Here is a 57,671-nt window from a genome sequence, read left to right on the forward strand (position 1 = left end):
ATGTTGATCGGACAATACCTGGTAACACAACCTGTATTTGAGATGGCGCTTGTCTTTCGGGTTTTCTCAATCAGTTTCGGCCTCATACTGATAGTGTTTACACTCTTTACTCGCAATCGATCTACCAGTCAGCAAACCCCCTTAAACGACAAAGCGGAGAACCGTTTAGCACAGTCCTCTCGATCATTAACTGTCACAGCAACAGTTCTGCTTGTTCTGACCAGCCTGACAGGCGGTATAGTGACCGCCTGGATATCGGTAGGTGTCGGCGAGTTCGTTGCGCTTTTATTGTTTTTTCTGCGTTTCCCAACCACGGTTGCGGTTGCTATTGGCGTCTTTACGTCATCCATTGCGGTGCTGACCGGGGTCATTCATCATATTTCCCCGCATCTGAATATGAGCATCGAAATTGTCCTGTTCGCAGGTCAGAGTGCTCTGATCGGAGGATTCGTGGCGCGTTACATTACTCAATATCTCGGCGGCAACAGATTGAAACTACTTTTTTCCGCCTGGATCATTTTTACAGGAGCATTGATGGAATAATACGCTCATGATATTTAGGGAACCTCTGAAGAATGGCCTATTTCGCACCGGAGGTTGTCAGCCACAGTTTCACATCCTCATTTACACCGTAAATTGCGGTGTTGCGAGTGGTGCTTCCTCGCAGGCATCAAAACTATTCCTATTTTTCAGAGGCCCCTTAGCCAAACCCACCCAAATAACCGCTGCTTTTTTCCGTTCACTGTTCGATAGATTAGTTTGGCAGCCAACTTTAACGAATTAATAATCTTCGCAGTACTCGGTCTCACTGAGTTGTTCAGATTTGCTTTGCTAAAGTCATCGACGTTATAAGCCCAACGTGCATTTATATCGAGCTCATAAGATTGTGCCAACATCCGCGCTCTGTGAAAACCCTATGCCCCGACAGATGGTTCCCCCCCTAATCACCTGCGACCAGACAATCAACCCAGCGCAAACAATTTCTTATATAACCCAAAGCAAAAATGTGATTTCGTACACCGTACAAATTGCCAACATTGATAACATATGGCACTAAATCAGTTTAATTATCACTAGCACGGCCTTCTTAACGGGATTCGAGTTAGTCACATATCAGGTCACAATCATGTTTTCCCTTTTTCCTTTATCGTCCCACAACAGGGTATGGCCAGCCACGCTCTGTTGTCTGATCTGGCTTTGCTGTGTGCCAAACCCTATTTGGGCAACGACTGTAATTGAACACCATGGCATAACCTGGACACTTGAGGAAGATCTCAGTAAAGCTCAACAAGGCGTGTTCGCTAACGGAGACCCTTGGGTCGTAGGTCCGGTTACAGTTGTTTCAATTACACCAGCAGCCAGCGCAGGCAAGCACGGCAGCATGTTAAACCCGTTACCGAATGTGAGCGCACAGGGTTTTGATAATGCCATGCAACGCATTCCTTACGACGCTACGTTGGATGTAGCGACGCAGCTTCCACTGCGGCTGTCGCCTGGCTCATCTCTTTTAAGCAGCAAAAGTAATGCTTCTGCAGAAGGCGATGCATCGATGCTTCACCAAATCGAAGTGCTTACTGTGCTGGCAAACCCGGCCGCCACCGGAGATTTCAGACCACCGTATGCTGGCACCGATAAATCATTGCGCTGGAATATCACCGATCTTAACCTGAAGTTGCTGCGTCAATTGCCAGCGAGCAAGCTGGACATTCCCCTTCCCAGTAAAACCAGCCTGGAAAACACCTTTGCTCATCCCTGGATAGAACTTAAGACCAACTGGGTGGGACGTTATTATCATCCGGACCTCAACTATCCGTTTGGTAACTATGGGCGCGAAATCGCCAAGAGTGCTGGTAACGCTCTACTGTGGCTGCAGTTGGACTTTTCTGAACAGGAAAAGATGCCAATATTAATAGGCGCACTACAGGCCGGAATAGATATCTATGGTGCCGCCAGCTACGGCGCGGTGTGGGGTGCGGATGGCGGGCATAATCAGGGCCGTAAGACTCTACTGTTACTGGCCGGAATGCTGTTTAATGATAGCAACCTGTTGTCTTACGCTGATGGCAACAGGCTTGTATTTCAGGAAGATCAACAAACCTTTCGTGTATCGCAGACTGAAGTTGATAATACTCACAGCCCTGATTGGGTTCCCGATAGCCGCAAGCCAGCACTACCCTACACCACCAGCGATATCGGCTTAGCCGAATGGGGCATTCGCCATAGTTCGCGCCCCTTTTCCGACAACAAACACTGGGAAGCTATCTACAGGCAAGTGAGTGGCTCGGCAACCTTTCCACACTTTGTGGTTGCCAAACTAATGGGAATGGAAACGCTGTGGAACCACGAACCTTTCTTTGCATACTATCCGCGCTACTTTGAAAGCGAGTGGCCGGTAGGTACCGGTTATGGCGCAGGTGTCAACGCCATCGGCAACTTCCCTGCCGCGATGTATGAGGCTTTTGTTCTAAACAGTGAGCCACTGCCAGAGTTACCTGCCGCGCCAGAATATTCCCCCTCCGGTGGCAGTTATTTGTCGGAACAGCTGGTCACAATCCAATCCCCCACCCCAAGTGCAACCATATACTACACTTTGGATGGCAGCGCACCCGATGCAACATCAGCAACTTACACCCAACCAATCGCTATTAACGAATCTCTACGCTTACGCGCAATTGCAATGCACAATGGCGCTGCCTCGGATATAACAGAACAGCAATACACCATTCTTTCAGTGGCTCCATTTACCAGTTCAGAAGACTGGCAAAATGCGTCAATCGGCTTTAGAGACCAGAATTTTCGGCTTACTACAACAGTCATGCCTCTGCTCAATCCACAAGACTCCGTGATCGGATTTTCGCTCGGAAATATCGACAACCAGACATCGTATAGCGGCCTGGCTACGCTTGTGCGCTTTAACAGCAACGGTGAAATAGATATTAGGGATGGCGATCTCTATCACTCGCTGGAAGTATTGCCTTACACTAAGAGGGAACAATATCAGATCACCATAGATATCTTCCTCGATACCCAACAATACTCGGTGATGGTGCGTGAGCTAAGCAGCGGCAATAGTCTGCTGCTCGCCGATCACTTTCAGTTTCGTAGCGAACAGGCCTCACTAACAGCTGTAGATACCTTTGCATTTAAATCGTTGGGGGCCGGTACTCTACAAATAAATGCCATTAGTATCGACGATGATCACCTAGGCAGCCTGAGTGCCCCTCAAGCACCAACCACACTACAAGTCAAAATATTAACCGAGGATTCGCAGTGAAAACCGCTCTACAATCTACACTTGCACTATGCTCCTTATTGCTCGTGACTTTATTAACGAGTGGTTGTGGCAGCAGTTCTAATGATCATTCTGTGTCGGATAGCCCTAACCAAAATCCACCATCGAGTAACCGCATACCACTACCGGTTGCTGACAGCGCTCGCAGCCCGGCTGGGAAAATACTCAAGATAGATGTGCTGGGTAATGATTCTGATCCGGATGGCGACCCGATCTCCCTGCAGGATGCAAGCATCACTCAAGGAACCGGCAAGGTGAGCATAAGCGATGGCCTGCTGCAGTTCGAGCCGGATGGCAAATCCGTCGGTCAGGTCATTATCGTCTACACCATTAGCGATGGCACTGCCGTCGCACAGGCAGAAGTCACGATTGAACTGTTTCTACCCCGAACATCTCTTCGGGTTTCCTGGCAGCCACCGCAACTCCGTGAAAATGGTGAAAACCTATACCCTGAAAATGATATTGCACGATATGTGGTTGCTTATAAGCATGAGCAGGACAACAATTTCAAACTGCTCTATACCACAGACAATACACCCGAAATTTTAATTAATGGCGTTACAAGTGGTCGGTATCAGATCAAGGTTGCCACACAAGATACACAAGGATTAAACAGTGTTTTCTCAGCACCGCTGGAATTAGATGTGCCCCGTTAACAAAAAGACAGTTGCACAACATAACGCTTCCGGTACCAAACAGGACATTTCATGCACCGGAATATTGGTGGAATAAGATGCTTATGTGATTTGATCAAAGATGGCCAGATAACTGCTGACTTTTTCTGAAGACAGTGTCGAAGGGCTGAGCTTGTCGGCCACTTTCAATGCCAGCTTCAACTGATTTAGAGTCTTTGCATCCGAATCATTCAGATCACCACTCTCCGCAGCACTCTGATAGTAATTCAGATTCGTTAAAATAGTACTGATACTTTCAGAGCTACCTGTAGCCTGATAACTATCAAAACTGTCTATCACATCCAGCGCCTGTTGCAGGGGTTCAATCAGTGCATTGTCTGTGTCCTGCTCTTTCAACCGTTCGATCAAACTGGTGACATCTTCAGTCAGGGTATCCAGTGCTGCAGTATCATCATTGTCCGATGACGTCGACAGAGTGTCGCCCAGGGAAGAAGCTTCCGAATCACTAATCAAACCATATTCATTTAAACGCTCAATAAAGGCCCGAGACAGAGTAAAATTTTTAGGCCCGGTCGGAAAAAATTCTTCATTCAGTTTCTGGATTTTTTGCGCTCGGGTAGACAGCTCTACGGTATCGGCAGAGGCATCTGATTCAGTCTGCGTTTGACTGCTGGCAGAAGCCCCGGTTTTAGCAGTATTGGTTGCATAGTTGTTGATTGCAGAAGTATTGCTACCGTTCAAGGAAGAAACACTGGTCATCGATATCCCCTCATAAATTGACACCCTCCAAACATGGCAGAGGCGAAACATAACCGCTCAGCGGCAACAACATTCCGTCTGTCATCCTTGCCAGCCTGCTAATGCGTACCTGTAAAGCCCAGAGCCAGACAACAGCAAGGACAGCCTCAGAGTCAGAGCAACAACAATACCAACTGAAGTACAGATTTGATGAGAATAACAATGGATTGAAAAAACGGTAGGACAGAGACCTGGTCAAGGTCTCTGTCAAAAGAAGGGGGGAGCACTATTTGATCAATACAAACAGAGACTGATCGTCAGACCAATTTGACTCAGGGAATACTCCTTCCCGTCAATATCAGGATCTTCCAAAGAATAAAACATGGCCCGGCCACTGATTTCAACATACTTGGCTACCTGGTAACCAAGACCAATGCTGAAACCAACACTAGGGTCTAACGACTCACTTTTATCCGGCAAGGTAAAGTCGGATATACCCACAAGCCCTTCAGCAAAAAAATTCGAATCTTTGGCAAATAAGTTGATCCCCAACCCCATCAGGCCGGTTACATAAGCCTCATCACTGCTATCGATGGCATTTTCAAAAGTGCCAAACGAAGCAAAGCGTCCATAATACAGTTGCACATTCGGAGTAATGGAACCCCCGATCTTAAATGCCGTCTGCAGGCCAGTATTACCATCAATCGCGGTATCACCGGTGAAGCCATCAAATTCAACCTCCATTGTCGTCGAGCTGATACCTGCACCCGCAGACAAATAAAGGCCTTTCCGCTCGTGGTAACCATATTGATCATTGTGACTGTAATAATTTTCGGATTGACCATATGCGCTCAAACCGAACAGCACAACAGATACGGCAGGAAGTAATCATTTCATAAAAGCTAAACTCCATGGTAAAGCTATTTTCCATACTCAAAACCCAAGTCATTCAAGCTTGGATACGAAGGTGTGTATTTTGCTGTTTTTTCGAAAATTTGCAAAAAAACAACAAAAATTTTGCAAATAAAAAGAAGCGTCTATTGACCTACAAAACTAGACAAATAAGAGCTTAACTATCTGATTTCTGGCAAAGCCAATACTCTCGATATATAACCTCTATCGATTGACAATGAATCTCGTGATCATCAAGAAAATAAGAAATCCAAACAGCCACACCCTTACTGCTTTCGCCGATACTCAATATTCCTCAAAAATATACCGCTTCGCATATCAGAGTGACTCTATTCCTAAAAAAAAGCCCGCAGAAGCGGGCTTTTTTTATCAGGTATCTCGGTTATTGCGGAATAGTGTCGTCTATACCTTCCACATACCAGTTCACAGCAGCGAGTTCCTGATCGGTCAGTGAATGGCCGGCCGGCACAACCACCTTACCGGTGTTGTCTTTGATCGGGCCGGTAAAAGGTTTGAACTCACCTGATTCTATTTTGGCCAGTTCTGCCGCAATTTTGGCCACGACATCTTCTGGCAGATTCTTATTGACCGAGCTGATGGTCAACAGATCATCATGGAATCCACCCCAATAGTCTTCCGGTTTCCAGGTGCCATTCATAACTTCTTCAACGGTTCTGATGTAATGCGGCGCCCAGTTATCCACTATCGAAAACATGTGAGCATTAGGACCAAACTCGCTCATATCAGATGCCTGGCCAACTGCTTTGACGCCGCGGCGTTCTGCCACTTGAACCGGTGCAGGACTGTCAGTGTGTTGAAGAATGACATCAACCCCCTGATCGATCAGGGTGTTGGCAGCATCCGCTTCTTTTGGTGGATCAAACCAGCTGCTAACCCAGACAATCTTGATTTTAACATCAGGATTGACAGCTTTGGCTGCCATATAGGTAGCATCGATATCACGGATCACTTCCGGGATAGGGAAAGAGGCAATATAGCCAATGACGTTGGTCTTGGTCATCATGCCTGCAGCAGTACCGGACAACCAGCGCCCTTCATATGTGCGACCAACATAGGTGCTCATGTTTTTGCTACGCTTGTAACCGGTAGCATGCTCAAAATAAACATTAGGAAATTGTTTGGCAACTTTAGCCGTTGGATTCATATAGCCAAACGACGTGGTAAATATGATTTTGTTACCCGCCTGAGCCAGTCTGCGAATCACACGCTCCGCATCCTGACCTTCTGGCACATTTTCCACAAACGTTGTTTCCACTTTGTCACCAAAGTGTTCCTGCATCAATTTACGACCACGTTCATGTTCGTAGGTCCAGCCATGGTCACCAACCGGACCAATATAGACAAACCCTACTTTCATCGGGTCATCGGCAAGACTGAAAGCACTGGCCAACGCAACCACGGTCGCTAGCAGCCAGCGGGACATCAATCGGATCATTGAACTACTCCTGTTTATATGTTTATGACATTAACTGTGAGCGCCCCAAAATTGATCATTGGTGCACCTGCTGAATCGCCTGTTCCGAACATGTTCTGTCGGACAAAAACGAATCCATTAAAAATCAACCTGAATCTCCAGCCCTGAATGGCTTGCCCAGAGAAGCAGGGGTAAACAACTTTTGCTTGATTGGATCACGTGACAATAGTACCAGTACCAGAATGGTCACCAGATACGGTAGCATCGCCAATAGACTGGGAGACACCGCAAAACCCAACCCCTGAAAAACCAAATGCAGAATACTTGCCAGACCAAACAACCAAGCACCAATCAATACCCGCTCCGGTCTCCAGGTCGCGAAAACCACCAGCGCCAGAGCAATCCAGCCCCTACCGGCAGACATATTTTCGGCCCACAAAGGCGTATAAGCCAGGGACAGATATGCACCGGCCAGACCAGCCATAGCCCCGCCAAAAGCAATCGCCATAAAACGAATCCGAATAACCGGCAGTCCAATTGAGCGTGCTGCCTGAGGGTTCTCGCCAACAGCTTTGAGTTTTAATCCAGCGCGGGATTTATAGACAAACCAGCAGATTGCGAAAAACAACGCGAAGGTAAAATACACCAGTACATCATGGGCAAATAACGGCTTACCTATCAACGGAATCGAGCTCAACAGAGGAATGCTCACCGGTTCAAATCCGGCAATGGTTTTGCCCACATAGGGATAACCGATAAAAGCGCTCAGCCCGGTACCAAAAATGGTCAACGCCAGCCCGGTTGCTACCTGATTGGCATTCAGTACCTGCACTACAAAACCAAACAGCAGAGACATCATCACGCCACCCAGCATAGCCACACAGATACCTACAAACAGACTACCCGTAGTCGATGCAGCAATAAATCCCAGTACCGCCCCCATCAACATCATGCCTTCCTGACCAAGATTCAGAATGCCGGATTTTTCGCAAATTAGTTCACCCAGGGCGACCAACAATAAAGGAGTACCAATACGTACCATGGCAAATAAAATATTGGTGATTAAATCAAGATCCATGAACAGTCGCTCCTTTGGCCGAATCCCACACCAGGCGATGGCTTACCAAGAGATCTGACGCGAGAATGAAGAATAACAGCAGCCCCTGAAACAGACTGGTCACCGCAATGGGCAGATTGAGATTCATTTGTGCCAGCTCCCCACCCAGATAAATCAATCCCATCATAATACTGGAGAGAATAATTCCCACTGGATTCAGCCTTCCCAGAAATGCCACGATAATGGCGGCATAGCCATATCCCGGAGAGATCGTTGGAATGAGCTGACCGATGGGTCCAGTCACTTCAATCACACCGGCCAGTCCTGCCAATCCACCACTGGCTAACAGACACACCCAGGTTAATGATCTGGCACTAAAACCTGCAAACCGAGCGGCATGTTCATCGGCGCCGCGCACCCGAATGCGAAAACCTAAATGCAGGCGCGACAGTATCACCCAGATTAACAGGCAGCATAGCAACGCAATCACAATGCCCAAATGCACACGGGTATTAGGCCATATCACCGGCATCGCGGTCATAGACGACATCATGGCCGACTCGGGAAAGTTAAATCCGGCCGGATCACGCAGCGGTCCGTGAACGGCATACTGCAACAGATTGAGCGCCACGTAATTCAGCATAATCGTGGTCAGAATTTCATTAGTATTGAAATGTACTTTTAGTAGTGCAGCAATACCTGCCCAACATGCTCCCGCCAACATCCCGGATAACATGACCGGAACGATGGCCCAGTATGAGTTGGTATCCAGAAACTGCAGCCCGACCCAGCCACCAATCAAGCCGCCGAATACAAACTGTCCCTCAGCACCGATATTCCAGATGTTAGCTTTATAGCAAATCACCAGACCAGCGGCACACATCAGCAACGGTGCAACTTTGACGGCCAGTTCGGTCACACCATAAATGTCCTGAACCGGCGCAATGAAAAAGTTATAAAAAACTGCCTGTGGCGATTTGCCCAACAATGCAAAAAAAATGGCTGATACAATCAACGTACCGGTAATCGCCAGTACCGGTGACAACCAGCGCATCAGTTCCGAGGGTTCAGGGCGTCTTTCTATTTTTAAACTCATGCCACCTGCTCCTGATCAAATACACCCGCCATCCAGCGTCCCACCTCATCAATACTCACCTCAGTGGTTGGTTTAACTGGTGCCAGCCGGCCATGGAACAATGCCGACATACGATCACTGATCTGAAACAACTCATCCAGGTCTTCAGAAATAATCACCACGGCTGTTCCATTATTTCGCAACTCAATCAACGCTTCATGGATGGTTTTTGCAGAACCGAAATCAACACCCCAGGTTGGATGTGCAGCGATCAGCACTTTGGGCTGCTGAAGAATTTCCCGGCCGATGATAAATTTTTGCAGATTGCCACCGGACAAACTTGATGCGGGAGAGCGCGAGTGATGGCATTTTACACCAAACGTGGAAATCACCTGATTGGCAAACTGACGAATCTGTTTCAGTTTCAGCCAGCCGGCCACTCCGGTCATCGGTGATGTCAGCAGACCATTTTCCTCCAGTGAAAACTCTGGAATCGCACCACGGCCATTACGCTCAGGAGGAACATAGGCCATGCCGAAAGAACGTCGCTGTGCCGGATTCAATCTGCCTATGGCCCGGCCATTTATAGTCAGCTGTTCCGACTGCTGGCACAACATTTCTCCAGACAAAATACTGAACAACTCCTCCTGGCCGTTTCCTGCCACACCGGCAATGCCCAGGATTTCACCAGCACGAATTTCCATGTTCAGATTTTTGAGACTGACACCAAACGGCTCAACGGATGCATGGGACAGCCCCTGTAACGCCAGCATCGTTTCCGAGCCCAGACGTTTTTCATACTCGCGTTCAAGCTGGGTCTGTGCCCCAACCATCAGACTGGCCAGTTCATTGACTGTAGCTGTTGCCACATCGGCCTCACCGACATTTTTTCCCTGGCGCAGTACCGAAGCCTTATGACATAGCGCTTTGACTTCGTTGAGCTTGTGACTGATGAACAGAATTGAACAACCTTCGGCGGCAAGGGCTCTGAGCACGTCAAACAGAGAATCGGCCTCTTGTGGTGTCAGTACAGACGTTGGCTCATCGAGAATCAACAATTTAACGTCCTGAATCAGACAGCGAATAATCTCCAACCGCTGACGTTCACCCACTGATAAGGTGTGGACCAGTCGATCGGGCTCCAGAGGCATACCATAACGCTGACTGACAGTGACAATTTTGTCGCTGAGCTCGGCAATCGTCAGGCTGGACTCTGAATAGGCCAGGGCAATATTTTCGGCAACAGACAATGTTTCAAATAAGGAAAAATGTTGAAATACCATACCAATGCCCAGTTTCCGGGCATCTGTAGGCGCGTGAATATCTACCTCTTTTCCTTCCCAGATGATCGAACCTTCATCGGCATGGGTGACTCCATAGATGATTTTCATCAGCGTACTTTTGCCAGCACCGTTTTCTCCAAGCAAAGCATGGATTTCACCGGGCTGAACGGATAAAGAAACACTTTGATTGGCGATACATCCGGGATATCTCTTGGTGATATTCCAAAGACTAAGTCTGGGATGGTGACCTTGCACTATATGATTCTCATTAATTCAGTTGAGCGAATAGCGTTGAAATGGCTTCTTAGCAATTCTCTGACCATATGGTCAGTAGGCTATAAACAGGAGGGGTATTGTATACACTCTAGGGGGTCTAGCACAAAAAGCGGGCCATAAAATTTGCCCGCGCACCAAAATGGAAATCAGAATGCCTTAGCACCCTTATTTTCTGACCAATCAGTCAGTTTTTTACGGTTGCAACCAAATCAATAGCAAAGTAACTAATGCGGGCAATGCCTGTACCCAGATAATACGGATATTGGCCGTCAATCCACCAAATACACCGGCAACAGCAACACACCCAAGAAAAAAAACACTCAGGGATGTGGCAATTGGTGATCCTGCCACCAAACTCCAGAACAGGCCTGCCGCCAGAAAACCATTATATAGGCCCTGATTGGCAGCAAGTGCTTTAGTGTCACGGGCAAACTGTTCCTGTAAACCAAACATTTTCCGACCAAACGGTTTATCCCATAAAAACATTTCCACCAACAGAAACAACACATGCTGAAGGGCAATCAGAACAATCAATACTGAAATGGCAATAGTCATTAACAATCCTTACCTAGCGGATATAAAACGAACATCTTAGTCCGGGCCAATAGTAAACCGCCAGTATTTGATCGTTTTTGTTCATGGAAATAGAAAGGGTCTGCAATATTGCAGACCAAAAGACACGTAAGGTTGTGAAAAAACTCAGAATCGTGTTAGCCGTAAGCGGGTGCAAACTCCTCTCCCTGTTCTGCAATCGGCCCATCGTCTCCCCAATAAGGGGACAATTTCCGCAACTTGGCAACGATAGGAGGAACTGCTTCAATCACTCGTTCAACTTCTGCCATAGTGTTATAGCGGGACAGAGAAAAACGCACGGTTCCATGAGCGGCTGTATAAGGTATTCCCATAGCCCGCATCACATGACTGGGCTCCAGAGATCCGGAAGTACAGGCAGAGCCACTCGATGCTGCAATTCCCATCTTATTGAGTAATAACAGAATGGCTTCGCCTTCAATATATTCAAAAGCAATACTAGCCGTATTGGGCAATCGATTATCAGGATCACCCGTCACAAAACTGTAAGGGATCGCTGACAACAGTCCTTGTTCGAGGCGATCACGCATGGCCCTAACCTCAGTGTTCTCCATTTCCATATGATTCATGGCCAGTTCGGCAGCCTTACCAAGACCAATAATACTGGCAGTATTTTCGGTACCGGCACGACGCCCACGTTCCTGATGACCACCACGCAGATACGGACGAAAGCGCGTCCCACGTTTCAAATACAGCACGCCAATCCCCTTCGGAGCATGCAACTTGTGGCCGGAAATGGAGAGCATGTGGATATCACTGTCGGCAACGTTTATGGCAACTTTTCCAGCCGCCTGAACCGCATCAGTATGAAACATGACACCCGCATCGGCCGCCATTTCAGCCATTTTTTCCACCGGAAACATGGTGCCACTTTCATTGTTTGCCCACATCACACTGACGATAGCAACACGGTCTGATAACAGCGCTTGATATTCATCCAGGTTCAGTCGCCCCTTGTTATCCACCGCCAGACGATGAATCGTATATCCTTCACTTTCGAGATGATCCACCAGATTCAGAATTGCCGGATGTTCCACTACCGTGGTAATCACTTCCTTTCGTTCCGGCTGTGCTGCCAGAGCAGACATAATCGCCGTGGTATCAGATTCTGTACCACAGGAGGTAAAGATAATTTCTGATTCATGCTCTGCGCCGATCAGCTGTTGAATCTGCTTTCTTGCCTGCTTAATCGCAAAACCGACTTTATTACCAAAACTGTGTAACGACGAAGGATTGCCAAACTGCTCAGAAAAATACGGTAGCATGGCATCCACCACTAACGGGTCAACCCGGGTGGTGGCATTGTTATCCAGATAAATATCAGCCATGACTACACCCCCGCAAGAGCGACAGGCATTTCAGAGTCCGGAATCACCTTCACGAACTCTCCCAGCGCTTCCATCAGCTTTTGTTGTATCCCGCTCAAAGTCAGTGCTGCCATCTGACAACCACTGCAGGCGCCGGTCAGATGCACGTAGATGTTTTTATCCATCACTTCCACCAACTCCACATCACCACCGTCGCGGCGAAGATTAGGGCGAATCTCATCCAATACGGCTTCTATTTTACGAATACGTTGTAAACTGGTCATTGCACCAGTAGCGGCAGCTGCAACGGCAGGTTTATTGCGCTTTGGCAATGCTCCGACACCAGCCGGTACAAAGGTTTCACCACGCTCGGACAACACTTTGGCCAGCACCCCCTCGATACCTTCGTGACAGGCCGCACAGCCGCCACCAGCTTTGGTATAGTTGGTCACTTCTTCGACCGTGGAAAGGTGGTTGGCACGAATAGTTTCCTCAATCATCACCTCATCAATGGCAAAGCACTTACAAATCAATGCGCCTTCCTCATGATCGTCGCTCCACTCTTCGCCACGATAATTCGCTACGGCTGCCTGCAAGGCTTCACGTCCCATCACCGAACAATGCATTTTTTCCGGTGGCAAACCATCAAGATAATCTGCGATGTCCTGGTTGGTCACCGTCAACGCTTCATCGATGGTCATGCCTTTAATGATCTCTGTCAGTGCAGAGGAGGACGCAATGGCCGAACCACAACCAAATGTCTGGAATCCGGCTGCCTCAATCACTTCATTTTCAGGGTTAACTTTCAGGGACAGCCGCAGAGCATCTCCACAACTTAATGACCCCACATCCCCGACTGCATTGGCGCCTTCAACGGCACCGGCATTTCTCGGATCAAAGAAATGCTCTTTTACTTTTTCAGAATAATCCCACATGCTTGCCTCTCCTCAATCTCTTTCTGGCCCAGCGACTTCAGACGATGGGTTGGATTCGGTACAGCCCTGCCCGTTGCTTAGCAACTCTTGGACACGGCCCTGGTAAATACCGTTAACAGGAAAACGATTTACCGCATCCACAACTGTTGCTGGCGTTAGGGTTTTCGAACTTAAAGCCACTGGCTTCCATGGATTCGACATAATCGATGATCACGCCCTCAATCAATGGCAGGCTGTTTGCGTCCACCAACATTTTCAATCCGGATACTTCAAAGATCTCATCTTCGTTGGTTGCCTCCTCTTCCAGTTTCATACCGTACTGAAAGCCGGAACACCCTCCGCCTTCAACACGAATGCGTAACCCCAGAACAGGTTTGGTCGAGGATGCAATGAAACGGCTGACTGCCGCGATTGCGTTATCTGTCATATTGATCATGTCGCGTGCCCCTGGAAAAAGTCTGCGTTCTCGTCACGGATGAAAATTGCAACGCTTGTGCCACAGGGAATTTAATCGCTAAGCGATTGATTTTGATTGGTTTTCGGGTTTAAACAGAGGAAAGAATGTTGTTTGATTTAGATCAACTAAATCGGCTTTGTCAGATTTACGACAGGCCCGGATAACGGAGAAGAGAGAAGAGAGAAGAGATGAAGCCATGACACCTGATTGTGTCATGGCTGTTACAATCAGGTGAAAACCAGATGTCCCATACCGTACACTGCCAGACATCCAATCGTGTAGGACAGTAACAACAACGGAAAATAACGAATGTATGCCCCGAAAGTCAGTCCTTTCACTTTACTCATGGCCACCACACCCGCCGCTGAACCGATGACCAAGAGCGATCCACCAACCCCGACAGAGTAGGTCAACACCATCCATTCTGGTTTGGCCATATCGATACCGGCTTTTAACAACGCCGCTGTCAGCGGTACGTTATCAATCGCAGCAGACAACAGCCCCATCAGGTAGTTCGCCGCAAATGGTGGCAAAACGTGATAAATCTGTACCAGACTATTGAGCACATGAATTTCTTTCAGGACGCCGACAATCATCAAAACTCCCAGGAAAAACATCAGAGTTTCAAACTCAATAATGCGGATATATTCCATGATCGGATCTTCATCGATATCTTCATTGAAGAAACGGGCAATCAGGAACATCAAAGACAATCCCGTCAGGAACGTCAGCACCGGCGGAATCTGGAAGAAGATGTTCAGCAGGATAGTTCCTATAATTGTACACAGGAAGGTAATGCCAATGAGTACATCCACCTGGCGCACTTCTTTGGAGTGACTGCGACTGATCTCAACCGTCTCGCTGGAAGCAGTCATGGACAATGCCACGGCCAAAACCACTACGGCACTCAAAGCCGGAGCAATCAAATACAACAAATCAATAATGGACACCTTGCCAGCCAGGAAGACCATCAGTGTGGTCACATCACCCGTAATCAGTGACACCCCGCCGGAGTTGACGGAAAAAACCACCAGAGTGGCAAACTTAATGGTTTTCTTGTCGGGCAATCGCAACGACAGAATCAATGCCATGGAAACCAATGTCGCTGTAATGTTGTCGGCCAGTGAAGAAAATACAAAGCAGAATATCGCCACCAGAAACATCAACGCCCGCTCACTGATCCGGCTGGGCAGGATGATGTATATCATGTTTTCAATCATCCCTTTTTTGTTCAGGTATGCGACGAATGTCATGGCCGCCAACAGGAACAACCAAAGGCTGGCAATCTCAGCAATATTTTCACCCAGTGCCTCGATAACCGACTCATGGCCTTCCGTTCCTGAAGAGGAAATAAATAGAATGATCCAGGAAATAGTCCCTATGAATAACGTTGTCTTTGCTTTGTTGATATGAATTTTTTCTTCCAGCACTACGCCCAGCAAGGCGACAACTGCAAGAGCAACCAGAATAATATTCAACATTGAAATTAATCGCTTATGTGTTCAGATTTAAAGGAGGTTTGACGCAAGTCAAGGAAAATTGGCAGCAGGATCATACCGGCTTTACCAGCAACATGCGACGGGTGACAGGGAATAATTACTAATTTTTTCCTTATCACCCCATCGGTCACACCCAATGGCTACAGTCATAAATATGCACCGGTGTCCACTGGATTTGGCGACATCCAGAATTATTGATGATTTCCGGTAATTAGCTCCTCACCCGTTCATAGGCTTCGCGAATTTTCTGGGTTTTTTCCGTGGCCAGCTTGACCATTTCCTCAGGTAACCCTTTAGCAACCAGTTTATCCGGATGGTGCTGGCTCATTAACCGTCGATAAGCTTTTTTGATGTCGGCCTGTGAGCTGTCCGATCCTATACCCAACAGTTCAAAAGCCTCCTTCCGGGACATAGACTGTTCTGCTGGTGCAGCCTGACGGCCAGAATGCTGATACCCCCCACCAATGCCAATAGCCGACTTAACCAGCGCTTCAATCTGGCGATACACATCTTCGTGAAATCCCAACAACTGACACAAGCGCAATAACAACGCATCTTCACTGGGGTGTAATTCGCCATCGGCATAGGCGGCCTGGACCTGAATCTCCATAAACATGCGCATCAGGTTAGCGCGCCGGCCACATTCACTGCGCAATTGCTTCATCACGTCTTCAAGAGGGAAATCCGGCTCCTTGCCTTTGTAGAAAAGCTTTTGGGCAGCCTGACGCATCTCAGCAGACAGATTCATCTGCTGCATCACCGTTTCGGCCATGGCAATTTCATTTTTGGATATCTGACCATCGGCCTTGGCCACTGCCCCCATCACTGAAAACGTCGCCGTGAAAAAAGCCATCTGCACACGTTCCTGTTCTCCCGGAGAGAGGTCGGGTCCGTCTACGCGGGTAAAGTGTTTGGCACTCACATCAACATTATGCCCAAACACCACTCCCAACAATGCACCTATGGGTCCTCCCACCAGAAAGCCAAAAGCACCGCCTACTATTTTTCCCCACCAGCTCATCTGATACCTCTCGTCTGCAAGCCCTACATTGAGTTATGCCGGATCCTCCCGGCGACCTATATCTTACCTATTAATGGTTGGGATAATCCCTTGAAGGCAGCAAAATTTTTCATTCTCCAAACAAAATTAATGAGGCATGGGTTCAAACATCTTTTCAAAACCCGGCATAAATTGCGGAATAACAATCTATAGAACAGATCAACCGATATTCCGGACGCCTTCCTTTAGCTTCCCCTAGTCAATCGGCAAACACATGGATCCTATGTGATCATGACGACTGTCAGTATTTTCGCCCTGTTCACCAGATAAACCGACGGACTCTTCTTGCTGAAAGCCTATGAGACTGTTAAAACCAAAATCTGACAATAGATTTACGGGTATTCTCTTCGTGGCGGTTTCACTGAATTATGTGTCGTTGATCCGGCGCTATTGGCCAATGCTGGGTTTTGGACTCATTACGGTTTTCTGGGGTAATTTTGGTCAGTCTTTTTTTATCAGTTGGTTTGGAGCTGCCATCCAGCGGGACCTAAACCTGACAGCAACCACTTATGGGCTGACTTACTCCGCCGCCACCGTAGTGAGCGGTCTTGGCATCATGATGCTGGGAGGGTTGATCGATAGGATCAAAATCCAGCATTTTGTCCTGCTGTCCAGCGCCGGACTGTTCCTGGCAGCACTGTTCATGTCTCAGGTCCGCAACACCAGCATGCTGGTGTTGGCTTTTTTTATGTTACGTTTTTTTGGTCAGGGTCTGTTGCCGCATACATCCGGCACTGCAATTTCAAAATATTTTTCCAGCAATCGTGGTAAAGCATTGAGCATTTCTTCTAATGGGGTGCCACTGGGAGAAGCAATATTGCCGGCAATTGCAGTTGCGCTGATCGCCGCCATTGGCTGGCAATATACCTGGCTGGTAGTCGCCATGACGGTCCCATTTCTGTTTCTGCCGATGGCATTGTGGTTGTTGAAAGTATCAAGCCCGGCAGAGTCAGAACAAACAGCGACACCCAGCGGACATTCAAATCATGCCGACGGGTCACGACGAACACTGCTGGCTGATCGGCGCTTCTGGTGTGCACTGCCACTGGTGTTGATGCCACCATTTTCCGTCACCGGAATATTCATTCATCAGGGTTTTATTCTTGAACAAAAACACTGGTCCAGCGCATTATTTGCATTGACTTTTACCGTCTATGGGGTGATTCACTGGTGTGCATCCTTTGTGACAGGACCACTGATTGATCGCTACAGTGCCACCCGTTTATTCAGCTTTTTGGGTATTCCTTTTGCCATTGGCCTGTTCCTGACTGGCGCTCTGGACCATATCTACATGGCCTTTGTTATGATGATCATGATGGGGCTGGGAATGAGTATGATGGGGTCAGTCATTGGTTCCATGTGGGCAGAGGTCTACGGTACTGGTAATCTTGGCAGCATCCGCTCGCTCATAACATCCCTGATTATTTTGAGTACGTCGGCTTCACCGATACTGCTGGGTGTTCTGATTGATCATGGCATGACCGCCAATCAGTTATTGACGGCTTTGGGAACATACGCACTGGTCAGCACAATATTAAGTCTGTTTTCCTATCGCCATCCGCTAGCCAGACATTAATCCATTACCCCGTCGATGAACATTGACGGGGTGAATCCTTTATTGGTTCAGCGCGGTCAGAATATCAGCAACTTTGCGCTTCAATCGCATCTCGTTGGCTTTGCCCATACGAACATAAAGCTTCTGGATCGGATCCTGAGCTTCATTTCCCTCATCCAAAAACTCATAACGGCCATAGGCATCCTGGGGTTTCAGGTAATAATTCGTCTGCTCAATCGGATTGGTATCCAGCAAGACCTGCAAGGCCTGCCGGGTACGTGACGCAAACGTGATATTGCCATAGCCCAACAACGAAAACTCTTCTTCAAATCGCGGCAGATAAACCTTGTAGGTTGCCACCAAGGTTGAGGTTTTGAGACTGGCAATCATGTCGATATAGGTCACATAACGGGCATAGTTGTTTTCACTGATAGCGAGGCCGGCCGATGTTTCCTTGGCAATAAAGTTACTTCTGGGAGTTGGCACCACCATCTGCCGGTAGACGATGTCATGGTCAGCAATACCATTGATCACTGTGACAAAACGGGACACCAGATTATCAGTCAGTACCCACTGACTGATCAGATCAGCCGAAGGCTCGTCGTTGTACAGTTCTCTGGCCCGCTCCTGAATCACCTCAGCGTTGGGTGGTGTATCGGTACTCCCCAGATCATCAATGGTTGCCAGGGTTACTGGCTCAGATACCTTTGAAGGAGCTCCTGTTTTTTCCGGTTGTTCCACCAGCTGCTCATCAAAATCCGGATCCAGCGTTTCAGCAGTGCCCGTCTGATCGGCTGTTTGTCCTGACGGCACGGACTGTCCATTAGGTGTGGCGTTAGAGGGTGTGGCAGGAATAGGCACGGTTTTAACCGTGGTCGATGAATCTTGATCAGCGATCAGATCGCTGAAAAAATTACTGGATACAAAACCGGCAATCACGATGGCCAGAATAATAATCAGCAAAATCATGATATAAATCAGCGGAACCCGTCCCTGCTGATTCCGACGCTTTAAAATAACTGACTGCCCTTTTTTTACCATAAGACTGCGACTCCACGTTCTGACCGGATATATACAGAGATCGTTCAATACTAAGGTAAAGCGGTATTGCCTTCCAAGGGATTCAGGTATTCTACGAAGTTTTTACGCTGGTAAATTTCAGGCAATGCTCCAACAGGCTTTATATCTACTCGAACACACTTATGGCTATTCCGCCTTTCGCGGTCAACAGCAGCACATCATCGAATCCGCGCTGAACGGACAGGATGTGCTGGTACTGATGCCAACAGGTGGCGGTAAAAGCCTGTGCTATCAGATCCCCGCACTGATCCGCCCAGGTCTGGGCATTATCGTGTCACCGTTGATTGCCTTGATGCAGGATCAGGTTTCCACCTTAACGCAACTGGGTATCAAAGCCGCGTTCCTAAACTCAACTCTAAGCCAGGATCAACGACGAACCGTCGCTTATGATCTGCGCCAGGGAAACATCGATCTGCTCTATATCGCTCCGGAGCGACTGCTGCAGCCCGGCACATTACAGTGGCTGCAACAATTTCAGATTTCTCTGATTGCCATTGATGAAGCTCACTGTGTCAGCCAATGGGGCCACGATTTCCGGGCCGATTATCTGCAATTGAATCAATTACGTGAGGCGTTTCCCGGGGTACCAAGAATGGCACTGACCGCGACGGCCACCCCACGGACTCAGGAAGAAATTGTTCAGCGCCTCGAACTCAATACCCCCAAAGAGTTTGTCAGCAGCTTTGACCGCCCCAACATTCGTTACTCGGTTCAGACCAAACAGGATGGCCGCAAACAGCTGATCAAATTTCTGGCTACCCAGCGCGGCAACTCAGGCATCATCTATTGTCTGTCACGGAAAAAAGTGGAGGCGACCAGCGAATGGCTGCAAAGCCGTGGTCTGAATGCACTGCCTTATCATGCAGGATTGCCAACGGAGTTACGGGCTCATCACCTGACCCGTTTTCTGCGTGAAGAAGAGGTCATCATGGTGGCAACCATCGCCTTTGGTATGGGGATCGATAAACCCGATGTACGCTTTGTGGCCCATCTGGACCTACCCAAAAGTATGGAGGCTTATTATCAGGAAACCGGCCGTGCCGGCCGCGATGGCGAACCCGCCGAAGCCTGGATGGTTTATGGTCTGAATGACGTCATGCATTTAAGCCAGATGGTTGACCGCAGCGAAGCCCATGAAATCTTCAAGCGCAATGAAAAGGCCAAACTTGAAGCCTTATTGGGATGGTGCGAAGAAACCAGCTGTCGACGTCGTTCTCTGTTGGCTTATTTTGGCGAACAACATGAAACCGACTGCGGCAATTGCGATACCTGCCTGACTCCACCAAAAACCTGGGACGCCACTGAACCGGCGCGCAAACTGCTGTCGTGTATCTATCGAACCGGTCAACGTTTTGGTGCCGGTCACGTCATCGATGTACTACGTGGCAAAATGAATGAACGGATGAAGGATCTCGGGCACAATCACCTAAGCGTGTTTAACATCGGTGCTGAGTTGAGCGAGCAGAAATGGCGCTCCATTGTTCGACAACTGCTGGTGAAGGGATTTATCCATTCCGATGCAGACCAATACGGCGCCATTAGTCTGACGGAAAAATCCCGCCCACTATTACGGGGTGAAATACAGCTGTTTTTGCGTGAAGATATCGAAACCCGACCTGAAAATATCCGTAAAACCAAAGCCTCCCGCTACAATGAAGTCAGTGACAATGATCGTGAACTCTGGCATGCATTACGAGCCTGCCGGAAAAGCCTCGCCGACGAATTCGGTATCGCTCCATATATGGTCTTTCACGATGCCACCCTCATGGAAATGATGGAGTATCATCCAGAAACAGCAGATCAGTTACTGGGCATTTCCGGTGTGGGTGAGTCGAAACTGGAAAAATTTGGCGATGCATTTCTGGAGGTTCTGCAGGAATATGCCGAATGAACCTGCTTCATTGCTTTTAACGGTAGGAATCCGCTGATGCATCGACAAGTAATAGCGGCATCCGCACACAAGTGCATTTATAACACCTTCTAATACTCCATCAATCTAATGGAATTTTTCATGAACATAGATTACCTCAGTGCCGGGTCAGGAGAGTTGATTGTCCTGGTCCATGGAGCCCTGGCAGACAAGCGCATGTGGATACCACACATGAACCTGCTACAGGACAAATATGAAATGGTATCACTGACACAACGTCATTTTGGTGGCCGATCCGAAGGCCCATTTGGATTGAATACTCATGCACAGGACCTGGCGGAGTTTTTACGCATGAACTTCCCAACACGCTCAGATATCCACCTGATAGGTTGGTCATACGGCGCCGATATCGTACTCAATACCTTAACCCAACATTCACTGCCAATTGCCAGTGCAGTGATCTACGAACCCGGCTTTCCAGGTTGCGTTACTGAGACAGACATGACACTACTGGGCACAGACGCCCAACAAATGTTTGGCCCGGTATTTGAAGCCGTTGCAGAGGATCAGCTGGATAAAGCGGTGGAAGCATTAATCGACGGTTCGGGTAACCAGACTGGTTACTTTCATTCGCAACCAGAGGCACTCAAAAAACAGCAACTCGAACATGCTGCCACCATGCCACTGCAACTGGATCGAAGTGAATTTCCCAGGCTGGATAGCTCCTCACTGGCAGCGTTGAGCATTCCCATCACGGTTGCTTACGGTAGCCAGACCCGAAACCTGTTTCGTATTGTTTCAGCCTCTGTACATCATGCCATTGCAAACAGCCAGCTGCGTGAAATCGAAGATGCCAATCATATGCTGCCACTGGAAAACCCGGACAAATTTACCACTCTCATAACGACTCATTTTGAACAAATTCAGCGGTAATTCAGTGTACTCATCAGACACTGTCATCCATCAGGCGCACGGAAAATAACCCTGATCATTTTAAGACACCTCAGCCAGTTGCAACTATCCGGCTGAATCATGTTCTAACAACAAATAATTATCGAATATAAGGATCATAATGAACTACCGTTACCTCCTGTCATTCGCCGCAACCTGTGCGTTTACCGGTTGTGCCACCACCCCCGCTGAATTGAACGATGTTGAAGCCATTTCATATGCAGAGACCGTTTACCTGAAACAGGATGATGTATTCGCCGCGTTCAATGCCTATGAAAACAAAATCAATAATCGTGTAAATCAGCTGGAATTTCAGATCAACGAGCTTGAATCAAGACTGGAAAACATGGCCACGAGTACCGACAACAACTCTACGGTGGAAATCGTCGATGGCAGCCAAAAACAATGGGCCTGTACCCTGACTCATTCAGAGAAGCGTTTTATGGCACAATCCTTAAATAAAGCCGCCGCAACATTTAATGTAATTAATAAATGTCTGGCTGGCGGTGTAGATGATTTTTATTGCCAGGAAAGAGATGTCGTCTGTTCAGACGAATAATACCTGATTCGCTCTCATCTCAATACCAGCCTGATATCTATGCAGGCTGGCTCATCGCAACCGCGTTGTTCGCGGTACAACATTTTTTAGTTCGCGGCGTTATCGATACCTTTTTCTTTCAACCATTCACACGAAGGCTGATGACCGGACGAACATGCGATCGTCTGCATATAGACATCGTCTCCCACCGATTCGCCTTCATAAGACACCGCTATGTTATAGCAACTGTCAAAATCACTTGAACAGATCTGTCCGGCGACATTTTTCCAACTGACACAGGCTGAACCGTCTCCCAACAGACAGGATTTTCCAAAGTATTGAAGTGCCGAAAGATTTTCGCCGGCCTGTTGATGCTGGACACCGAGGTTGGTACACGCTACATGATCACGAAGGCTACACCCCATTTCCCAGAACGATACCGCCTCTCCTGCTTTTCCATCTGCGTAATACTGATTGCCCACATTGGCACAGCCCACAGGGCTTCCCAATCTGCAGGCTTTTTTATTCCAGTACAGCGCGTCATCAGAACGATCCGCGAATTGCAGACAGGCAGCAGCTTCACCGCCATCACACTGAACCATCATAGGATCGCTGGCGGGAAGCGGCAGATCAGCAGTTTCTTCGGTCGAGTCTGTACAACCAACTGTGCCTATAGCCAAAAACAAACAAGCCCCCCACCTGATGGGCAAGTTGAACAGTTTTGAAAACGGGTGGATATTGCTTTGGGTTATATTCATTGAATACTCCTTTTCAGATGGATGATCGGAATGAAAATCGATGACGCTATCTGTGACTTTGAGTTTAGCTGTGTTGAACAAAAACACCGCATCAATACATGACCTAAAGCGCACCATTTTGGGTCGCCAACTATAATATGATCGGCCCATACGGTCGAACAGCTATGTACTAAAACTGTCTAGTCAGTCACTGATGCCATACCCAACCTGCCCGACAGATAGGGAGTCACAATAAAAAACAGAGAGAACGCCCTCGCAAAGATGCGGCGCAAAAACAAAACGGGGAGAGTCTGATGACTGACTGGTCACGAATGGCTAACTGACCAGCCAGATTATTTCGGTCAGGCCATAACTTCGTCAAACAGATCATGCATCATGGCAAATGCACGTCTGGCAACAACGGGGTTATATTGAGTCCTGCCTGGGATATTGGCATAAGGGTCAGTAAACGCGTGCAGGGTCCCACCAAAATTCACCAGTTGCCAATCAGCACCAATACCCGTCATCTCAGCTTCGAACGCCAGTCTTGTCGCTTCGGATACCAGTGGGTCATCGGCCCCGTTTAATACCAGTACCGGTCCGGCAGGGGTTTTGGACTGCTCCGGGTTTGGTGTCTGCAACAGACCGTGCAAAGATACAAATGCCTTCATCGGCACGCCGGCACGGGCCATTTCCAGAACACAGGCACCACCAAAACAGAAACCAAAGACTGCAAGGTTGTCAGCTTTGACGCCCATTGCCGTTGCCTCGGTTTTCAACACCTCATAAGCGGCCTGTAACCGACTGCGCAGACCGGCATTATCCTGAACCGTTCGCTGCATCTCTTCTCGTAATTGATCATCAGATGCGGAATGAAATTCCACACCATAAGGATCCAGCACCAGGATCACACGGTCTTTGTTCACCTGCTGACTGGCGACTTCAATCGCCAATGGACTGATACCTTTGAAATTGGGGGCCATCAACAGTCCGCGACTTGGCTTACTGCCTTCTACATACACCAGGCGACCCTCGTAAGATCGACCATCATGATTGTAGGCCACCGGTTTGACTACGACTTCACTCATAGGTTGTTCTCCGTCGTCCAGAAAAAAATGTCTGCAGATGACTCGTCACCGAAGACGTAAGGACCAAATTTATCACTCGATACAATACACTGGAACCATCGGCGGCTATCTTCACTCAATCCATTCAAAGGATTCTTTTTTGCCCATGTCTGTATGAAATTGAACGGTTTCTCTGTACTAGCTGGATTGTATTCACCTGACAAACATTTCGGTCGGGTCAATCGTATGATACAGCGAGAGGCCCCGAGGGGTCAGATCACACCATTGGTGACAACCCCGGAGAAATCTAAGGGTCCTCTGGAAAATAGGCCATTTTTCAGAGGTTCCCGAAGTGTTTCACACAATACAGTCAGATCTCCCGGAGCAACTATCAAAGAGATCAGGACGATCTAATTGATTGCCGGGTTAATGGAAGATGGGTTATTCCACTACATTCAAATCATAAATAATCGCACTGGCAACATCGATAACCGGTAGCTGAATACCTATTTTCATCAACGCATCACCGCTATAAATACCGGCATCAGCGGCCAGTGTCCGGTTGGGGCGGAGTTGACCGTGATGAGCATAAGGATCGTGAATGGCAGTAAGGCTATAACGTTTTTCCGGATCCAAACCAGTCAGTCGCAAGCGACCCGGCATCAGGTAATCACAGCGATCCAGTGCCGCTATCGTAAACGACGCACGTCGCTTATCAGTCGAAACCACGCCATTGCATAGCAGATACGATTCCGGTGTATCCACTCTAATCCAGTCACCAGTATGAAAAAATGTCCGGTTGTCTTTGTAATACTTCAATAGTTGCCTGACAGTGGTTTCATCGTCTGCCGACAGGCTATCAAGTGCCAGCTCCAGTCCCATGTGTCCATACAGGCTGGTCATCAACCGAAACATCAGATTGGTCGAACGGCCGGTCGTGTGGGCTTTTTCAACACTGACATGGGACCCCATGATCTCGTTGCTGAAAAAAATCGAATAAGCTTGTTGCAGACGCTGCCGCTCTACCGGGTCAATACAGTCCGAAGCCCAAACCCGTTGGGTATAGCGCAAGATCTCAAAATCGATTCGGGCACCACCGGAAGAACAGGACTCAATTTCCACCGTCGGATGAGCATCATTAATGCTGGCCATCAACCGATAGAGCGCTTCCACCTGCCGATGTACCGACGCAACACCAGCCGATCCTGGTTGAACAAGATCCCGGTTCATATCCCACTTGATGTAGTCAATTCGGTATTGACTGAGCAGACTGTCGATACGCTCATAGAGATAGTCAAATACTTCGGGCCGGGACAAATCCAGCACCATCTGATTGCGCCCAAGTACCTGGTCGTAGCCGTCCAGTTTCAGTACCCAATCAGGATGCGCCCGATACAGATCGGAATCAGGATTGACCATCTCCGGCTCAAACCATAAACCGAACTCCATACCTTTTTGATTCACCGCATCAATCAGATACTGCAATCCGCCGGGATGTTTCCGCTCATCCACATACCAGTCTCCAAGACCGGCGGTATCATCATTGCGTCCGCGAAACCAGCCGTCGTCCAGAATAAAACGCTCCACACCAATTGCCGCGGCCTGATCTACAAGTTTGAGCAGGGCTTTCGGTTCGTGAGAAAAATACAGCGCCTCCCAGGAGTTAAAATGTACCTTGCGTGGTTGAGTGGCAACATCCAGACGTAGGCGTTTTTTCAAAAACCGATGAAACTGCAGCGACATCTGACTCAAACCGTCACCAGACCAACTACCATAGAGCCACGGCGTCGAATAGCTTTCATCCTTCGCTAGGGCAACCTCTCCTGGATACAACCACTCGCCCGCCTGAATATAACGTCCACCCTGAACAGCTTTTTCCGCCACCAAACGATGATTACCACTGGCAGCCAGATGCAACCCGTACACTTCCCCACTCTGTTCGCTAAAACCTGGAGTCCCGGCAACAATCCCTGGGAAAGCATCACTGGAGGTACGTCCTTTGCGATTCTCTTTAACCACCCGGTTAGCCGGCCAGCGCTGTCGTCCGGTGACAAACTCTCTGGCCCAATGCCCATGAAAGGTTAACAACTCATCGGCATATGCAGGCAGGCTGACGGTGTTGCCCAATCGATGCAGTAAAAACTCACTGTCAGCGGTATTGGTCAGGCTGGAGCGAAAACCGACGACATCGGTTTCGGTATCCATGGTCACTTTAATGGTCAGCATGAGTTGGGCAACCTCATCCCGAGCATCAAACACCAGTTCCCGGTCAGATGTTTCCACCGCCGTCACCTGAAAACGTGGTGCCCAATGTTGTCGCTGGCGATGCCCCTCAAGTCCAGCCTCGCCATGAAAACCGGCTCCAAGTTCCGGTATGATCGACAAAACCGGGAACTGATCCAGATATCCAGCCGTCAATACCGCATCAGTCAGGCCGGCCAGTTCATCGTCTGATACCGACTTTAGCGTCTTCCCCCAATAGACCACCTCTGGCAGTCCATGTTGACAGGATTTGATGACTATCGACGACCGTGCGCCATGCAGGCGATACCAGACATTCATGAATACGACTCCTCGTTAATTTTTTAACAGTTTAGGTTGCCAGATCCTTCCGGGATATCCCAAAATGGCGAAATTATTTCCCAAAAAGTAAGGTTAGTGCAGTGCAACAAGACAGCCCTCTGGGCCTGTTCGATCATCCCCAGCAAATTGTCTTTGAGGCTCACAAGCCCTGGGTCATGGAACACAACCACTGGCATGGTCACCTGGAAGTGAATATCCCCTTTGGCCAGCCCGTCAGCTACTCCTTTAATGGCCAGGATGTTCTGATTCCAGCAGACCAGGTATCAATCTTCTGGGGTGCACATGTTCATCGACTGACCAACAGTCACGACTGTCCGTTTATGGGAATTCTGAACCTTCCGGTACATCTGTTTTTATCCTGGCCACTGGAACACAGTCTGGTTAACCGCTTGATGAATGGCGCAGTATTGACCGCCAGACAGGAAAACCTGTTGAGCCAACAGCAATTGATTAAATGGCGGGAGGAATACGAGGATGGGGATCAGCAGCTGCGGCAATTGGTTGAACAGGAGCTGATCTTGTTATTACGAAAACTGAGTCATTATGGCTGGCGCGAAGTTCTGAGTGACAGAGCAAGTAGCCGGAGTCAGCATTTTGGTCATCCGTCCAGCTTCACCCATATCCAAAAAATTTTGCAGTTTATTGCGCGGAATTATGATCGCCGAATTACCGTGGTGGATATTGCTGAGCATGTCAATCTCCACCCAAAATACGTCATGCAGCATTTTCATCGGGTGATGAGAATGACAGTCAAGCGTTACGTCAATTCCCTGCGAACCAGTCACGCCCGGGCGCTGCTATCAGACACCTCACGCCCCATCATGGATATTGCACTGGCAGTAGGCTTCAGTTCCACCAGCCGGCTGTACGACGCCTTCAAGAAAGAAGTTGGCATGACACCTAAACAGTATCGTGACAGCTTTCAGCGCAAATAACCTTATCGTTTCTTTTCTGATACAACTTTGATGCCGATTTCCACTGCTTCTTCCACTTTTTTGCGCATTTCCCCAAGTTCCTGGCGCGATAGATAAAATGCCATATCCACAGAATGGCGGTAATAACGTGGTGGCAGATGATTAAGTGCCACGCAAGCGATATCCTCAAGCTCACTGATTTCGAACGACTGTTGCTGATGCTTTTGATACAGCTCTTCAACCACCAGGTTTTCATAAAAATTCTTGATATCCGCTTCGATCGTCATAGTATTTGTCCCTGCTTGATAAATGCGACAAATTCATCGCGAGGTAATGGCTTACTGAAATAATAGCCCTGTATTTCATTACTGCCATGTTTCTTCAACCACTCAACCTGCACTTTGGTTTCGACACCTTCGGTAATAATTTTGAGATTCAACGCATGAGCCATTTGAATAATAGCTTCGACCAGCGTTTCATTGGAACGGTTACCAGGGATACCAACCACGAAGCTGCGATCGATCTTGAGTTTGTCCAGAGGAAAACCATTTAACGTGGATAACGATGAATAGCCGGTACCAAAATCATCTATGGCCAGAGCGACACCGAGCTCCTGCAAACGCTTCATGATTTCAACCGAAGCATCAAGGTCATGCATCAAATGGCTTTCGGTAATTTCCAGCTCCAACTGATCGTAAGGCATCCCAGTGGTACTTACGATTTCCCGGATCATGTTGACCAATCCGGTATGACGAAACTGTCCTGCCGAGAGGTTAACCGCCACAACGGCCTGATCAATGATGCCCTGTTGTTTCAGTTCCCCCCAAAATTCACACGCCTGACGCAACACCCAGTCACCGATGGGAATAATCATGCCGGTTGCCTCGGCCACAGAGATGAACTCATCCGGCGGGACATTCCCCAGCCCAGGATGTTGCCATCGTAACAGAGCCTCTGCACCGACAATAAGCCCGGTAGATAGGCTGATCTGTGGCTGAAAGCACAAGTACAACTCATCTCTTTCAAGTGCCGTTTCCAACCCTTTCTCCAACATTCGCTGACGCTCGTAGGCTTCGCCCATGGCCGGATGATAAAAGATGGTTTTCTGATCCTGCGACAATCGCAAAGCAGTTTGACAACGTGATATCAAAGAACCGGCCCTATCATTGTCGGTAATGACCGTACTGGCTATTCTGACCCGCATCAGAAATTCCAGTTCACCCAGGCCATAAGGTCGCGCCAGCCGATGATGAATTTTTTCCATCAGTTCCAGCAGGGAATCCTGATCCGTCGATAACACTGTCATACCAAACACTTCGTCAGCCCACCGATAACCAGCCCGTAACACCCGATAGTCGGTTGTGAGAGTATTCATACGCTCGGCGATTTCGGAACTGACCATGTCGACATGGTTTTGCCCGTGGGAGGACAAAACATCATCATAACCATGGAACTGGATCAATAATAAATAACTGATACCGTGACGATTATTATTCTGGAGGTCTTCGTATAGTTGAAAACGGTTGTACAGACGAGTCACTGGATCGTGGGAAGCACGATAAACCAATTCATTTTTGATACGCTCCTGTTCGGTCACGTCCTCCATGTAGACATGCAGCTGTGGCGGTGACGACAAATAATGTACCCGATACTGAAACTGTCGATAACCCAAAGCACCAAACCAATCACGATGAGGCGGATCAGAGTTTTTGATCTCCTCAAGCAACGAGGTCAGGTTCTTGGGCAACAATGCGGAAACATTCTGAGGCGGCATTTTCAAAACGTTCAACAACTGATAAGAAGCTGGATTGGCATACGCAACCTGACCATCTTCGGTAAGGCTCATAACCGGATGCGGGTTATATTCCGGAAAAGCCTGCAGCATTCTGATTTTGCTGTGCTTGACTATCAACAGGTACAACAACCAGCCAAGCAGAGAAAATACCACCAGAACGATCATACTCAATGCGACAGTCAATATAGTCAGGCGCGAAATTTCATGGTCATGTGCAGTCGAGGCATTGAGTTCGAACCGGTCAAAAAAGTCACTGATCTCAGCCATGACCGGATGCATTTTTATTTCCAGCTGTAACATCTGCTGTAGCCGATACTGCACAGCCAAGTGATTGATGGGTGACTGCCCCAACTCAGTAATGATAATACCGGCGGTGACAAAATAAGTTTGCAGCAGACTGTCAAGCTGGCTTACTGCGTCCATATTCGCCAGTTGCCGCTGCAGCTGTTTCATCTCGATAGAAACCTGTTCATGCAGCTCATCTGCTGTAGCCCGAAACTGATCCGGATGAAGCTGCTCAAAATAGGCTCCAAAAATGACTCGCTCATAACGATCCAAGTACACCTGAAGTTCGCTAAGTGCCCTATCATTTACATAGGTTTCGGAGGCACTGCTCAGCAACTGGTCCCGCAACTGTACGCCAGTTTTCAATGCCAGCAGACTGGTGACAATCCCAGTGCCCAGTACGCCCAACAATGCCAGTGTCAGGTAAGTATTCAGAAATACACGCACATCGTCACTTCCATGGTTTTTAACAATAAGCTTAGCACTTGAATCAGATAAATAACGGGAAAATATATCCGTTCGTTAACCAGATCAGATTTTGACGCATGGAAATAATCGTATAAGTGTCTTCATTTGGAGAAAGAGGTATGGAGGGTATTTAAAACTGATCAACAGCGCAGAATTTGTATCGATAAGCGGGCCTTTTTTACGTCAAAGGCCCGGATCAAAACATAGACTTACTGCGAATCAGTCATCATAGAGGAAACATTTTGGAATCCACGAGGCAACTTGTTACCGCGACGACCACGCTCACCACGATAGTGCTCAAGATCTCCAGAACGCAGTTTAAGATTACGTTTACCGGCGGAAATGACCAGAATATCGTTTGTCGACACAATAATCGCGCCAATCATATATTCCTGACCGGCTTTAAACCGATCAGTTGGAATACCGATCATTTTATTGCCTTTACCCTTGGCAAGCTCTGGCAAATCCTGCACTGGGAAAACCAACAAACGCCCCTCGTTACTGACCACAGCAATCAGGTCTGTTTCCTTCTGCCGAACCATAGACGGCATCATAACGTCTGCACCGTCGGGAACGTTTATGACCGCTTTACCTGCTTTGTTTTTGCTATCGAGATCTTCAAGCCGAGCAACAAAACCGTAACCTGCAGTCGTACACAGCAATACCTGTTGATCCGATGCTCCCATTAACATGCCTTTAAATTCGGCACCGGGTGGAGGATTGATGCGACCACTTAGCGGCTCTCCCTGCCCCCGGGCAGACGGTAATGTATGCGCGGCAACGCTGTATGACCGCCCGGTGGAATCCAGTAACAACACATTCTGGTTGGACTTGCCTCTGACACAGGAGGCATATTCATCGCCAGCTTTATACGACAACCCGGAAACATCAAAGTCATGGCCTTTCGCCGAACGAATCCAGCCTTTACGCGACAAAACCACAGTGATCGGATCAGCAGATACCAGTTGCTCTTCGCTCAGAGCCTTGGCTTCGGCACGCTGAACAATAGGCGTCCGACGATCATCACCAAATTTTTCCGCGGCTTCCATCAATTCTTTTTTAATCAGCGTCCGCATACGTGCCGGACTACCCAGAATCTTCTGCAGCTTTTCCCGGTCTTGAGCCAATTCTTCCTGCTCACCCCGAATCTTCATTTCCTCAAGCTTGGCCAAATGCCGCAACTTCAGCTCAAGGATGGCTTCAGCCTGGGTATCGGTAAGATTGAAACGTGACATCAGGACCGGCTTGGGCTCATCCTCATGACGAATAATCTCGATGACTTCATCGATATTTAAAAAGGCAATCAACAAACCATCAAGGACGTGCAACCTGGCTTCGACTTTCTCAAGTCGATAATTCAACCGGCGGGTCACAGTATCAGTACGAAACGACAGCCATTCAGTCAGTATCCGGTTCAACGGTTTAACCTGCGGCCGGCCATCGACACCGATCATGTTCAGGTTCACCCGGTAGGTTCGCTCCAGATCCGTGGTAGCAAATAAATGTGCCATCACTTCTTCCACATCAATCCGGTTTGAGCGTGGTTCAATGACCAGGCGGGTCGGATTTTCATGGTCTGACTCATCACGCAGATCAGATACCATGGGCAGTTTTTTGGCCTGCATCTGTTGGGCGATCTGTTCCATGATTTTGGAACCCGAAACCTGATGCGGTAAATCGGTGATAATAATATCACCGTTCTCACGCATATATCTGGCCCGCATCCGCAACGAACCACGACCACTCTCGTAGATCTTCTGAATGTCTTCCCGGGACGAAATCAGCTCCGCCGCCGTCGGATAATCCGGACCTTTAATATGAGTCATCAATTCCGGAACTGTCGCTTCCGGATTGTCCAGCAAATGGATGCAGGCTGAGACCGTTTCACGCAGATTATGTGGCGGAATGTCCGTTGCCATACCAACAGCGATACCTGTTACCCCATTGAGCAGCACATGAGGTACCTGGGCCGGTAATATAGCGGGTTCATCCATCGTGCCGTCAAAATTTGGCAACCATTCCACAGTGCCCTGTCCCAACTCACTCAGCAGCAGCTCCGCGAATTTTGACAACCGTGACTCGGTATAACGCATGGCGGCAAAGGATTTAGGATCGTCCGGAGATCCCCAGTTGCCCTGCCCGTCCACTAGCGGATAGCGATAAGAAAATGGCTGAGCCATCAACACCATCGCTTCGTAGCAGGCAGAGTCTCCATGAGGGTGGTACTTACCCAACACGTCACCTACCGTTCGGGCAGATTTCTTATATTTTGAACTCGCCTTCAGGCCGAGTTCACTCATGGCATAAATGATTCTACGCTGAACGGGCTTCAACCCGTCACCCAGATGCGGTAGAGCCCGGTCCAGAATCACGTACATGGAGTAGTTGAGGTAGGCCTGCTCAGTAAACTGGCTAAGCGAGGTGGTCTCCACTCCGTCTTGGAATTTGGGGTCAGACATAAATTCAATGATATCAATGGTTTAATTTCAGCGCGTAGTGTGTCAGTTGAGACCCAAAAAGACAATTACAGCCTTGTAAACCTGCCCGCTTGACAAAACAAACGCCCAAATAGGCATAGATACACAAAATATACTTAATTTTTTCTAACTAGGTCCGTTAACATATTGAACTAGTTCTCATTTTGAAGTGAAATACCGTTTCGAAAATAACCAGTGATGGGTTGTCTTTAAGTTGTCTGTTGTGGAGTTTTTATGAAAGCCATCATTACCCTGCTGATCTCGGCTGCCTTATTGGTCAGTACGCCCGTGGTCATGGCAGGAAATCTAGTGTCAGTGCATGATCAGTGTGGCCAGAATGCCCACTCCCGAAATTGCTCTGCGAATAAACAGGAGGTCTCCCAGACCCCCCATTTGAATACAACCGGACCGCTGTTGACCATGGCACTGGTTATATTGTTAACATTGATTGTCAGAGAAAAAAACAGCAGCAGTATGACCGAATAAGCATCCGATCAAAGGACAAAGGCAACTCTCCGGCAATTTAGCTCCCCCGGCTTTCTAATCTTCCCCCTTTTCCCTACCATAGTCCGACAATTTTCAATCTGACTCGGGTAAAGTCTTATGATTAGACTGGTGCGTGTTTTCTTCTACTTCTTCTGTCTGATCTTGATGCTGGTGTCAGCATTAGGCGTCACTACCTACATTAATTTGCAGGGCAGTCTGCCCAGGCTTGAAGGGCAGCTCAACGATGTGCCCGTTCGTCAGAGCATTAATATTTCCCGAGACAGCAACGGCGTTCCTCTGATTGAGGCGGGACAACGCAGTGACACTGCCTTTGCCATCGGTTTTCTACATGCTCAGGAACGTTTCTTTCAAATGGATCTGTTACGTCGCAATGCTGCGGGTGAACTCAGTGAACTGATCGGTCCGTCGGCACTTGAGCGGGATAAACACAACCGGAAGTTTCAGCTGAGACAACGTGCCGAGAACATGGTAAAAGCCATTCCCAGCGACCAGAGAACGTTGCTACAAGCTTATGCAGAAGGTGTAAACTATGGTCTGCACAATTTGAAAAGCCGTCCCTTTGAGTACTGGCTGCTCAGACAAAAACCCCTGGACTGGCAAGTCAGCGACAGTCTTTTATGTCTACTGTCCATGTATCTGAACCTGCAACAGGGCGATGGTGGATTTGAGCGGTCCATGCAGGTACTCAAAGACTCTATGCCAGCCGCCTGGTACAACTTTCTACAACCCAGGAGCGGACAGTGGGATGCTATGATTACCGACCCACAACCTCAGAATCCTCTCCTGATTCCCGACTCCGATTGGCCTGCTTTCTCATCCCAACAGGCCAGCATTGCTGCTCAGCCTGCGTTAGGATCCAATAACTGGGCCATTGGTGGCAATTTGTCCACGACTGGTAGTGCCATGGTAGCCAATGATCTCCATCTGACCCTTGGAGTCCCCAATATCTGGTATCGGGCTTCCTGGCTGGATATCCAGCTACAGCGGCAATTAACGGGTATCACCCTGCCTGGGACCCCATTTATGATCACCGGCAGCAACGGCCATATTGCCTGGGGCTTTACCAATGCCTATGGCGACTGGAGCGACATCATCACATTGCAGACCAATGACTCCGATACCATGTATCTGACGGCAACAGGCTGGGAAAGTTTCACCATCGATCAGGAAAAAATTTATATCAACGATGGCACTTCAGTGCTCGAACCTGTCCGCCTTACACGTTGGGGACCAGTCATTGGCCAGGATAACCAAGGGCGCCCGCTGGCCATTAAATGGGTGGCACTGGAGCATGATGGAACCAATGCTAATCTGGTGCGACTGGAAGCAGCAAATACAGTGGATGAAGCGCTCGCCTATGCCCCTCTCATCGGAATCCCACACCAAAACCTCGCAGTTGCAGACAGTCAGGGCAACATAGGCTGGACTATCGCTGGCCGTATTCCCAAACGGGTTGGTTTGGATGGTGAGTTCCCTTCAGACTGGTCCCGAGGCGATAAATCCTGGCAGGGTTTTCTGGCACCAGAACAATATCCGATGGTCAAACGTGATCGAAATGGCCGCATCTGGACCGCGAATTCCCAGGTGGTTTCTGGTGACGAGCTGAAAAAAATCGGCAACAGCGGCTATGACATTGGCGCTCGTGCGCAACAGATACGTGACGATCTGGAGGCGAAAACAGAGTTTTCAGAAGCAGATCTGTTGGCGATCCAGCTGGATGACCGGGCCATCTTTTTACAACGCTGGCATGAACTGATGATAGGCCTGCTGGATGATCCAGCCGTCAATCACCAATCAGGCGTGGACAGCATTCTGAAAAACTGGCAGGGCAGAGCGAGTAAAAACTCCGTTGCTTACCGTCTGGTTCGACAGTTCCGTAATGAAGTTATCGATCAGACGATTGGCAGGCTTTATCAACAAATCAAAGAACAGAGCCGCTTTTTTTCGATCCCTGCTGTCATAGAGTATGTTGATTATCCAGCCTGGGCACTGGTATCAGAACAGCCCGAACATCTATTACCGGAAGGATATGACTCCTGGCAGGTGTTCCTGGTGACCTGTCTGAATAACAGCATTGATGATTTAACCGAAGATGGTAAAGGGCCCCTGAAACAGCAGACCTGGGGGAAATACAATACTCTGAATCTGACCCATCCGCTTACCAGGGCACTGCCTTTTCTATCATCCTGGCTGAATATGCCACAAGAACCCGTAGATGGTGATGATTATATGCCCAGAGTGCAGGGTCCTGCATTTGGTAGCTCTGATCGTATGGTCGTCAGTCCCGGTCATGAGCAGAGTGGTATATTCAACATGCCAACCAGCCAGGCCGGCCATCCGATGTCACCTTATTATGGTAAAGGCCATCAGGACTGGGTTCAGGGACGTGCCAGTTCATTTTTGCCGGGTCCGACCCAGTGGACACTTGAAATAAGGCCAGAGGAATAAAAACAGAACGCCTGATCTGAGAAGGTCAGGCGTTCATGATAATTGTCAGGCTCGCTTACCCAACATACGCTTTAACGTCAGATCCTTGTCGATCCAATGGTGTTTAAAAGCGCCCAAAAGATGAAGTGCAATAGTGGCAGCCAGGATATAACCTAGCCAGGTATGCAGTACATGCCCAACGCTGGCCATTGTTTCATTATAGGGAATAGCTTCATCGCCCTGATAATTGGAAGGCACCAACTCCAGACCAAATATACTGATACCATGCCCTCCAGCTCCGGATCCCATCATGCCTGAAATTGGCATTAGTACGGTCGCCAGAATCAATATCCAATGAGCGGCATGAGCCATTGTGTGCTCCAACTTTGGATACTCTCTGACCGGTTCAGGCCATCCAAGTCTGTAACGCCAAACCACCCTTATCACAGCGAACAGGAGAATAATCACACCTATCGCTTTGTGATACGGATACAGTCCGTAACTATGATTAAAGGTCATATAAAAACCAACGGCTGTCAGCACAATCATTGTCAACGCAACAATCCAATGCAAAAAAATGGTCATATGACTCAATTTGTCTTTGTGGTCCATATCAGGCTCCAAAACCTAAACAGTTGTTATATACACATTCATCACCAGAACAAATGTGGTCGTTTCCGGCGGGTTATCGTCAATAAATGCGCCCTGACAACCTCTTACCGGATCAAGAAACTCCCGGCAAAGTCATGACAATTTTGGCATTACTTTGGGAAGAGAGAGAAAATCACTCCGATTTTTCATGTTGCAAAAAAAAACGTCAGGCTTTTATTGCAGGTTGTGAAGGATAAGTTCTTATATGGATGATTTTTAGCAGCGAAGACAAATGATTCAATAACGGCGAAATATCAAACAAACAACAACGCTGGTAAAGCACGCCTTACAGATCCTTTTGGACAGTTACCTATATAACAAGCAGAGTAACGGGCCCCCCTTAACAGCGGTCGAAGTAAACCTGATCTTTTAAAAAAATAAATGCCGGATGTTCAAAAAAACCAACTGTTTCTCAATTTACACCGCTACCAGGATAAATACCTCACAATGATGCTAAGGGGCCTCTGAAAATAGCAATAGTTCTGATGCAGGCGAGGAAGCACCACTCGCAACACCGCAATTCACTGGTGTAAATGAAGATGTGAGACAGGGGCTGACAACCTCCTGCGCGAAAACAGGCCATGTTTCAGAGGTTCCTTAGGTTTTGGTAACTTCGGACTAACCTTCTATTGCAGCCTGTTGCCAAATGACTCTCGCAGCATTAAACACTACAATGGTGTCTGTTCCCTGATCGAAAATCATAGTCACAGCGTCATCGGCTCTTTCATGACTATTTTTATATATTTTTCAGCGATTACGAACATCGGTTAACAGAAAAAAACCGTGTATTTATAAAATAAACTCTTCCACTCATAAAATACATTGTCGATATGAATTTGAAACGAAGCTTTTCGCCCGTTATTGAAGAAAATTCTGAAGTTCTGGTACTAGGCTCCATGCCAGGAGAAGCATCGTTACGCCAGCAACAATATTACGGCCATCCTCAAAATCTGTTTTGGGAAATATTACTGGAATGTGAGGGATACGAAGCCAATACGTTGGATTATGCGGATAAACTGGCGCTACTGAAAAATAAAAAAGTTGCGTTATGGGATGTGCTTGAGTACTGCGAGCGACCAGGCAGTCTTGATAGCAGTATTGTTACCGAAACAGAACAGGCCAACGATCTCATCACCCTGCTCCGACAATATAGAAACATCCGAAAAATATGTTTCAACGGAAAAAAATCGTATCAGTCTTTTCATCGCCATGTACTACGCGATAACACCGATTTTTTCCAAACTTATAAACTGGTCACCCTGCCTTCAACCAGCCCCGCAAATGCGTCGATTCCACGAACCGTCAAGTATCAGCAATGGGTGACTGAAGTATGGAATCTCCCCAGGGTTTAAGCAATTGCTGCTCGATACCAAGCTGATTCAGAATGCGGGCAACAATAAAATCGACCATATCATCAACACTCTCCGGACGCTGATAAAAACCAGGCATTGCCGGCAGAATCACTGCCCCCATCTGGCTCAAAGTCAACATATTCTGCAAATGTATCGTTGATAACGGTGTCTCCCGTGGCACCATGATCAACTGCCCACGCTCCTTCAGAACCACATCTGCTGCACGTTCAATCAAGTTGTTACAGGCACCGGAGGCGACAGCAGACAAGGTACCAGTAGAACATGGGCACACTACCATGCTTCTTGGTGCTCCAGATCCGGACGCAACCGGACTGGTCCAGTCCTCCCGGCCGAATACATTAATCTGATTTTTTTTCGCACCTGTTCTATGCATAAGCAACGCTTCAGCTTTTGCAGCATTAGATGGCATAGACAGATCCATTTCCAATGCCATCACCATCTGTGCCGCTTTACTGATCAACACATAGATTTGCCGGTCTGCCTGCACGAGTTGTTCGACCAGCCGCAGGCCATATTGAGCACCTGAAGCACCCGTAATGGCAACAGTGATAGTATCGGAATCAACCATGATAACGAACCAACCCTTCCTGAGTGGTGGAGGCTATCAATTCACCTGTACGGTTAAATATCTGTCCACGCACAAATCCTCGACAACCGGATGCAGATGGACTGTCAGCCACAAACAACAACCAGTCATCCAGACGGAATGGCCGATGAAACCAGATGGCATGATCAAGACTGGCAATATCCAGATCAGGAGTACCCAGTGACAACCCATGAGGCATCAGTGCAGTCTCCAGAAATCCCCAATCAGATGTATAGGCCAGCATGTATTGGTGAATTTTCAAATCGTCCGGCAAAGGTGCAACAGAACGGATCCACATATGGCGGCGACCAATACCATGGCGGGGTCGGAATGGATTCTGGTTTTCAACGATGCGATATTCGATTGGACGTTCGGCAGTAAACTGATCGCGAACCTTTTCCGGAATCTCATCAGCATGCTGACGAAACAATTCGACGGTAGATTCAAAATTCTCCGGACCTGGCACATTCGGCATAACTTCCTGATGAGACACTCCCTGCTCTTCAATCTGGAAGGAGGCGGTCATAGCCAGAATCGTTTTACCAAACTGACTGGCAATAACTCGGCGCACAGAGAAGCTTTTACCATCACGGACATGTTCCACTTCATACTCAATGGGATGATGCGCATCTCCAGGTCGTAAAAAGTAAGCATGCAATGAATGAGGATAACGATCACAAACCGTCTGACTGGCAGCACTCAGCCCTTGACCAATCACCTGCCCCCCAAATACCCGACTGAAACCAAGATCCTGACTATGCCCTATAAAACGGTTATCACCATTCTCTTTAAGAGTTAACAATTTAACTAAATCTTCAACGACCTGACTCATATAACTACCCCGAGTGATGTTCAAAAAAATAAAATACAGATGACATCATTTTGCGAAAACGGTATCGTGCTACTAAGTGTCCCCGGATTCTTTCCTACAACTGGAATCCAGCCAGAATATTGTCTGACAAATGTTTTTTTCAACCTACGTCTCAGAATTACAATGTTTTACTCTGGTTTTTTCAATGCTGAACTACCTTTAAATAACTGTATTGTACTTATCTTCATTAAAGAAAAGGTTAGCCAATATGTCCGCAGGTGTTTCGTTTGATTACCCGACCAGCAATAAAGACCTGATATGGAATCTTGACGAGATCAACAAGCGGGAACTTGCCTGTAAGTTTCTATACAAGTTCGAAAACCTGCTATGCATCTATTCTGCCTCTGTAGAACAGCTGTACACCAATTACAGTCTTAACATGCCCTCTGATGACCCCAGTAAAATAGTCATTCTACCCAATCCCTATACCTTCCACGACACTTTCAATCATATCTCGGCCAGCGCAATCCGCGATACCGGACTGCATATCGTGCCAGGACAAGTGATAGGAGCAAGCGGGCTTTATGTTATGGTGCGCTCCAGAAATCGTAGTGAACCACCGGCCCCACTGCCATTTAAACAGGCTTTACGAAAAATAATTTATACCCAGCAAAGCAAAGACCCATTTTTACCCATACTGGTGAAAGGGGATTTGCGTCAGTTCGATACACACACACCTTGTCTGCACCTGCATCGGATCAAAATTACGGAACTGTCGGGCGTGTCGGAGTTTAACCGCAACAATATCCGGGCTTCCGTTGTCGAAAAACTCAAAGAATTACATCGAGCCGCTGATCAGCTCTAGCACATCATTCTGGGTCCAACCTCTCTGCAGAACAACCCCTCCATTCTATTGGTGATCAGATTTTAGGGAACCATCTGAAAAATGGCCTATTTTCGTGCAGGACGTTGTCAGCCCCAGTCTCACACCCTCATTTGCACCCGTAAATTGCGGTGTTGCAAGTGGTACTTCCCCCCTGCATCAAAACTATTCCTATTTTTCAGAGACCCGTTGTTTTGAAGCAGGCAAAATATACCGAAACGTCAGACTGATCCGCTCCCCCATCTGTCGAGTACTCTTGGCAATTCCATGACGCCAATATTGTTGTATCTCTCCCTCCATAACCAGTAAAGAACCGCTTTGCGGGGTAATGGTGAACTGATCCCGACCATTTTTATGCTTGAAACGTAAATCCCGGGCATATCCGAAGGTCAGCATGGCCACAACTGGATGTTGTCCCAGCTCCGGTTCATTATCGGCATGGAATCCCATACCGTGCTGCCCGTGCTGATACCAATTTCCCAGCATGGAATTGAACCGATAACCGCTGCTGCGTTCAACTGCACTTTTTAACGGCAACAGCATATCTGCCCAGGCTCTGGGCTCCAGCCGAACGTTTGAATACGTATAGGCTTCGTCTCCATACCAGCATTGTAGTCGCGGGGTTTTATAGTGTTTTCCAAATAGCTGGACATCTCCCTGATACCAGTCCAACGCCGTCTTCAAAGGATCAAACAAGGAGCGATGCTCCGGGATAAAATCCTCAAAATATCGAAGGCTGCCATTGCGAAGATCAACCTGCTGGAACGGTGCATCAGAAAACAACATACTTTCACGCCTCATCTGAACGGTCTAATGGAGGATACTAATACCCTCTGTTTCCGCACAATCCTGCTGCGGGTTTGAATAAAAGACTTTTGCAAAAGCAGCAGGCTATAATAGTTGTTTTGACAATTGAAGGTTTCGTTCCAAAGATGTCCACAAATGCTGAATCAGCACTGAAATGGCTGGATGAACAACAGCCCGATACTCAACAGATAAAAGATGTGATCCAAAAACTGGAAGCCAGGCTCAATTCAGGTGCCAACCAGGAGCAGCTCACCGGAACTGTCGAGGCATTGGAGCTGCTGCAGGAAGTCATAGAGGAACGCGAGCTCCAACAACCAGACACAAGTACCGCCATGCCGGCGATGACCACTGAGCAGGTAACCAAACAACTCGATGTTTCACCATTGGGCGAACCCGCCAACATACCTGAGGAAAACCTCAGCGAAACCGACAAGCGCAAACGGTTCGAACAACTCAAACGACAGTTATCCAAATAAGCCATCCATTCTGACAACCGCAATTTACTGGAATAAATGAAGATTTGAGAAAGTGTCGCCTCCTGACCGAGCCGACAGTGTCCTGCGCAAAAACAGTCCCTTGTTCAGAGGCTCCTTAGATGATTGAACGCATAAATTATGAATGCCTGCCAACGATAGTCGGTCCTTACGTACATGCCAGCAAATACAACAACACGTTGTTTGTATCCGGCCTCACGGCTTACGGTACCGATGCTCAGCAGTTGGACCTTATGCAACAGTGTGAAGAAGTTCTGTCGCAGATAAACCGTATTCTGGAACAGGAAAAACGTTCAAAAAGTGACCTGATCAAACTGACGATCTTTATGCGCAATATCAGCTTGCTTCCTTCTGTACGGGAACAGCTATTCAAATTCTACGAAGGATACTTGCCAGCCTGTTCCCTGGTTGAGGTGTCAAACCTCATCCACCCTGACCTGCAGATTGAAATTGAGGTAATTGTCGCTCTGAAAACCGGAATCTGAAGGATTCGCTTTTTTTCTCTACAGGCTTTCCCTGGGAAATGACAGCAGGAGACATCCATGAAAGCAACAACATCGCTTCACAATGGATATCTCCCAAAAAAATACAGCCACTGATCAGGGTTGATACAGTACAGTGACCGCGGTTCCTTCGATCCATAAATGATTCGTCACCACTCTGTCGTTGCCGGCATCAGGATCGTTTCGTTCTACCGCCACATACCAGGTACCACCCGGTAGTGGATAACTGAAATCACCACCTGAATTGTAGATCACCAGAATACGACTCCAATCATCGTTGTTGGCAGCGGCATTAATGTCCGTCACCAGCACATGATCAGAATAACGAATCGTCGAAACATAGTTATCTATTTCATGCCAGGTATTCATACGCAAACCGGGGTGATGATTACGCAGTCTGATCAGATCCTGGTAATAACGATAAATATCGGCGTTCTCAACTTTCCAGTTCCAACGGATCTTGTTGATTTCATCAGATGAAATAAAAGAGTTTTCGTCACCCTGTTTATCGCGCATCAATTCAACACCGCCGTGCAGAAACGGAATTCCCTGCGAGGTCAGAATCATGCCATTGGCATAGTTTTGTATCCGCCGGAGGTAATCACTTGAAGAATCGATACCATTCACATCGGCCCAGGCCAGGATTTTATCTCTCAGACAAAGGTTATCATGAGCAGAAACGTAATTTATGCTTTGTTCCGGATCCGTTGCAAACATAGGATCCCAGAGATCAATCACCTGCCACGGGTCGTTGTTATAGCGAATGGCAGCACGGGAACCAAAGTCCATTTTCCAGATCTCACCCTGATTGAATGCGAAACCGCCACCATAACCATTGTCATTGTTGCCCTTGATTGCCTCGCGATAATGAGCATTAAAAATACCCACATGAGCCTCATATTCTCGAGCAATTGTCCCCGGTCGGACACGCTCACTTTCACGGATATCTTCGGCATAACCATTCCATGGTTCGCCATACAACAACAGGTTACGATCGGGAAACACATCATTCAAATACCGACCCCAGCGCCCAAACTCGTCATGATCAAAAATACCTGCCAGATCAAACCGGAAACCGTCAAGGTTATATTCTTTCAGCCAGTATTCGAGTGAATCCTGAATCATACGACTGACCATAGGGACATTGGCATCGATAGAGTTGCCTGTACCACTGAGATCAGTGTCGGTGTAATAACGCATGGAGATATGTTCAAACATCTCATAATCAAACGTATGGTTGTACACCACATCCATGATGACGCGGATACCAGCCTTATGAAACTCGTTCACCATAGTTTTTAATTCCCGGACCCGATCTTCATAGTTCAGTGAAACCGCATAACGATCTTCCGGCACATTATAATTTCTCGGGTCATATCCCCAGTTATAACAGCTGGTGTCGGCTAAGTCCGGACACGTTGCAAAGTCATAAATCGGCAACAATTGAACATGAGTGATACCCAGCTCTTTCAAATGATCAATACCCGTAGCAACGGATTGGTAAGCAGTGCCCGTCTCCACCATTCCCATAAATTTTCCGCGTTTGTCAGCTGACACTGCCGAACTGGCATCAATAGTGAAATCACGGACGTGCACTTCATAAATAACAGCATCCTCACGTTCAGCCAGCGGTGGACGTTCAACCCACCCACCAGCTGGCAGTGTCCGGCTCATATCCATAACAATATTAGTATCCTCATTAGGAATGGCCATCTTGCCGTAAGGGTCACGTACCCGTATGCCATTAATCTTGAAAAAGTAGGGTTGACCGTGTAGATCTCCATTCACCCGCCGGCCATAGATACCCGTGTAACCATTCTGATCATCCGCCCTGAGCATGGGATAATCCACGCCGTTCAAATTCAGCATGACGTTCGAGCTTTCAGGAGACCAGATGGCAAACGTTGTACCGTCAGCATCATATTCCGCTCCCAATCGATGAATAACCAAATCATTGGGACTGGCAGCCTCCAGTGAGAACAGGTGAGACTCAACATTTAAACAAATCGTATATTGAGTATTCATGCTCACACCATAATCCTGAGCCGGGTAACTTTCCTGCCAGTTACCATAACGATCCACTTTAAAACGGGGTCCACCATTTTCATCTCCATCAGAAAATGTCTGTGTCGTGCAGTAGTGAACATTGTCATCAGTGCTCATTTGCATCTTACCCCAAGCATTCGGAGTACCTCGAAAGTACCACTCTGCGGAACCATTACCTGCTAATAGGAGAATCACCGATAACCAGATTATCCGGGTGTTCATACAGCCTCCTTTCTTGATGTTATTTTTGAGTCAGCCGATACGACTTTTATGCGGACATTTCTCGATTTATGCTGCGACTATAGGCTGTCGCGCACTAAGCATAGTACATGGCCAGCAGCAGGTAACTGCTCTGAAACTCTAACCGGGGACGGGAATCAAGAGTCGTTACGAGACAATCGGTTCGTGGTGTGAATGACTATCTGTACATTGATTCAAAAGAGAGCACATCTGATAAAGGTATATTATTTCTGACGAAGCCAGAAAAATGCGGGCTGTGCTGTCACAGCCACCAACTACAATCTGTGTTTCAGATGCAAATTGTTCTTGAATGATTGCTGCCGGAAAGGCTTATTCTCCAACGGAAAACATTGCTTCCAGATCATGCTTGGAGTGAGTCTGAAACGCCAGCATGGTTTCGGTTCTGATAATGGAATCGATCTGGGAAATTTTCTGCGTGACCAGATCCGCCAGATCTTCATTGGCCCTGACTCTGACGATGGCCGCGACATCGTAAGAGCCGCTGACAGAATATACTTCGGAAATACCGGGTATATTAGCCAGCTGCTCAGCGACTTCATTGATATGTTTTTTTTCTATGCTGAACAGAATGATGGCAGTAAGCATATCGATTCCTCGTGGGATACGTTGATGATCAATGAACCACTGAACCCGTTTTTATGGTTCGGTGGTTCATTACCTGAAGGCTAAATAGATCAGATGCCTCTCTAAATCCGCTGTCTTAACGCAATATCCGTCAGCAGATCAAAAAATCAGCTACCCCGATCATAATCAGCCATGACTTTTAACCGTTGCCAGACCTTGCCGTTAATGCTGTCCACTGGATAGTGCCCGGTATTGTCAGCCTCACCAATTTCTTCGTCCAACAGGATTTCCATCGCCTGTTCGACCCGGTCTACTGCATGGATGGAAAACATCCCGGCTTTAACCGCAGCAATAACATCATCATTCAACATCAGATGTTTGATATTATCTTTAGGAATGATCACGCCCTGTTTGCCGGTTAATTCCCGATCCCGACACAATTGGAAGAATCCTTCTATTTTTTCATTCACGCCACCAATCGCCTGAACTTCTCCATGCTGATTGATCGATCCGGTAACAGCAAACGTTTGTGACACAGGCACCTCCGCAATGGCCGATACCAGGGCAACCAATTCTGCCAATGAAGCACTGTCACCATCGATATGGCCGTAAGACTGCTCCATGGCCAGATTGGCACTGATGATCAGAGGAAACTCACGGGCATACTTCTGACCCAGGTAACCCGTCAGCAACATCACCCCCTTGGAGTGAATGGACTGACCCAGTTCCGATTCTTTTTCGATATCTACAATGCCATTGGAACCAGCATAAACTGTCGCGGTAATCCGTGCCGGTTGACCAAAGCGGGTCTCACCAAGCTCCATAACCGTCAGGCCATTGACCTGACCAATACGGGCACCATCGGTATCAATCAACACGGTTCCCTCAGCGATCTCCTGCATCAGTTGCTCACTGATACGTCCGTTGCGCACTTCCGCGGCTTTTAAGGCCCCCAAAATATGTTGCTCATCAATAACGTCCCGTTCATCACGGGAGCGCAGGTAGTCCGCCTCTGCCATGATTTCAAACAGACCGACCATACGTGGCGACAATCGCTCTTTGTGCTCCGCCTGGCGCAAACTGTATTCAATCATCCGCTCAACGGCACGACGGGTCAGGTGAGCATAGTTTTTACTTTCACTATAATGTTTAAGACGCCGGATCAGGTGATCCATGGTGCCTTCACTACGCGGAATGTAACTGTCAAAATCGACCAGTACCCGGAACAGTTCGCTGAACTCGGGGTCATAAGCCTGCAACTGATAATAGATATCCCGCGAACCAATCAGAATGATTTTGACATTGATGTCCACACTTTGGGGCGTCAATGTCACCGCCGAATACAACGTGGCATCATAACCGGACGCATCCAGTTTGATCTGGCGAGTTTTCAGTGCCAGTTTCAGGGCATCCCAGGCCAGAGGTTCGATCAACAACTTTTCCGCATCGAGAATCAAATATCCACCGGATGCTTTGACCAGACTGCCAGGTTTGATCAGTCGGTAATTGGTTACCGGCGTTCCCTGGTTGATGGTGTACTCAATCCGGCCGAATAAATTGGCATAACTCGGCAGCAACTCATAAATCACCGGCGCACCTTCTGTGGGCGAGTGTTCAACCAAAATGTTGGGAGAATAGGTTGAAACCAATACTTGCCGGCGCTCATGATCGGTACGGGATTCCAATTGGATCTCATCACCGAAAAGTTCCAGTACCACTCTTGGCAGATGCTCACGCAACTCACGGAAATAACGTAACACCCCAATGCGGTTCTGATACTTGCGTTCAAGCTTTTTGATCAACGGCCTGACCGCCAGTGCAATGGTTTCAATATCCAATTGACGGCTTTGTTCAGAGGCTTCCCGACGCCATTGCGGCAGTTCCAGCAGTTGTTCATTGAGAAACTCTTCAAGCTCAGAAATCCGGCTTAAATACAGCATCTTGGGTTCTTCTGGTAACTGTGCAAACTCGGTTTCATCGAGCGCCTTGCCTTCATATACCGGAGCAAACAGGATAGAGCCGTTTTCGCCGATTACAGCAACATCCAGCCCACTGGCTTTCCGATCCACATTGGCAATGGCCTGATCGTATTTTTGATTGAAAGTGCGTTCTATCTGCGCTTTCCGTCGCTGATAAGATGGATTTTCAAATGCAGCTGGAAACGTATCGAGTAACTCATCAATAAAATGCTCAATATCACTAACCAATTTACTGGCCTGCCCGGATGGTAGCTCCAGTGCCAATGGCTCCGAGGTATTGTTGAAATTATTGACGTAACACCAGTCCGAAGGTGCGGTCTTCTGCTCCGCCTTCTCTCGAACATAACGGGACACCAGTGTCTGACGCCCAGTGCCAGGCTCACCCATTACAAACAGGTTATAGCCCGATGAGGGAATATTGATTCCTAGCTCAAGTGCAGCCTTGGCTCGCTCATGACCCAGAAAACCAATGTCGGCTTCCAGCTCGGCAGTGGTTTCAAAATTCATATATGCCAAAGAGACATTATTTTTTAACAGATCTACAGTCAGTTTTGTCATGGAATAGGGTTACTTCTCAATCGGATAAGAATGGTGGCTGTTCACATTCGATAACGTAGTCAATATCTGTGGCGATCAAACCGAAACTTTACCTTTAATGCTTGGGTGAGCTTCGTAGCCGACAATTTCAAAATCTTCAAACTGATAACCGAACAAGCTATCAGGTTTGCGCTGAATGCGGAGAGACGGTAGCGGATAAGGCTGTCGGGTCAGTTGCAACTCAGTTTGTTGCTGGTGATCGTTATAAATATGCACATCACCACCAGACCAGACAAAGTCCCCTACTTCCAGATCAGCCTGATGGGCAATCATATGAGTCAACAGCGCGTAACTGGCAATATTGAACGGCAACCCCAGAAAAACATCACAGCTACGCTGGTACAGCTGACAGCTCAACCGACCGTCGGCCACATAAAACTGAAACAGACTGTGGCAGGGCGGCAGCGCCATTTTTTCCACAACGCCGGGATTGTATGCCACCACCAGCATGCGCCGGCTGTCGGGGTTGGTTCGGATGGTATTCAACACATTGCTGATCTGGTCTATGGTCTCGCCATCCGGTGTTTTCCAACTGCGCCACTGCTCACCGTAAACCGGCCCGAGATCACCATTTTCATCAGCCCATTCATCCCAGATACGAACACCATTTTCTTTCAGATAACGGATATTGGTATCACCACTAAGAAACCAGAGCAATTCGTGAATGATACTGCGCAGATGCAGCTTTTTGGTCGTGACCAGCGGAAACCCCTGACTGAGATCAAAACGCATCTGGTAACCAAAGATGCTCTGGGTACCGGTACCGGTACGATCAGTCTTCATATTGCCATGGGTTTTGATATGCCGAATAAGATCTAAATACTGTTGCATGTTTGTTCTGCTGATACCCTGAAGGGTTTGATTAACCGAATGAACAGGTTGTTCATCCTGAACAATTTGTTCTTCGCCTCACGTTATCGGGCGATATGTCATGAGCCGTCACGCGAAACATTGACCTGTCCGCATACAGCCTTTTTTGAATCAGCTCCCGAACTATCCGGAACTGCAGTTGGCTGCTAACCAACCATGATCCATCCCTGCATCAAACCATCAACCCTGCATGCGTTATCACAGGATTAATCAGGCGCGAATTGTGACACGTTGGCGCGTTAGTCAAAAGCCCTGTGGCATGATGATTCACTGATCGCCATAATAGCGCTTTCATTCAGGCCACGACGATAAAAAAATACTATGGAAGCCTGGCAGATTCTGGCAATTGCGACCGGCTACATCGGCATTATGTTTGCGGTGGCAATAGCCGGTGACCGTCATCTCGACAAACCATTAAAAATTCCTCCGGCTGCTGTCTATGGTCTGGCAATGGCCGTTTATTGCACGTCCTGGACTTATTACGGAGCAGTTGGTCGAGCGGCTTCAAGTGGCTGGGAGTATCTGCCCATCTATCTGGCACCGATTCTGATGTTCCTGTTCGGCAACCGGATCATCTATAAGGCTTTGCTGGTATCCAAGCATCAGAACTGCTCCTCTATTGCCGACTTCCTTGCCTCCCGGTTTGGTAAACGTCCAGGCATCGCTATTCTGGTCAGCATCATTTCGTTGATGGCAATTATTCCTTACATCTCATTGCAGCTGAAAGCGGTGACAGCAAGTATCAATGTGATCAGCCAGCCCGTCGATACCTCTCAATCCGGCTGGCTGGGGGACACGACCCTCCCAATTGCGTTCAGCATGACGGTATTTGCAATCCTGTTCGGCACCCGTCAGGTGCACGTCACCGAGCATCACCGCGGCATGATGATGGCAATTGCGTTCGAATCCATCGTCAAACTGCTGGCTCTGCTAACCATCGGCTTTTTTGTAGTATTTACCCTGTTCAACGGTCCACAGGATTTCTGGCAGCAATTCGACAGCAACAGCGTCATGAACGCCCCCTTTGAGAACCGCCTGAATGCCAATTTCTGGACCCAGATGCTATTGGCCGGTGGGGCTATTCTGGTATTGCCACGGCAATTTCACATTACCGTGGTGGAAAACACCAAGATTGAACATTTCAATCTGGCCCGCTGGATATTTCCGCTCTACCTGGCGTTAATCTCCGTTGTGGTGATTCCCATTACTGCGGCCGGGCTGGTGTTATTCGAGGGTCAGGGCCTGGACGCAGATACCTTCGTTTTACATATTCCTATGGCCAGCGAAAATACCTGGCTGACCATTTTAGTGTTTATTGGCGGATTCTCTGCCGCCACCGCCATGATCGTAGTGGCCACGCTGACCATGAGCACCATGCTGAGCAATGATGTTCTGTTACCGTTGCTGCTGAAGACCAAACGTTTCAAAAGCCGTGATGGCAGAGACCTGTCTAACGCGCTGATCCTGATTCGGCGTATTGCCATTATCATGATTATTACACTGGCTTATTTTTACCATCATACCTATGGCAGCAATGACGCACTCAGTACCATCGGGCTGCTGGCGTTCAGCCTGGTGGTACAGTTGGTACCAGCCTTCCTCTGTGGCCTTTACTGGAAAGGCGCCAATGTTTGGGGAGCTTATGCCGGACTGATCTCAGGGCTCGCGCTCTGGTTCTTCACTTTAATGCTGCCAACCCTGATTCACGGCGGCTTATGGGAACCTGAAATTCTGGAAACCGGAATCATGGGTAAGGACTGGCTCCGTCCAGAACACTTACTATGGTTTGGCATTGACGATCATCTATCTCACGGAGTTTTCTGGTCACTACTGATCAACACTCTGGCGCTGGTCGCTGTGTCCAAACTGACATCGACCCGGCTGATCGATCGTTTACAGGCAGCCGCTTTTGTAGAGGTGCTAGACCCGGGCAAGGAGGTTTCTGAATCCGGGTTTCGCCGGCAAAACACCACCGTATCAGACCTGCGGGCATTACTGGAACGATTTGCCGGCGTCCGCCGGGCTGATTTTCTACTCAGTGAGTTTGCCAGAGCGCATCAAATCAGCCTGGTGGAGTCGGCAACGCCAAAACTCATCCTGATCCGGTATGTTGAACGGGTATTGTCCAGTATTATCGGCTCGGCATCGGCGCGCGCCATGGTGCACTCAATCCTCTCAGGAAAGTCCCTTGGTATTGAAGAGGTCGTCACCTTCTTTGACGAAACCACCCAGGCAATTCAGTTTAATCAAAAACTGTTATCAACCACTCTCGAAAACATCGACCAGGGTGTCAGTGTGATCGACCGGGACCTCAAACTGGTCGCCTGGAATCGACGCTATATTCAGATGTTTGACTATCCGGAAGGATTTATCCGGGTGGGTCGGCCGATTGAAGATCTGGTCCGCTACAACGCATCCATGGGTGAATGTGGCCCTGGTAAAATCGAGGATCACGTCAACCGCCGGCTGGAACATCTGCGCCGGGGCACACCTCATCGCTTCATTCGCCTGCGCCGTGATGGCACGGTGGTGGAAATGAAAGGGAACCCGTTCCCGGGCGGCGGTTTCGTCACGACCTTTAATGATATCTCCGATCACGTACGCTCGCAGGAGGCCTTACAACGCGCCAAGGAGGAATTGGAAGCCAGAGTCGCAGATCGTACCCGGACGATCCAGGACATCAACCTGGAACTCAGGGCTGAAATTGCTCACCGCGAGGAAGTGGAACAGGAATTAATACACGCTCGGGCCATTGCCGAAGCAGCCAATGCCAGCAAAACCCGTTTTCTGGCTCTGGCCAGTCACGATATTCTACAACCTCTGAATGCTGCCAGACTTTACACCGCCTCTCTACTTGATGGCCAACCGGTTGAAGATGAGCATGAACAGCACACAATACTGCAAAAACTAAGCGAGTCACTGCAGTCTACCGAAGAGCTGATCAGCATCCTGCTGGAAATCGCCCGGCTTGATGATGGTGCCTTAACGCCGAAACAGGAAGCTTTTCCATTGATGGACATACTGCAGCCGCTTGAGCATGAGTTCGATATCATCGCCAGAAAAAAAGGCTTGGCCATCAAATGGGTCAACACCCGCCATCATGTCTTCAGTGACCCGGTTTATTTACGCCGAATCATTCAAAATCTGGTTTCCAATGCCATTAAATACACTTCAAAGGGGAAAGTACTGGTAGGATGCCGCCATCGACAGGGAGCACTGGAGCTACAGGTTTGGGATACTGGACCAGGCATTTCGAAACAGGACCAGGGTAAGATCTTTAACGATTTTTACCGCATCGAAACCACCAACCACGAACAAGGTGTCGGTCTCGGACTAGGTGTCGTACACCGTATGAGCAATCTATTGCAACACGGTCTTGATATTTGGAGTCAGCCAGGCAAAGGCACCATGTTGTCGGTCAAAATTCCCATCGCAGACAAGAACGCAATCATCACACCGTTCGAAACCCGAGAAGTCAGCAGTGCTCTAAATAATGACTTTGCCGGCCTGAAAGTGCTGTGCGTCGACAATCAACCCGAAAACCTTCATGCCCTGGAAACCCTTTTGACCAGATGGGGGTGCTCTACGAAGACCGTCAGTCAGAGAGAAGAAGCTTTGAGTGAAGAGATGCCTGACCTGCTGTTGATGGATTATCAGCTGGATCACGGACAGGATGGTATTACATTGACGTTGGACTTGTGGCAGCAGTGGAAGCAACAGATTCCTACCATTTTAATCACCGCCAATGCGGAACAGAGTATTCGGCAACTGGCTCGTGAACACGGAATTGGCTATTTACGCAAACCGATCAAGCCCGCCCCGTTAAGATCTCTGGTTACCAGTTTTTTGCGACAAGCCGGATAGTTCAAACAGATTTGGTTGTGACTGCATTCACACAAAAATATCGAACTGATCTCAATATTGTGCAAAGAAAAAATGAATTTCCAGGGAAGCTTGATCTGATCACACTCTTAGAGAAAATTTCCGTCTAAAGTTGTCGATTAATTGTACAACCACTCGAATGAATGAAGAGTCATTCTCATGATCAAGCGCGTATCCAACACTTATCTTATTAGCAATGTACCTGATCACATCGTCGATAATCCCCCTTTTGTAAAACCGGGGCAGTCTTATTTATCGCATTACAATATCGCAGTCTGGCTTAATATGAATCAGGCTCATGACCTGCCTATACAGCTTGTTTTAAAGGTTCAGGACGATATCAAAGAACAGACTATCAGCGTGGATAAGGTTCAAATGACCCGAATCGGACAAACTTTGCTGTCGGGTGTGGCCGTTATTAAAAGCAAGGGGCCGATCCGACAAATGCAATTACATGTTAAAACCGATAACAATCATCTTTCTTTTCAGATCGACGAAATCTTTGTTCAACGACACGAGCAAAAACAACAATTAACCAGTACACCGGAACGTCGCAATTCAGGCAGATAAAAAAACCCCTTGAACAACAGGATACTGCATACTACTTCCTATCAAGGGGGTACAACTCAACTCGCTCTAAACCGATTTCCCAACTGAACAACCTGCTTCAATACAGGAATACCGTCAACAGGGAGCGGTTCTATACTGTCAACTGCCAATGACTCGGGGTAACTTGAGAACTCCAAACCAGTCAGACGATTTAAATGCTCCAGGGCTCTCTCAGGGTAATATTCAGCAATGCTGACAACCTTTCCTGATTCATTCATAACACTCACCTATCTGACCATGTTGTATTTATTCTCCAATAAGCGACAACCGTGCCAATTTATAACCCATTGATTTTAAAGGAATTTTTAGATCTACATGACCAATAACACAAAAAAGGGCAAAACAGGCTGACTCTTAGGGTCAGTCTGTTACCTAAATGCGATATTTCATTGAATGAAGGCGGGGGCGAGGAAAAACCATTAGGCAGCCTTAAAAGGCGCCCATGTTCTCCGGCAGTTTCAACTTGGATGCTGCAATAACGGCCTGGGTTCTGTTTTGCACACCCAGTTTACGAAAAATGGCAGTAATATGGGCTTTTACAGTGGCTTCTGAAATATTGAGATCATAGGCAATCTGCTTATTCAGGCGCCCTTCGGTTAAATGCATCAGAACTTTGAACTGCTGGTCAGTCAATGTCGCCACTCGATCAGAAAAATCCTTTTCTTCCAATGGTAACCTTTCGAGTTCAGCCCTTATGGCTGACGGAACCCAGCAATCACCTTCCAATACGGCGTTTATTGCCTCAATGATTTGTTCAGCCGGGCAACTTTTGGGAATAAAGCCACTGGCACCATATGCCAGGGCACGCTGAATGATCAAAGGATCTTCCATTGCAGATATCACCACAATGGGTACTGCAGCATAACACTCGCGCAGATGAATCAAGCCAAAAAAACCATCGCTGCCAGGCATATTCAAATCCAGCAACAACAGATCAGGCTCACCACTTGTCTCAATTAATTCTTTGGTGGTGGTAATAGAATCGGATGTGAGTATCCGGTCTCTGGGAAATCCTCTCTTCAATGCCGTTGTCAAAGCATCACGAAACAAAGGATGATCATCAGCTATTAAAAAAATCGCCATAGTCATGTCATCGGTTATTGTTTTTATCGTCCCAAGAACAACAAGGACCCGGAAAAGTGGCTGTTCTGTCTGACTTCGGGCATTCCGGATCTACACATCTGGACAGAAACAGCGTTCTGACTTGGCATCTTAGACTTACATAGCTCCTGGCACAAGCAGCGTACTGTCATGCCAGGTGTTTTTGCAGGAGATCAGAGGTTCCGATGATTATCAATCAGCTCATCCACCACCGATGGATCTGCCAATGTGGATGTATCGCCCAACTCACCATACTCATTTGCCGCAATTTTTCTGAGAATGCGACGCATGATTTTACCTGAGCGTGTTTTTGGTAATCCCTGAGTCCATTGAATCAAATCAGGTGACGCAATCGGGCCAATTTCCTTTCTCACCCAGGCAATCACTTCCTTGGTCAGATCCTCATCCGGATACACTCCTTCCATCGGGGTAACATATACATAAATCCCCTGCCCTTTGACATCATGGGGATACCCAACTACGGCAGCTTCAGCCACAGCAGGATGTGAAACCAGGGCACTCTCGATTTCCGCCGTTCCCAGGCGATGGCCGGATACGTTCAGCACGTCATCGACACGACCGGTAATCCAGTAGTAACCATCTTCGTCTCTGCGGGCACCATCACCGGTAAAATACAGACCTTCATAAGTACTGAAGTAAGTCTGAATGAAACGCTCATGATCACCATAAACTGTGCGCATCTGACCAGGCCATGAATCCGTAATCACCAGATTACCTTCGGTCGCTCCCTCTAAAAACTGGCCGGTTGAATCTACCAACGCCGGTTGTATCCCAAAAAATGGACGGGTAGCTGATCCTGGTTTGAGATCCGTTGCGCCTGGCAATGGTGTAATCAATGCACCACCGGTTTCAGTCTGCCACCAGGTATCCACAATCGGTGATCGGGATTCACCAAATGTCTCGTAATACCACTTCCACGCCTCTGGATTGATCGGCTCTCCGACTGTACCCAGCAACCGCAAAGACTGACGACTGCTTGATCCTGTGGCCACATCACTATTAGCCATCAGGGTACGGATGGCCGTCGGAGCGATATAGAGAATATTCACCTGATGTTTGTCGACAATCTGACCCACCCGTCCGGTATCAGGGTAAGTTGGGATGCCTTCAAACATTAATGTTGTGGCACCGTTCGCCAGCGGTCCGTAGACAATATAAGTGTGCCCGGTTACCCAACCGACATCAGCTGCACACCAGTACACCTCACCAGGACGATAATCAAACACATACTGGTGAGTCAGTGATGCATAAACAAGATAACCGCCAGTTGTATGCAGAACGCCTTTAGGCTTGCCGGTAGAACCAGACGTATAAAGAATGAATAGTGGATCCTCTGCATTCATCGGTTCAGGTTCGCACTCCGCCGGCTGGCTATTGACGGCATCGTGGTACCAAGTGTCACGACCGGACATCATCTCAACTTTTCCGTCGGTCCGTTTCACCACAAGTACATTTTCGACACATTCAATGGACGGGTGTTCCAGTGCTTTGTCCACATTTCCTTTCAGCGGAATGGTTTTGGAGCCCCGCATTCCCTCATCTGCGGTAATCACCAGTTTAGACTCGCAGTCGATAATACGCCCTGCCAGTGCTTCTGGAGAAAAACCACCGAACACAACAGAATGGACAGCACCAATCCGGGCACACGCAAGCATGGCATACGCCGCCTCCGGTATCATGGGCATATACAGAGTGACCCGATCACCCTTACTCAGCCCCATAGACTTCATTGTGTTAGCCAGTCTGCATACATGCTCATGCAGTTGCCGATAAGTGATTTTTTTATCGACGGATGGATCATCGCCTTCCCAAATAAGAGCGACTTCATCTCCACGTGTTTCCAGATGACGGTCTATGCAGTTATAGGCAACATTAGTAACACCATCGCCATACCAGCGAATGTGCAGATTATTCTTGTCGTAACTGACGTCTTTGACTTCGGTATAAGGTTTGTACCAGTCAATACGCTGGCCCATCTCCCGCCAGAATCCCTCGTTATCCTCCACCGATTGCTGATACATCTTCAGATAAGTGTCGTTGTCCGCGTATGTATTGGCTTTTGCTGCAGCCGAGACGGGATAAATAGCTGATTCAGACATGTTCTACCTCTCTAGATTATTGTTGTAATGCGTCCTGACAAACTAACTTAATTGTTACATGTTCTATGTTGTTATTGTGATGTCTTGCAGATTATCAATTGTCGACAGGATTACTGAATTAGACCTTGGTCGGGCGAAGTTTCGCTTGATATGCAGAAAGCCAGTTATTCACCTGTGAGAAATACAGCGATATGCCTGCCAATTCTGTGATCACTAACACCAAAACCTGGCGACCAAGACAGCGAAACATCTGATAATCGAGAGAATGAAGAGACCAAAAACCAGACAGAGTGATGACTCCGCTAGGAATCATCTGTCTGTCTGGCTTTGATTTTCTCAAGCGAGCGATAAAACTTCATCTTACAGGCACTGAGCTTCAACCCTGCAATTTCGGCAATATCCTTCAACTCCATTTCAGCTACAAACCGCAAGGACAGAATCTGCCGCTCCTGATAGTTAAGCCCCTCGATCAATCGGCCAAACTCATCATCTTTGTGATCAAACTGATGTTCGTAGCTGTCAGGCGCTTCACGTGCCCACAAGTCCTTGAAACGGGCTTCACGCTTGATTTTGTCGTGCCGGGTATTACAGCGATTGATAGTAATCGCTGTTAACCAGGTCTTAAAGGCAGACTCTTTTTTAAACCCAGGCAAGGATTTGTACACCCTTACCAGCACCTCCTGCAGAACATCATGACTTTCATCTGCATCCTTCAGTGAGGCATAGATCAGCCGGTATAAATACGGTTGATAGCGTTGCATCAGTATCTGATAGGAACGACTGTTATAGGGCAGTTCCTGCTGAGCCCGGTCTACCAACACTTCATCAGATAGATCAGTCACTATTAGGCGATGCTACTTTAATCAGTTTATAAGTTGACTGAATCAATTGCTCATTCGGGATGCAAAGCAAAGACTCATCATCAAGGCGAATAAAGGTTTTCAACGTACTAACCTCTTCAACCACTCCACGCTGTCCGTCGATTTCTATTTCATCACCGACATTCAATAACTCCCGGACATAAACACCAGAAACAATTGCCTTGGAAAGGTGTTTGGTAGCCAGTCCCAGAGACAGCGAAGCTGCCAGTGCAAACGCTGACAAGGTAATAATAATTACAGCATTGAGCAGCGCAGTTTCAATATCCAGCTCCCCAATAGCCAGAGAGACTACGATAATAATGATACCAGCATAGGCCAGTTTGCCCAGATTGCGGCTGTATTCCAAGCCAACCCCATGAGCTGCAGTTTCCACCAGTCCTTGTATGAACTGGGCAATAAACAGCCCCACGGCAATAATAACCAATGCTGCCAGTACTTTAGGGAAATACAGGAGCATTTCGTTAAGCGCAGAACTCACTTTATCCAGCCCTAAGACCTCGACCGATAATACGATGAACAGCAGAATAATCACCCAAAAGAAGACCAGACCGACCAACTCGGGTAATTTTCGTCTGATACGGGCACGGCGCAGGGCTCTAGTCACTCCAATAGTATCTGCAAGGCGGCTGACCCCGAGTTTATCCACTACACTGGTAATGACTTTAAGAGCCAGTCGGGCCAGAAAATAACCGACCACCATCAACAGAATTGCCCCGGCTATATTGGGCATAAACGAGACTATCTTCTGCCATGCTCCGGAAATGGTCCCCAACATGGGTCCGGTGGAATTGAGTGCTTCATTCATGGTGATTCTTCTCCCGTAACTTACTTCCCACTGATGCCGGAT

The 57,671-nt window shown here is 48.0% G+C and carries 49 protein-coding genes (2 of these 49 running past the window's edge); 16 read left to right on the forward strand and 33 right to left on the reverse strand.

Annotated elements, in window-relative coordinates; genetic code table 11:
• The 3 genes from ACQY6I_RS14660 to ACQY6I_RS14670 form a co-directional block, all read left to right on the forward strand.
• Window positions 1-543, forward strand: the 3' portion of a protein-coding gene (locus tag ACQY6I_RS14660; protein WP_428242241.1) for a sulfite exporter TauE/SafE family protein. It extends 441 nt beyond the left edge of the window; 543 of the gene's 984 nt are visible here — the last part of the coding sequence; its start codon lies off the left edge, out of view; its stop codon occupies window positions 541-543.
• 661 nt (window positions 544-1,204) lie between these two features.
• The gene (locus tag ACQY6I_RS14665; protein ID WP_428242242.1) at window positions 1,205-3,274 is read left to right on the forward strand and encodes a chitobiase/beta-hexosaminidase C-terminal domain-containing protein; all 2,070 of its coding nucleotides are present in this window, start codon (window positions 1,205-1,207) and stop codon (window positions 3,272-3,274) included.
• Entirely contained in the window at window positions 3,271-3,948 is a 678-nt protein-coding gene (locus ACQY6I_RS14670) for an Ig-like domain-containing protein (RefSeq protein WP_428242243.1), read from the forward strand. The genes ACQY6I_RS14665 and ACQY6I_RS14670 overlap by 4 nt, the downstream gene beginning before the upstream one ends.
• Before the next feature lie 81 nt (window positions 3,949-4,029).
• Here the strand turns inward: ACQY6I_RS14670 and ACQY6I_RS14675 are convergent, their stop codons facing one another.
• From ACQY6I_RS14675 to djlA, 12 genes are all read right to left on the reverse strand, one after another.
• Window positions 4,030-4,686, reverse strand: coding sequence for a hypothetical protein (locus ACQY6I_RS14675; protein WP_428242244.1), 657 nt, complete (start codon window positions 4,684-4,686; stop codon window positions 4,030-4,032).
• A 273-nt stretch (window positions 4,687-4,959) separates the two neighbouring features.
• The gene (locus ACQY6I_RS14680; RefSeq protein WP_428242245.1) at window positions 4,960-5,520 is read right to left on the reverse strand and encodes a hypothetical protein; all 561 of its coding nucleotides are present in this window, start codon (window positions 5,518-5,520) and stop codon (window positions 4,960-4,962) included.
• A 439-nt stretch (window positions 5,521-5,959) separates the two neighbouring features.
• Window positions 5,960-7,021: a BMP family ABC transporter substrate-binding protein gene (locus ACQY6I_RS14685; protein ID WP_428242404.1), complete on the reverse strand. Its 1,062-nt coding sequence runs from the start codon at window positions 7,019-7,021 to the stop codon at window positions 5,960-5,962.
• A 136-nt stretch (window positions 7,022-7,157) separates the two neighbouring features.
• A complete protein-coding gene (locus ACQY6I_RS14690) occupies window positions 7,158-8,090 on the reverse strand; it encodes an ABC transporter permease (protein ID WP_428242246.1) in 933 nt (310 codons plus the stop codon).
• Window positions 8,080-9,165 (reverse strand): ABC transporter permease, encoded by a 1,086-nt coding sequence (locus tag ACQY6I_RS14695; RefSeq protein WP_428242247.1) that lies wholly within the window; start codon window positions 9,163-9,165, stop codon window positions 8,080-8,082. The genes ACQY6I_RS14690 and ACQY6I_RS14695 overlap by 11 nt, the downstream gene beginning before the upstream one ends.
• Window positions 9,162-10,682 (reverse strand): ABC transporter ATP-binding protein, encoded by a 1,521-nt coding sequence (locus ACQY6I_RS14700; RefSeq protein WP_428242248.1) that lies wholly within the window; start codon window positions 10,680-10,682, stop codon window positions 9,162-9,164. The genes ACQY6I_RS14695 and ACQY6I_RS14700 overlap by 4 nt, the downstream gene beginning before the upstream one ends.
• Before the next feature lie 213 nt (window positions 10,683-10,895).
• Window positions 10,896-11,258 carry a DUF1304 domain-containing protein gene (locus ACQY6I_RS14705; protein ID WP_428242249.1) on the reverse strand — a complete coding sequence of 121 codons (363 nt, stop codon included), beginning with the start codon at window positions 11,256-11,258 and terminating at the stop codon, window positions 10,896-10,898.
• 155 nt (window positions 11,259-11,413) lie between these two features.
• Complete coding sequence (gene nifS / locus ACQY6I_RS14710) at window positions 11,414-12,622, reverse strand: cysteine desulfurase NifS (protein ID WP_428242250.1); 1,209 nt, start codon at window positions 12,620-12,622, stop codon at window positions 11,414-11,416.
• Between the two features lie 2 nt (window positions 12,623-12,624).
• On the reverse strand, window positions 12,625-13,536 hold the full coding sequence (gene nifU / locus ACQY6I_RS14715) for a Fe-S cluster assembly protein NifU (protein WP_428242251.1): 912 nt from the start codon (window positions 13,534-13,536) through the stop codon (window positions 12,625-12,627).
• A gap of 112 nt (window positions 13,537-13,648) precedes the next feature.
• Entirely contained in the window at window positions 13,649-13,972 is a 324-nt protein-coding gene (locus ACQY6I_RS14720; RefSeq protein WP_428242252.1) for a HesB/IscA family protein, read from the reverse strand.
• Window positions 13,973-14,220: 248 nt separating this feature from the next.
• The gene (gene nhaD / locus ACQY6I_RS14725; RefSeq protein WP_428242253.1) at window positions 14,221-15,474 is read right to left on the reverse strand and encodes a sodium:proton antiporter NhaD; all 1,254 of its coding nucleotides are present in this window, start codon (window positions 15,472-15,474) and stop codon (window positions 14,221-14,223) included.
• A 229-nt stretch (window positions 15,475-15,703) separates the two neighbouring features.
• Window positions 15,704-16,513 carry a co-chaperone DjlA gene (gene djlA / locus ACQY6I_RS14730; RefSeq protein WP_428242254.1) on the reverse strand — a complete coding sequence of 270 codons (810 nt, stop codon included), beginning with the start codon at window positions 16,511-16,513 and terminating at the stop codon, window positions 15,704-15,706.
• Window positions 16,514-16,850: 337 nt separating this feature from the next.
• On the opposite strand from djlA, the gene ACQY6I_RS14735 reads away from it, so the two are divergent.
• Window positions 16,851-18,128: an MFS transporter gene (locus tag ACQY6I_RS14735; RefSeq protein ID WP_428242255.1), complete on the forward strand. Its 1,278-nt coding sequence runs from the start codon at window positions 16,851-16,853 to the stop codon at window positions 18,126-18,128.
• A gap of 39 nt (window positions 18,129-18,167) precedes the next feature.
• Here ACQY6I_RS14735 and ACQY6I_RS14740 read toward each other — a convergent pair whose 3' ends face one another.
• Window positions 18,168-19,148 carry a DUF3014 domain-containing protein gene (locus tag ACQY6I_RS14740; RefSeq protein ID WP_428242256.1) on the reverse strand — a complete coding sequence of 327 codons (981 nt, stop codon included), beginning with the start codon at window positions 19,146-19,148 and terminating at the stop codon, window positions 18,168-18,170.
• Between the two features lie 124 nt (window positions 19,149-19,272).
• On the opposite strand from ACQY6I_RS14740, the gene recQ reads away from it, so the two are divergent.
• The 3 genes from recQ (at window position 19,273) to ACQY6I_RS14755 (ending at window position 22,567) form a co-directional block, all read left to right on the forward strand.
• Window positions 19,273-21,078, forward strand: coding sequence for a DNA helicase RecQ (gene recQ / locus ACQY6I_RS14745; RefSeq protein WP_428242257.1), 1,806 nt, complete (start codon window positions 19,273-19,275; stop codon window positions 21,076-21,078).
• Between the two features lie 120 nt (window positions 21,079-21,198).
• Window positions 21,199-21,990: an alpha/beta fold hydrolase gene (locus tag ACQY6I_RS14750; protein WP_428242258.1), complete on the forward strand. Its 792-nt coding sequence runs from the start codon at window positions 21,199-21,201 to the stop codon at window positions 21,988-21,990.
• A gap of 139 nt (window positions 21,991-22,129) precedes the next feature.
• The gene (locus ACQY6I_RS14755; RefSeq protein ID WP_428242259.1) at window positions 22,130-22,567 is read left to right on the forward strand and encodes a hypothetical protein; all 438 of its coding nucleotides are present in this window, start codon (window positions 22,130-22,132) and stop codon (window positions 22,565-22,567) included.
• Window positions 22,568-22,653: 86 nt separating this feature from the next.
• Here ACQY6I_RS14755 and ACQY6I_RS14760 read toward each other — a convergent pair whose 3' ends face one another.
• From ACQY6I_RS14760 to ACQY6I_RS14770, 3 genes are all read right to left on the reverse strand, one after another.
• On the reverse strand, window positions 22,654-23,304 hold the full coding sequence (locus ACQY6I_RS14760) for a hypothetical protein (protein ID WP_428242260.1): 651 nt from the start codon (window positions 23,302-23,304) through the stop codon (window positions 22,654-22,656).
• A gap of 341 nt (window positions 23,305-23,645) precedes the next feature.
• Entirely contained in the window at window positions 23,646-24,371 is a 726-nt protein-coding gene (locus ACQY6I_RS14765; RefSeq protein WP_428242261.1) for a dienelactone hydrolase family protein, read from the reverse strand.
• Window positions 24,372-24,791: 420 nt separating this feature from the next.
• Complete coding sequence (locus ACQY6I_RS14770) at window positions 24,792-26,912, reverse strand: alpha-galactosidase (RefSeq protein WP_428242262.1); 2,121 nt, start codon at window positions 26,910-26,912, stop codon at window positions 24,792-24,794.
• Window positions 26,913-27,013: 101 nt separating this feature from the next.
• Between ACQY6I_RS14770 and melR the strand changes: the two genes are divergently transcribed.
• On the forward strand, window positions 27,014-27,868 hold the full coding sequence (gene melR / locus ACQY6I_RS14775; RefSeq protein ID WP_428242263.1) for a transcriptional regulator MelR: 855 nt from the start codon (window positions 27,014-27,016) through the stop codon (window positions 27,866-27,868).
• A 2-nt stretch (window positions 27,869-27,870) separates the two neighbouring features.
• Here the strand turns inward: melR and ACQY6I_RS14780 are convergent, their stop codons facing one another.
• From ACQY6I_RS14780 to parC, 3 genes are all read right to left on the reverse strand, one after another.
• A complete protein-coding gene (locus ACQY6I_RS14780) occupies window positions 27,871-28,134 on the reverse strand; it encodes a late competence development ComFB family protein (RefSeq protein WP_428242264.1) in 264 nt (87 codons plus the stop codon).
• On the reverse strand, window positions 28,131-30,374 hold the full coding sequence (locus tag ACQY6I_RS14785) for an EAL domain-containing protein (RefSeq protein ID WP_428242265.1): 2,244 nt from the start codon (window positions 30,372-30,374) through the stop codon (window positions 28,131-28,133). Before ACQY6I_RS14785 ends, ACQY6I_RS14780 begins: the two co-directional genes overlap by 4 nt.
• A 230-nt stretch (window positions 30,375-30,604) precedes the next feature.
• The gene (parC, locus tag ACQY6I_RS14790; protein ID WP_428242266.1) at window positions 30,605-32,854 is read right to left on the reverse strand and encodes a DNA topoisomerase IV subunit A; all 2,250 of its coding nucleotides are present in this window, start codon (window positions 32,852-32,854) and stop codon (window positions 30,605-30,607) included.
• Between the two features lie 252 nt (window positions 32,855-33,106).
• Here parC and ACQY6I_RS14795 point away from each other — a divergent pair, with 252 nt between their 5' ends.
• Together ACQY6I_RS14795 and ACQY6I_RS14800 are read left to right on the forward strand one after the other, a co-directional pair.
• Entirely contained in the window at window positions 33,107-33,358 is a 252-nt protein-coding gene (locus ACQY6I_RS14795) for a hypothetical protein (RefSeq protein ID WP_428242267.1), read from the forward strand.
• A 117-nt stretch (window positions 33,359-33,475) separates the two neighbouring features.
• Complete coding sequence (locus ACQY6I_RS14800) at window positions 33,476-35,827, forward strand: penicillin acylase family protein (RefSeq protein WP_428242268.1); 2,352 nt, start codon at window positions 33,476-33,478, stop codon at window positions 35,825-35,827.
• Window positions 35,828-35,872: 45 nt separating this feature from the next.
• Here ACQY6I_RS14800 and ACQY6I_RS14805 read toward each other — a convergent pair whose 3' ends face one another.
• Window positions 35,873-36,418, reverse strand: coding sequence for a cytochrome b (locus tag ACQY6I_RS14805; protein WP_428242269.1), 546 nt, complete (start codon window positions 36,416-36,418; stop codon window positions 35,873-35,875).
• 869 nt (window positions 36,419-37,287) lie between these two features.
• On the opposite strand from ACQY6I_RS14805, the gene ACQY6I_RS14810 reads away from it, so the two are divergent.
• Window positions 37,288-37,809: a DNA-deoxyinosine glycosylase gene (locus ACQY6I_RS14810; RefSeq protein WP_428242270.1), complete on the forward strand. Its 522-nt coding sequence runs from the start codon at window positions 37,288-37,290 to the stop codon at window positions 37,807-37,809.
• Here the strand turns inward: ACQY6I_RS14810 and ACQY6I_RS14815 are convergent.
• The gene (locus tag ACQY6I_RS14815; RefSeq protein ID WP_428242271.1) at window positions 37,760-38,398 is read right to left on the reverse strand and encodes a flavin prenyltransferase UbiX; all 639 of its coding nucleotides are present in this window, start codon (window positions 38,396-38,398) and stop codon (window positions 37,760-37,762) included. The two genes, ACQY6I_RS14810 and ACQY6I_RS14815, sit on opposite strands and share 50 nt — an antisense overlap.
• Window positions 38,391-39,248, reverse strand: coding sequence for an acyl-CoA thioesterase (locus ACQY6I_RS14820; protein ID WP_428242272.1), 858 nt, complete (start codon window positions 39,246-39,248; stop codon window positions 38,391-38,393). The genes ACQY6I_RS14815 and ACQY6I_RS14820 overlap by 8 nt, the downstream gene beginning before the upstream one ends.
• Before the next feature lie 247 nt (window positions 39,249-39,495).
• Here ACQY6I_RS14820 and ACQY6I_RS14825 point away from each other — a divergent pair, with 247 nt between their 5' ends.
• A complete protein-coding gene (locus ACQY6I_RS14825; protein ID WP_428242273.1) occupies window positions 39,496-40,092 on the forward strand; it encodes a hypothetical protein in 597 nt (198 codons plus the stop codon).
• A 189-nt stretch (window positions 40,093-40,281) separates the two neighbouring features.
• On the opposite strand, the gene ACQY6I_RS14830 is transcribed toward ACQY6I_RS14825, so the two are convergent.
• Window positions 40,282-40,896, reverse strand: a complete 615-nt coding sequence (locus tag ACQY6I_RS14830; RefSeq protein WP_428242274.1) for an alpha-ketoglutarate-dependent dioxygenase AlkB family protein — start codon at window positions 40,894-40,896, stop codon at window positions 40,282-40,284.
• 146 nt (window positions 40,897-41,042) lie between these two features.
• Between ACQY6I_RS14830 and ACQY6I_RS14835 the strand changes: the two genes are divergently transcribed.
• Together ACQY6I_RS14835 and ACQY6I_RS14840 are read left to right on the forward strand one after the other, a co-directional pair.
• Window positions 41,043-41,393, forward strand: coding sequence for a hypothetical protein (locus tag ACQY6I_RS14835; RefSeq protein ID WP_428242275.1), 351 nt, complete (start codon window positions 41,043-41,045; stop codon window positions 41,391-41,393).
• A 119-nt stretch (window positions 41,394-41,512) separates the two neighbouring features.
• A complete protein-coding gene (locus ACQY6I_RS14840) occupies window positions 41,513-41,896 on the forward strand; it encodes a RidA family protein (RefSeq protein WP_428242276.1) in 384 nt (127 codons plus the stop codon).
• A gap of 114 nt (window positions 41,897-42,010) precedes the next feature.
• Here ACQY6I_RS14840 and ACQY6I_RS14845 read toward each other — a convergent pair whose 3' ends face one another.
• The 4 genes from ACQY6I_RS14845 to ACQY6I_RS14860 form a co-directional block, all read right to left on the reverse strand.
• Window positions 42,011-44,182: an alpha-amylase family glycosyl hydrolase gene (locus ACQY6I_RS14845; RefSeq protein ID WP_428242277.1), complete on the reverse strand. Its 2,172-nt coding sequence runs from the start codon at window positions 44,180-44,182 to the stop codon at window positions 42,011-42,013.
• A 348-nt stretch (window positions 44,183-44,530) separates the two neighbouring features.
• A complete protein-coding gene (locus ACQY6I_RS14850; RefSeq protein ID WP_428242278.1) occupies window positions 44,531-44,806 on the reverse strand; it encodes an Lrp/AsnC family transcriptional regulator in 276 nt (91 codons plus the stop codon).
• Window positions 44,807-44,952: 146 nt separating this feature from the next.
• The gene (locus tag ACQY6I_RS14855) at window positions 44,953-47,322 is read right to left on the reverse strand and encodes a Lon protease family protein (protein WP_428242279.1); all 2,370 of its coding nucleotides are present in this window, start codon (window positions 47,320-47,322) and stop codon (window positions 44,953-44,955) included.
• Window positions 47,323-47,397: 75 nt separating this feature from the next.
• Window positions 47,398-48,192 (reverse strand): thymidylate synthase, encoded by a 795-nt coding sequence (locus tag ACQY6I_RS14860; protein WP_428242280.1) that lies wholly within the window; start codon window positions 48,190-48,192, stop codon window positions 47,398-47,400.
• 360 nt (window positions 48,193-48,552) lie between these two features.
• Between ACQY6I_RS14860 and ACQY6I_RS14865 the strand changes: the two genes are divergently transcribed.
• Window positions 48,553-52,095 (forward strand): PAS domain-containing hybrid sensor histidine kinase/response regulator, encoded by a 3,543-nt coding sequence (locus tag ACQY6I_RS14865; RefSeq protein ID WP_428242281.1) that lies wholly within the window; start codon window positions 48,553-48,555, stop codon window positions 52,093-52,095.
• A gap of 177 nt (window positions 52,096-52,272) precedes the next feature.
• Window positions 52,273-52,683: a hypothetical protein gene (locus tag ACQY6I_RS14870; protein ID WP_428242282.1), complete on the forward strand. Its 411-nt coding sequence runs from the start codon at window positions 52,273-52,275 to the stop codon at window positions 52,681-52,683.
• 56 nt (window positions 52,684-52,739) lie between these two features.
• Here ACQY6I_RS14870 and ACQY6I_RS14875 read toward each other — a convergent pair whose 3' ends face one another.
• The 6 genes from ACQY6I_RS14875 to ACQY6I_RS14900 all read right to left on the reverse strand — a co-directional run.
• Window positions 52,740-52,940, reverse strand: a complete 201-nt coding sequence (locus ACQY6I_RS14875; protein ID WP_428242283.1) for a hypothetical protein — start codon at window positions 52,938-52,940, stop codon at window positions 52,740-52,742.
• 211 nt (window positions 52,941-53,151) lie between these two features.
• Entirely contained in the window at window positions 53,152-53,805 is a 654-nt protein-coding gene (locus tag ACQY6I_RS14880; RefSeq protein ID WP_428242284.1) for a response regulator, read from the reverse strand.
• Between the two features lie 191 nt (window positions 53,806-53,996).
• Complete coding sequence (acs, locus tag ACQY6I_RS14885) at window positions 53,997-55,943, reverse strand: acetate--CoA ligase (RefSeq protein ID WP_428242285.1); 1,947 nt, start codon at window positions 55,941-55,943, stop codon at window positions 53,997-53,999.
• Window positions 55,944-56,245: 302 nt separating this feature from the next.
• The gene (locus ACQY6I_RS14890; protein WP_428242286.1) at window positions 56,246-56,785 is read right to left on the reverse strand and encodes a sigma-70 family RNA polymerase sigma factor; all 540 of its coding nucleotides are present in this window, start codon (window positions 56,783-56,785) and stop codon (window positions 56,246-56,248) included.
• On the reverse strand, window positions 56,778-57,629 hold the full coding sequence (locus ACQY6I_RS14895) for a mechanosensitive ion channel family protein (protein ID WP_428242287.1): 852 nt from the start codon (window positions 57,627-57,629) through the stop codon (window positions 56,778-56,780). The genes ACQY6I_RS14890 and ACQY6I_RS14895 overlap by 8 nt, the downstream gene beginning before the upstream one ends.
• On the reverse strand, window positions 57,622-57,671 hold the final stretch of the coding sequence (locus ACQY6I_RS14900) for a hypothetical protein (protein WP_428242288.1). It continues 187 nt past the right edge of the window; the window shows 50 of its 237 coding nt (coding positions 188-237); the start codon falls outside the window, past its right edge; it ends in the stop codon at window positions 57,622-57,624. Before ACQY6I_RS14900 ends, ACQY6I_RS14895 begins: the two co-directional genes overlap by 8 nt.

It is taken from the genome of Gynuella sp., assembly GCF_050297175.1.
In the GTDB taxonomy this organism is placed as follows: Bacteria; Pseudomonadota; Gammaproteobacteria; order Pseudomonadales; family Natronospirillaceae; genus Gynuella.

Bases quoted from the DNA above. Each gene is read 5' to 3' on its own strand.
- ACQY6I_RS14805 (WP_428242269.1), bottom strand. From the start codon at position 36,418: ATGGACCACAAAGACAAATTGAGTCATATGACCATTTTTTTGCATTGG.
- ACQY6I_RS14705 (WP_428242249.1), bottom strand. From the start codon at position 11,258: ATGACTATTGCCATTTCAGTATTGATTGTTCTGATTGCCCTTCAGCAT.
- nifU (WP_428242251.1), bottom strand. From the start codon at position 13,536: ATGTGGGATTATTCTGAAAAAGTAAAAGAGCATTTCTTTGATCCGAGA.
- ACQY6I_RS14800 (WP_428242268.1), top strand. From the start codon at position 33,476: ATGATTAGACTGGTGCGTGTTTTCTTCTACTTCTTCTGTCTGATCTTG.
- ACQY6I_RS14795 (WP_428242267.1), top strand. From the start codon at position 33,107: ATGAAAGCCATCATTACCCTGCTGATCTCGGCTGCCTTATTGGTCAGT.
- ACQY6I_RS14840 (WP_428242276.1), top strand. From the start codon at position 41,513: ATGATTGAACGCATAAATTATGAATGCCTGCCAACGATAGTCGGTCCT.
- ACQY6I_RS14720 (WP_428242252.1), bottom strand. From the start codon at position 13,972: ATGATCAATATGACAGATAACGCAATCGCGGCAGTCAGCCGTTTCATT.
- ACQY6I_RS14675 (WP_428242244.1), bottom strand. From the start codon at position 4,686: ATGACCAGTGTTTCTTCCTTGAACGGTAGCAATACTTCTGCAATCAAC.
- ACQY6I_RS14760 (WP_428242260.1), bottom strand. From the start codon at position 23,304: ATGAATATAACCCAAAGCAATATCCACCCGTTTTCAAAACTGTTCAAC.
- ACQY6I_RS14845 (WP_428242277.1), bottom strand. From the start codon at position 44,182: ATGAACACCCGGATAATCTGGTTATCGGTGATTCTCCTATTAGCAGGT.
- ACQY6I_RS14735 (WP_428242255.1), top strand. From the start codon at position 16,851: ATGAGACTGTTAAAACCAAAATCTGACAATAGATTTACGGGTATTCTC.
- ACQY6I_RS14740 (WP_428242256.1), bottom strand. From the start codon at position 19,148: ATGGTAAAAAAAGGGCAGTCAGTTATTTTAAAGCGTCGGAATCAGCAG.
- ACQY6I_RS14880 (WP_428242284.1), bottom strand. From the start codon at position 53,805: ATGGCGATTTTTTTAATAGCTGATGATCATCCTTTGTTTCGTGATGCT.
- nifS (WP_428242250.1), bottom strand. From the start codon at position 12,622: ATGGCTGATATTTATCTGGATAACAATGCCACCACCCGGGTTGACCCG.
- ACQY6I_RS14815 (WP_428242271.1), bottom strand. From the start codon at position 38,398: ATGGTTGATTCCGATACTATCACTGTTGCCATTACGGGTGCTTCAGGT.
- ACQY6I_RS14820 (WP_428242272.1), bottom strand. From the start codon at position 39,248: ATGAGTCAGGTCGTTGAAGATTTAGTTAAATTGTTAACTCTTAAAGAG.
- parC (WP_428242266.1), bottom strand. From the start codon at position 32,854: ATGTCTGACCCCAAATTCCAAGACGGAGTGGAGACCACCTCGCTTAGC.
- ACQY6I_RS14875 (WP_428242283.1), bottom strand. From the start codon at position 52,940: ATGAATGAATCAGGAAAGGTTGTCAGCATTGCTGAATATTACCCTGAG.
- ACQY6I_RS14685 (WP_428242404.1), bottom strand. From the start codon at position 7,021: ATGTCCCGCTGGCTGCTAGCGACCGTGGTTGCGTTGGCCAGTGCTTTC.
- ACQY6I_RS14825 (WP_428242273.1), top strand. From the start codon at position 39,496: ATGTCCGCAGGTGTTTCGTTTGATTACCCGACCAGCAATAAAGACCTG.
- ACQY6I_RS14750 (WP_428242258.1), top strand. From the start codon at position 21,199: ATGAACATAGATTACCTCAGTGCCGGGTCAGGAGAGTTGATTGTCCTG.
- ACQY6I_RS14860 (WP_428242280.1), bottom strand. From the start codon at position 48,192: ATGCAACAGTATTTAGATCTTATTCGGCATATCAAAACCCATGGCAAT.
- djlA (WP_428242254.1), bottom strand. From the start codon at position 16,513: ATGAGCTGGTGGGGAAAAATAGTAGGCGGTGCTTTTGGCTTTCTGGTG.
- ACQY6I_RS14870 (WP_428242282.1), top strand. From the start codon at position 52,273: ATGATCAAGCGCGTATCCAACACTTATCTTATTAGCAATGTACCTGAT.
- ACQY6I_RS14855 (WP_428242279.1), bottom strand. From the start codon at position 47,322: ATGACAAAACTGACTGTAGATCTGTTAAAAAATAATGTCTCTTTGGCA.
- ACQY6I_RS14755 (WP_428242259.1), top strand. From the start codon at position 22,130: ATGAACTACCGTTACCTCCTGTCATTCGCCGCAACCTGTGCGTTTACC.
- ACQY6I_RS14835 (WP_428242275.1), top strand. From the start codon at position 41,043: ATGTCCACAAATGCTGAATCAGCACTGAAATGGCTGGATGAACAACAG.
- ACQY6I_RS14765 (WP_428242261.1), bottom strand. From the start codon at position 24,371: ATGAGTGAAGTCGTAGTCAAACCGGTGGCCTACAATCATGATGGTCGA.
- ACQY6I_RS14770 (WP_428242262.1), bottom strand. From the start codon at position 26,912: ATGAATGTCTGGTATCGCCTGCATGGCGCACGGTCGTCGATAGTCATC.
- ACQY6I_RS14810 (WP_428242270.1), top strand. From the start codon at position 37,288: ATGAATTTGAAACGAAGCTTTTCGCCCGTTATTGAAGAAAATTCTGAA.
- ACQY6I_RS14690 (WP_428242246.1), bottom strand. From the start codon at position 8,090: ATGGATCTTGATTTAATCACCAATATTTTATTTGCCATGGTACGTATT.
- ACQY6I_RS14695 (WP_428242247.1), bottom strand. From the start codon at position 9,165: ATGAGTTTAAAAATAGAAAGACGCCCTGAACCCTCGGAACTGATGCGC.
- acs (WP_428242285.1), bottom strand. From the start codon at position 55,943: ATGTCTGAATCAGCTATTTATCCCGTCTCGGCTGCAGCAAAAGCCAAT.
- ACQY6I_RS14850 (WP_428242278.1), bottom strand. From the start codon at position 44,806: ATGCTTACTGCCATCATTCTGTTCAGCATAGAAAAAAAACATATCAAT.
- ACQY6I_RS14865 (WP_428242281.1), top strand. From the start codon at position 48,553: ATGGAAGCCTGGCAGATTCTGGCAATTGCGACCGGCTACATCGGCATT.
- ACQY6I_RS14895 (WP_428242287.1), bottom strand. From the start codon at position 57,629: ATGAATGAAGCACTCAATTCCACCGGACCCATGTTGGGGACCATTTCC.
- nhaD (WP_428242253.1), bottom strand. From the start codon at position 15,474: ATGTTGAATATTATTCTGGTTGCTCTTGCAGTTGTCGCCTTGCTGGGC.
- recQ (WP_428242257.1), top strand. From the start codon at position 19,273: ATGCTCCAACAGGCTTTATATCTACTCGAACACACTTATGGCTATTCC.
- ACQY6I_RS14780 (WP_428242264.1), bottom strand. From the start codon at position 28,134: ATGACGATCGAAGCGGATATCAAGAATTTTTATGAAAACCTGGTGGTT.
- ACQY6I_RS14830 (WP_428242274.1), bottom strand. From the start codon at position 40,896: ATGTTGTTTTCTGATGCACCGTTCCAGCAGGTTGATCTTCGCAATGGC.